The following is a 49,292-nucleotide window of genomic DNA, read 5'->3' as shown; positions in this document are numbered from 1 at the left end:
GACCCGTCAGGAACCGACCCGATCTGGTGATCCGTCAGCGAGCTCATCAGCGTCTCCCTTGATCAGGGTGTCCACCTGATTCATGACACTCCCGCGGGCAGGGGGGTGGGCGCCGGCGGAAGGCTGGGGCGCGCCGGGTTACTTCGTGCGCGGCTGGTTGAAGCGGAGCATGTTGCCCGAGGGGTCGCGGAAGGCGCAGTCGCGGACGCCGTAGGGCTGGTCCATGGGTTCCTGGAGGACTTCGGCGCCGGCGGCGCGGATGCGTTCGAAGGTGGCGTCGCAGTCGTCGGTGCGGAAGATGACGCCGCGCAGCAGGCCCTTGGCGAGGAGTTCGGCGGCGGCCTGGCGGTCGTCCTCGGAGGCGTGCGGGTCGGCCAGCGGGGGTTCCAGGACGATCTCGACGCCGGGCTGGTCGGGCGAGCCGACGGTGACCCAGCGCATGCCCTCGAAGCCGACGTCGTTGCGGACCTCGAAGCCGAGGACGTCGCGGTAGAAGGCGAGGGCCCGGTCGTGGTCGTCGACGGCGATGAAGCACTGGGCGAGTTCGATGCTCATGGCGTCACGCTACGGGAGAGGGCCCGTCCTTGGTCCCCGTACGCCGGACCGGTCGGGTGCGGATCTTGGCGACGCAGGCGGGGATCGCGGCGCCGTCGCCGTGGTCGCGGGCGCGGTAGGCGCTGGGGCTCTCGCCGACGAGTTCGGTGAAGCGGGTGCTGAAGGAGCCCAGCGAGGTACAGCCGACCGCCATGCACACCTCGGTGACGCTCAGGTCCCCGCGCCGCAGCAGTGCCTTGGCCCGTTCGATCCGGCGGGTCATGAGGTAGCTGTACGGGGTCTCGCCGTAGGCGGTGCGGAAGCTGCGCGAGAAGTGGCCGGAGGACATCAGCGCGGTGCGGGCGAGCGCGGGCACGTCGAGGGGCTGGTCGTAGTCGCGGTCCATCCGGTCGCGGGCCTGGCGCAGCCGGACGAGGTCGGCCAGGGGTACGCGGGTGGCGCGGCCGGCGGCGGGCGCGCGGCTCGTACCGGGCTCGCGGGGTTCGGGGGTGGACACACCAGCCACCGTACCCACCGCCGCCGACACTCCCCCGGCTTTCCCCGGCTTTCCCCCGGCTTTCCCCGGTCCGGCTGCGGGTTCCGCCGGCTTCCCCCGTCCGGCGCGGCCCGTTGGCGCCCGCGCCGCCGTGCCGCCCACCCTGGGGGGACGGCCGGGCGAGACGGACGACGGAGAGGGTGGCGGGGTGGAGAGCGACGGAACCGCCCCGCGCGCGCCCGGCAACCGGGCGGTGGTGCTGGGCGTGCTGGCCGCCACCGCCGTCGTGCTGCTCGGGCAGGCGGCCAGCGGCAGCAGCGCCCGGCTGGTGCTGCTGCTGGTGTTCCTGCCCGCGTTCCTGGCGGGCCGGGGCACGGTGGCGCAGACGGTGGCCGTCTCGGTGTGGGTGGCCGCGGTGGTGGGGGTGAGCACGGTGCTGTTCCCGCCGCCGGACCTGGAGGCGCGGGTGGGCACCCTGGTGGCGGTGGTCGGCGCGGAGGCCGCCGTGATCGGGCTGTGCGCGCGGCGGGTGCGGCGCGAGCGGGAGCTGTCGCGGATGCGCCAGAGCGCGGTGGCGCTGCAGCGCCAGTTGCTGCGTCCGCTGCCGGTGACCACGGCGGACGTGCGCCTGGACGGGCTGTACCGGCCGGTGGAGGAGGACGCCATGGTGGGCGGCGACCTGTACGACATCGCCGAGACCCCGCACGGCACCCGGGTGCTGGTGGGCGACGTGCAGGGCAAGGGCCTGCCCGCGATCGGTACGGGCTTCGCGGTGCTGAGCGCCTTCCGGGAGGCGGCCTTCCGCGAGACGGAGCTGACCGCGGTCGCCGACGCCCTGGAGGCGGCGGTGGAGCGGCACAACGCGTACGTGGTGCAGAGCGGGGAGCAGGAACGTTTCGTCACCGCGACCGTCCTGGGCACGGCCCCGGACGGCGGCACGGCCCCGGACGGCGGCGCGGGCCCGGACGGCGGCGCGGGCCCGGACGGCGCGGCGGACGGCGGCGGCATGGGTGCCAGCACGGGTGAGGAAGCCTGCACCGAGCTGCAGGCCGTCAACTGCGGCCACCTCGCCCCCTACCTGCTGCGTGCCGACGGCCGGGTGGAGCCCGTCGCGCTGCCGACCGGGATCCCGCTGGGCCTGGCCTCGCTCGCGGAGCTGACCGGCGGGGCGCAGCCGCGTACGGTCCGGCGGGTCGTGGTGCCCGCCGACGGGGTGCTGGTGCTGCTCACCGACGGCATCACCGAGGCGCAGGACGCCTCCGGCACGTTCTACCCGGTCGAGCAGGGCCTGGCCGATCTCGCCGCCACCCCGGCCGAGGCCCTGCCCGGGGCCCTCGACCTGCGGGCCCGGCGCTGGAGCGGCGGGCGCAGCCGTGACGACGTCACGGTCCTGGCCCTGCGCGGTGCGGCCACGGCGTAGCGGCGTGGCCTGCCGGTGGAGCAGCCCGGCGGCATAGCGGCTTGAATCTGACACCCGTGTCAGCTCCTACCGTCCCGGTGTGACGAACACACCGGCGACGGAGGAGGAGACCATGGGCGAGCTGACCGGCAAGGTGGCGCTGGTGACCGGCGGCAGCCGCGGATCGGCGCGGCGATCGCCAGGCGGCTGGCGGAGCGGGGCGCGGCGGTGGCGCTGACGTACGTGCGGGCGCAGCAGGAGGCCCGCACCGTCGCGGAGCGGAGCGGATCTGGGCGGATCGGGGCGGATCGGGGCGGACGGCGGGCGGGCCGTGGTCGTCCGGGCGGAGCTGACCCGGCCGGACGCGGCGGCGCGGGCGGTGGAGCAGACGGTGGCGCAGCTCGGCGGCCTGGACATCCTGGTGAACAACGCGGGCTTCCTCGCCTACGGGCCGCTGGAGGAGGTCACGGCCGAGGACCTGGACCGGGTGCCGGCGGTGGACGTCCGTTCGGTGTTCCTGGCCGCCCAGGCCGCCGCCCGGCACATGAGCGGGGGCGGGCGGATCATCAGCATCGGTTCGTGCTTCAACGGGCGGGTGCCGGGCGCGGACTTCGTCCTGCAGGCCACGGCCAAGACCGCCCTGACCGGGATGACCAGGGCCCTGGCGCGCGAGCTCGGCCCGCGCGGCATCACCGCGACCGTCGTGGACCGGGCCCGATCGACACCGGCATGAACCCGGCCGACGGCGACAGCGCCGACTTCCAGCGCTCCCTCACCGCCCTGGGCCACTACGGCCGGGCCGAGGACGTCGCCGCCGCCGTCGCCTTCCTGGCCGGCCCCGGCGGGCGCTACGTCACCGGCACCGCCCTCGCCGTCGACGGCGGCTACACCGCCTGAGCCCGCCCGGCCGACCGGACCCCACAGGGGAGGGCCCGGTCGGCCGGAGTCGGGCGGGCACCGCTTCCGGGGCCGCCGCGCGGCACGGCCGGGCAGCCGTCACCCCGTCCCCCGCATGCGGGCCGTCAGGGCGTCCGGGGGCACCAGGGGGTCGGGGTAGTCGAGCGGCCCGTCCCAGGTCCAGGGCTGGTGGACGGCCCGGCCGGGGAGGTGGGCGAGTTCGGGCAGCCAGCGGCGTACGTAGGTGCCGTCGGGGTCGTAGCGCTCGGCCTGGCGCAGGGGGTTGAGGACGCGGTTGGGGCGGGTGTCGTTGCCGGTGCCGGCGATCCACTGCCAGTTGAGCTGGTTGTTGGCGAGGTCGCCGTCGACGAGGAGGTGGAGGAAGTGGGCGGCGCCGGGGCGCCAGTCGTGGCGCAGGGTCTTGGTGAGGAAGGAGGCGGTGATCAGGCGGGCGCGGTTGTGCATCCAGCCTTCGTGGGCGAGTTGGCGCATGCCCGCGTCGACGATCGGGTAGCCGGTGCGGCCTTCGCGCCAGGCCTGCAGTTCCTGTTCGTCGTGGTGCCAGCGGGTGTCGCGGGGGCGGTAGTCGGTGTGGGCGGCGTCGGGGCGGGCGGCCAGGACCTGGTGGTGGAAGTCGCGCCAGGCGAGTTGGCGGACCAGGGCGTCGGCGCCGGGTCCGCCGTGTGCGGCGGCGTGCCGGGCGAGTTCGGTGGCGGACAGGCAGCCGAAGTGCAGGTAGGGCGAGAGGCGGGAGGTGGCGTCGGCGGCGAGGTCGTCGTGCAGGTGGTCGTAGTCGGCCGGGTTCCAGGCGCGCAGCCGGCGTCGGGCGGCGCGTTCGCCGCCGGGCGGCAGGCCCGGGGAGGTGGCGGCGGGGGCGGTGGGCAGCGGGTCGCCGTGCGGGTGGTCGGGGGTGGCGAGGGTGCGCGGGGCGGGCAGGACGGGGCGGTGCGGGGCCTGCTGCCAGGCGCGCAGGTAGGGGGTGAAGACAGCGTAGTGGTCGCGTCCGGCGGGGGTGAGGGTGCCGGCGGGGACGACGGTGAGGCCGTCGTGGAGGTGCAGCCGCTCTCCCAGGGCCCGGCGCAGGGCGGCTTCGCGGCGGGTGGCGAAGGCGGAGACGCCGGCGGCGGTGTGGACGGCGGTGGCGTCGCATTCGGCGGCGACGCGGGCGGTCTGTTCGGCGGGGTCGCCGTGGCGCAGGACCAGGCGGGAGCCGGCCGCGCGCAGGGCCCGGTCGAGGTCGGCGAGGCAGTCGGCGAGGAAGGTGCGCCGGTTGGGCGGGGCGAAGTCGGCCTTGTCGACGGCGGGGTCGAGGACGAACAGCGGCAGGACCCGGTCGGCGCCGGTGCGGGCGGCGTGCAGGGCGGGGTTGTCGTGCAGGCGCAGGTCCTGGGTGAACAGGACGACGGCGGTGCTCATCGGGGCCTCGTACGGTGCGTCTGGAAGGGCGGGCGGCGGGGCGGGCGGGCGCCGAGGCGGGCGGGCGGACGGTTCCCCGGTGGTTCGGAGCGGTTCAGGAAACGGATTGGGGGCCCTGGGGCCGGTAGACGGTGAGCGCGGCGTGGGCCTTGGACAGTCGCAGGGTTCCGCGGGCGGGGACGGATTCGCCGTCGACGGCGATGCGGTCGGCGTCGCCGAGGGAGTCCAGGTGCAGGGCGCGCAGGTGGGCGGTGCGGTAGACCCGGGAGCGGTGCAGGGTGCCGGTCAGGAGGGCGGCGACCAGGCGGGTGCGGGCGAGGGGCGCGGCGCCGTCGACGACCCGGACGTCGAGCCGGCCGTCGGCCAGGGCGGCGCGGCGGGTGGGGGCGACGCCGGCCGGTTCGTAGACGCCGTTGCCGGCGAACAGCAGCCACAGCCGGTGGGTGCGGCCGTCGGCGTGGACGGTGACGGGTTCGGCCGTGGGCAGGAGGGTGGCGAGGGCGACGGCGAGGGCCGGCCACTTGCCGAGGCGCTTCTCCAACTTCTCGCGCTGGTGGACGAGTTCGGGGTAGATGCCGAGGCTGAAGGTGTTGACGAAGACTCGCTGTCCGGTGCCGTCGGTGGCCAGGGCGAGGTCGACGCCGACGGCGTTGCCGGCCTCGACGGCCTCGGCGGTGTCCTGGTGGGTGGCGGTGCCGAGGTCGAGGGCGAAGTGGTTGAGGGTGCCGCCGGGGAAGACCGCCAGCGGCACGGCGCGTTCGACGGCGAGGGCGGCGGCCAGGTTGACGCTGCCGTCGCCGCCGCACACCCCGAGCGCGCCGCCGGCCCGGGCGGCACGGTCGGCGGCCCCGGTCAGCAGTTCGGTCAGGTCGTCCCCGGGCCCGCACACCCGCACGTCCGCCTCGGGCAGCAGGGTGCGCAGCGTCTCGGCCGTGTCCTCGGGCCCGGGGGCGATCGGGGAGCCGTTGCCGGAGCCCGCGTTGACCACGACCGACAGTCCCCGTCCCCGCGGCAGGGCGGGGGCCGGGCGTCGGGCGGGGGCGGCCGGCGCCGGCGCGGCGGAGGAGCGCGGCCACCAGTGCAGGGTGGCGGCGGCCGCCGCCGCACCCAGGGCCGTGCCCGCCAGCACGTCGCCGGGGTAGTGCACGCCGGTGTGGACGCGGGAGAACGCCACCGCGGCGGCGAGCGGCGCGACGGCTGCGCCCAGCAGCGGGGACTCGATCGCCACCCCGGCGGCGAAGGCGGCCGCGGAGGCGGAGTGACCGGACGGGAAGGAGGTGGTGACGGGCTGGCGCAGCAGCCGGCGCGCGTGCGGGACGGAGTCCAGCAGTGGGCGGGGGCGCCGGGTGGCGTGCTTGGCGACGGTGTTGGCGGTGGCGGAGGCGAGGGCGAGCGCGCCGAGGCCGCGCAGCGCGGCACGCCGCCCGGTGCGTCCGCCGACCGCGCCGAGGAGCGCGGCGGTGCCCGTCCACAGCAGGCCGTGGTCGGCGGCCCGGCTCAGGAGGCGCGGCCAGGAGCGGGTGCCGGGCAGCGGCGCGGCGGCGATCCGGTCGAACAGGGCGCGGTCGAGGGTGTCCAGCCGGGCCGCCACCGACCGTACGGCTCCGGTCCGTGACGCTCCGTTGCGCTTCGTCCACATGTGCCCCACCCCTGTCCGTTCCGGCCCGGGTCGCTTCGCCCCCGTTGCTCCGTCCGGCGAGCCTAGGACGGCACGGGCGCCGGCGCAGCAGGGCGGGTGACGGCGTGTCGCAGCACCGGGCGGCGGGCGCCGTGCCCCAGTGAGACCCGTCACCCCCGGCTGCACGGCCCACCTGCGGCGATCTAGGGTGCTGGCATGATCCCCACACCGATGTCCGACCCGATGTCCGACCCGATATCCGACCCCGGCGAGGCCCTGCGGGTGCTGCTGGAGGGCAATGCCCGGTTCGTCGCGGGCAGTCCCGAGCACCCCAACCAGGACGCCGGGCGCCGCGCCGCGCTCGCCCCGGCGCAGCGGCCCTTCGCGGTGCTGTTCGGCTGCTCGGACTCCCGCCTGGCCGCCGAGATCATCTTCGACCAGGGCCTGGGCGACCTGTTCGTGGTGCGCACCGCCGGGCACGTCACCGGCGCGGAGGCGCTGGGCAGCATCGAGTACGGCGTGAGCGTGCTGGAGTGCCCGCTGGTGGTCGTGCTGGGGCACGACTCCTGCGGTGCGGTGGCGGCGGCGCTGGACTCCCTGGAGCAGGGGCAGCTGCCGGGCGGCTTCGTGCGGGACGTGGTGGAGCGGGTGACCCCGAGCGTGCTGTCCGCCAAGGCTGCGGGCATCGAGGACCGGGACGCGATCGTGGACGAGCACATCCGCCAGACCGTGGACCTGCTGGTGGAGCGTTCCCAGCTGCTCGCCTCCAGGGTCGCCGAGGGCTCGGTGGCCGTGGTGGGCCTGTCCTACCGGCTGCACGACGGCCAGGCCCGTCAGGTGGCCGCCCGCGGGCCGGTCGCCTGACGCACCGCGGAGGGCCGTCCTCGGGACCCGTGTGACCGGCAGGGCCGGTGTGACCTGCGGGAACTGGATGTCCGATCACCGCCAGCGCCCCCGTGCGGGCGGGGGCAGAGTCGGTGATCGACAACGGTTCCCCATCCCGAGGACGGCAATCCCGTGCACAAGGTCATCGACCTCAAGGTTCTGTACTTCGGCACCCCCGTGGTGCTGATCGGCTCGCGCAACGAGGACGGCAGCGCCAACCTCGCGCCGATCTCCTCGGCGTGGTGGCTGGGGCAGTCCTGCATGCTGGGCCTGGGCAACGCCTCCCAGACCTCCGCCAACCTGCGGCGCGAGGGCGAGTGCGTGCTCAACCTGCCCTCCTCGGCGCAGGTCGACGCCGTGGACGCCCTCGCGCTGCTGACGGCCAACCCGCACATCTCCGAGATGCGGCGGGAGCAGGGCTACCGCCACGAGCGGCGCAAGTTCGAGGCGGCCGGGATGACGGAGCTGGCGGGCGAGCTGGTCCGGGCGCCGCGCGCCGCCGAGTGCCCGGTGCAGCTGGAGTGCCGGCTGGAGGCGGCGACGCCGCTGGCGGGCAACGAGCGGTGCACCGCCTTCGAGGTGAAGGTGGTGCGCGCCCACGTCGAGGAGCGGCTGATCGTGCCGGGCAGCGGCCACTACGTCGACCCGGTCGGCTGGGACCCGCTGATCATGAAGTTCTGCGAGTTCTTCGGCGACGGTCGGCGGCTGGCCCCCTCCCGCCTCGCCGAGGGCTGGCAGATGCCCGGCCGGCTGCCCGGTCGACTGCCCGGCCGGGCGCCGACCGCCGCCGCCGTGTGACGGCCGCTCGGGCCCGTGCTGCCGCGCCGGGCACCGGGACCGCGCCGACGTCCGGGGAGCTTCCAAGGGGAAACGGTTCGCCCGGCAGCCGTCCCAGCGGCTGGAGGCCGCCCTCCTCGGCAGGTCCGAGGCCGCTGCCGTTGCCTTGCCGGTACGGGAGCGTCACGCCGTTCTCGGCGTCCCCTGTCGCGACGCCCTCGGGCAGCGGAGCCGGCTCCCGACACCGGGGCCGGTCACGGGACGACGTCCGCCGAGGCAGCCGACACCCGATCACCCCGGCCCCGACTGCCGGGCGCACCGCTCACGCCGCTCCCGTCGCTCACGGCCTCACGGGGCGATGGTCTCCCCGCAGGAGTCGCACACCCGCGTCGCCGGCAGCTCCAGGAAGCAGGTCGGACAGATCGCCGGCGGGCGCGGCGCGGCCGCGGCGGCGGTGGTGGTGCTGGTCGCGGTGGCGGAGGACGAGGTGGCCTTGCGCTGCACCGAGGCGCGCAGGCGCGGGGCCAGGGCGGGGGTGCCGCCGTCGGCGGGCAGGTCCGCGCCGAAGTGCCGGTAGCAGGCCAGACGGGCGGCGGCCGCGTGCTGCTCGCGGTCCATCTCGTCGGCCAGCGGCGGCTGCCCGGCGACCGCCAGTACCTCCTGGTAGCCGGCGCCGACCTTGCCGTCCGCCGCATTCACCACCAGGGAGGTCAGCGGCGGGTCCCCGCGCCGGTGCGCCTCCAGGATCACCAGCGACAGCACCTTGCCGATCCAGTGCCGCTGGTTGACCCGGGTGCGCACGCCGGACGCCTCCTGGACCGCCTCGGCCAGCTCCGCGTAGGTGATCACCGCGTGGTAGCGGTGTGCCACCTCCACCAGGGCCGGGTAGGCGGCTCTGGTCCACACGATGTGCGCCTGGGTGGCGCCGACCACCACACCGTCCGACACCCGCCAGTAGCCGCGCTGCTGCTCCGCCATCCGACCGCCCCTGTCTGCCTCGTTCGTGCCCGCCTCGTCCGTGCCCGTCCGCAGGCCCACGCCGTGAGCGAGGCTACCCCGCGCCGGGGTGGCGCCGCCGCGCGGGGGCGGGCCGGGGGCGGCGGGGACGGGCGGCCGGAAGCGGGCTGCGCGAGGACCCCGCTTGACTTCAAGTCCTGTTGAAGTTGTCGAATGGCACCCGACCGCAGCCGTGCGGGCACCGCGGTCGATGCCCCGCCCGTACGGAACCGTACCCGGGGCCGGGGCCGCCTTCATCCGATCGTGCCGCTGGCGGTCCCGGCCCCGGGTCCACCCGCCGGCGCGGCGTCCGCGACCCCGCGGGGGGCGGCCGCGCGACACACGCGCCTTGGCCCGTACGGTACTTGGCGGCCCGGCCCGCCTCCGCGACGCGCCCCGGTGCGCTACCGTGAGAGCGAACGGCCCCCGACCACTGCGACTGGTCGGGGGCCTTCACCTCGGACGGGACTGGCCCGGGACCGGAAACCCGGCACCCCTTCGGGCCCCGCCCGGCGCCTCGGCAGGGCACCGGCCCTACTTCACCGCCGTGATCACCGTCCCGACCACCGCCGCCAGGGCCGCGATGACCCCGGCATTGCGCCGCAGCCACCGCCCGACCTTCTCCGACGTCCGCGTTCGGACCGGCTCGTCGCCTTCCATCCCGGTCTCCTCTCACCTCCGCACGACACCCGGGCCGGACGACCCGGGCCAGGATTGCGGGAGGGGAGGCGCACCGCCACGGGGGCGACCGACAGCAATCTACCCCGATTCCTTGATCATCTGATAGTTCGTCAGATACCGGCTCAAGCGAATCCGCCCGCTCCACAGCGGGAAGTCGACCTGGCCGGCTTCGGCAGCGTTCGGGTGGAGGCCGGGGTTTCGTCGGGGTGGTGTGTCAGACCACGGCGAGCCGGTCCACCAGCAGTTCCACTCTCCGGTCGGCTTCCGCCGCGGGCAGGCGGCCCGCCCGGGTCAGGGTGGCCAGCCCGTGCAGGGAGGCCCAGAACACCTCGGTGAACAAGGCCGGGTGGACGCCGTCCCCGGCGACCTCGCCGAGGCTTTCCAGCAGGGCGGCGAAGGCGTCCTTCAGCGGCTCCGGGGTGTCCTCGACCGCGAAGGCCAGGCCGCCGTCGAGCCGGAAGATGGCGTCGTAGACCGCCGGGTTGCGTTCGGCGAAGTCGAGGTAGGTGCGGGCGAGGGCGGTGACCCGGGAGCGGGGGCCGTCCGCGGCGGCGGTCGCGGCCCGCAGTGCCACGGCCATCTCGGCGGCACCCTCCAGGGCGACGGCGCCGATGATCTCGCGCTTGCCGCGGAAGTGGCTGTAGAGGACGGGCTGGCTGTATTCGATGCGCTCGGCGAGCCGGCGGGTGGTGACCGCGTCCCAGCCCTGGTTCTCGGCGAGTTCGCGGGCCGTCGCCACGATGAGGCGCTCGCGGGCCGCCCGTTCGCGTTCCTTGCGTTCCTGTACCGACATGCCCCGATCCTAGCACCGCTAGACAAGTGAGCGGCAGTAGGACTAGCGTTGACTCGTCACCTAGCAGCGCTAGATCCCGGAGGGGTCATCATGTTCGACGCACTCAAGGTCGTCACCACCGTGGTCGTCGGAGTGATGGTGGGGGTGGAGTTCTCCGTCGCCTTCGTCATCAACCGGATCCTCGACGCACTCCCCGACGACAGCGGCCAGCTCGGCCGCGCCCACGGGGGCCGGATGCTCGGCGCCGTGATGCCGTTCTGGTACATCGGCTCGCTCGCCCTCGCCGCGGTCTGGGCCGTCGCCGGATGGCACCAGCACGGCGCCGGCCTCGTCGTCATCGCCGCCGCACTGCTGATCCTCAGCGTGATCATGTCGATCCTGCTGCTCGTCCCGATCAACAACCGGGGCAAGACGTGGACCCCGGAGAACCGGCCCGAGGACTGGAAGGAGCAGATGAACCGCTGGGACCGCTACCACTACGTCCGCGTCGCCGTCATCATCGCCGCCTTCGCCCTGCTGGCCGCCGCCCTCGTCTGAACCCTCAGACCGCGGCCGCGCTGCCGGCACCCGGACGGTGCCGAGTCGGTTCCCGGCACGCATCGGGGCCCTCCGCCTGGAGGGCCCCGATGCGTGCCGTGCCGCCGTACGGGCGTCAGCCGGAGGCGGTGGCGCGGTAGGTGGTCACGGCGGCCGCGAAGACGTCCCTCGTGCCCGACGTCGGCGCGCTCTCGACGATCTCCTGAACCACCAGGATCACGTCGCCCGTCCGGATGAAAGCGGTTTCGTCGACCCACGGCGCCGCGTCGCCGGGGAAGGTCGAGGTGATGTGGAGCAGGAGGCTGTCGTCGGCCCGGGGGTCGGCCGGCGTGACGCTCGCGGTGACCTGGAGCTGCTCACCGCTCGGGAGCGTGTCGGTGTAGGAGGTGCAGCGCCCGGCGACGCCGCGGATGGCGGCCATGACCTCGGCCGCCTGCCCGGGGGCGTAGCGGTCGAGCACCTCCTGGCCGGACCAGCCGATGTCGTCGTCGCGCACCGGCGACCGGGTCACCCCCACGGCCACGTCCTCCACGGGCCGGGCGTGCTTGGTCATGAAGGATTCGACGCCGAGTTCGGAGCACGGCATCGAGGCGATGGGGGTCGGCGAGGGGGTGTGCGGGGGGTCGGTCGTCGTCGCGTTGACCTTCTCCGTGTCGAGCCGGAAGCCCGGGGGAAGCCGGTCCGCGGTCAGCAGGCCCGCGCGCAGCCCGCCGGAGGCTGCGGCAGCCGAGGCGGTCACGGTGCCCGGGGCGGCCGCCGGCCGGGCCTTCGGGTCTGCGGAGCAGGCCGAGACTGCGAGGACTGCCAGGACGAGCCCGGCCGCCATGGAATGACGCGTACGCAACTATCCACCCCCAGGATTCAAGATCGCCCCGCACTCTCCCACAGGGTTCCCGGCGGCCGGTCGGCGCGTCGGGGGAAGGGAGGGAGGGGAAGGCACGGCGGCTGGGCGGCTGGGCAGTGGCGCGCCAGACGGGCGGCCGGGCAGTGCGCCGGACGGTGGCGGGGCGATCGTGTCGGACGGCGACCGGCGACCGGCGACCGGCCGGGCGGCGGTCAGGCGGGGCGTTCGGCGAGGGTGTGGGCGACGAGGGCGTTGGCGTGGCCGTGGCCGAGGCCGTGGTCGGCCTTGAGCCAGGCGACGAGTTCCATGTGCTTGGTGAGGGGCGAGGTGCGGATGAGGTCCTTCCACTCCTCGATGGGGCGGCCGTGCTTCTTCTCGATCGACGGGAAGTAGGAGGCCGGGTTGCCCTTCGCAGCAGCGGGCTTCTTCACGGGGGTGGCGGTCATGAGCGTGGTTCCTCTGGGTCGGGCGGAGCCGGAGCGGGCAAAGCCGAAGCGGTGCGGTCACGAGGTAGGACCGTGACCGCACCGCCGACTCATCGCCCGCCCGGGGTGATCCGCGTCACACCGCCGCGTCACACCGCCGGGTCACGCCGCCGCGGGGGCCCGGCGGCGTCGGCGGCCGGCGGGCGGGGTGGGGTCGGCGTTCCACGCGGCGACGGGGTTGCCGAGCCAGCGGGTGGCGCCGGGGACGTTCTCGCCGCGCATGACGAGGGAGGCGGGCCCGACGGTGGTGTTCGCGCCGAGGGAGGAGTTGAGCAGGACGACGGAGTGCGGGCCGGTGGTGGAGCCGGCGCCGAGGTGGACGGGGCCCAGGCGCATGACGCGGTCGTGGAAGAGGTGGGTCTGCAGGACGGTGCCGCGGTTGACGCTGGCGCCGGCTTCGACGGTGACCAGGTCGCTCTCGGGCAGCCAGTGGGTCTCGCACCACACGCCGCGTCCGATGCGGGCGCCGAGGCTGCGCAGCCAGGCGTTGAGGTAGGGGGTGCCGGTGATGGTGGAGCCGCCGAAGGGCATGGCGAGTTCCTCGACGAAGGTGTCGTAGAGCTCGTTGCGCCATACGAAGGAGGACCACAGCGGGTGTTCGGCGACGCGGAAGCGTCCGACGAGCAGCCATTTGGCGGCGGTGGTGACGGCGCAGGCGACGGCGGCGGCGGCGACCAGGACGAGTCCGGCGCCGGCGAGGGCGGTGACCAGGCCGTAGTCGTCGCGCAGTTCCTGCAGGACGGCGAGGACGAGGTCGCCGAGCAGGGCGGCGAGGATGACGGGCAGCAGCCGGCAGACCTCGACGCCGGCGCGGGCCCACATGAGGCGCCGGGGCGGGTCGTAGGTGCGGGCCTCGCCGCCGGTGTCGGCGACGCGGGGCAGGGCGAAGGCGGGGCGGCCGAGCCAGGAGGTGCCTTCGGGGGCGTGGGCGGGGGTGTCGGACAGGACGCCGACGAGGGAGTTGTCGGGCAGGTGGCGGCCGGGGCCGACGATGCCGGAGTTGCCGACGAAGGAGCGGCGTCCGACCCGGGAGGGGCCGAGGTGGAGCCAGCCGCCGCGCAGTTCGTAGGGGGCGACGAGGGTGTCGTCGGCGAGGAAGGCGCCGTCCTCGACGCGCATCAGGCCGGGCAGGGCGAGCACGGTGGAGGCTTCGACGCGGCGCCCGACGCGGGCACCGAGCAGGCGCAGCCACACGGGGGTGAAGAGGCTGGCGTAGAGGGGGAAGAGGGTGTGCCGGGCGGTGTCGCTGAGGCGGCTGACGGCCCAGGCGCAGAAGGCGACGTGGCCGTCGGCGGGGTGGAAGCCGGGGCGCAGCGGCCGGGAGAGGAGGCGTACGAGCAGCGCTATGAGGGCGGCGTGGCACAGGAGGGTGAGGGCGGCGAGGGGGATGGTGGCGGGCAGGAGTTGGAGGAGGGCGGCGGCCAGGGTGCGGTCGGTGTCGATCATCGGGTAGACGACGAGCAGGGCGGGCAGCGCGGAGATGATCGGGACGAGGCCGAGGACGGCGGAGCCGATGCCGTAGGCGAGGTTCCAGGGGTTCCAGCCGCGGGGGGCGGGGGCGGGGGCGGCGGGCCAGTCGGCGAGGGGTTCGGTGGTGGGGCGGGCCGGGGAGCCGTGCCAGTGTTCGCCGGGCGGGACGGTGCCGGTGACGCAGGAGCCGGGGGCGATCTCGGCGCGGGCGCCGATGCGGGCGCCGGGCATGAGGGTGGCGCGGTGGCCGACGCGGGCGCCTTCGCCGATGTCGATGCGGCCGAGGTGGAGGGTGTCGCCGTCGAGCCACCAGCCGGCGAGGTCGGCTTCGGGTTCGAGGGAGCTGTGGGCGCCGAGGCGGGCGAGGCCGGTGACGGGGGGCAGGGTGTGCAGTCGTACGCCGGGGCCGACGCGGCAGCCGAGGGCGCGGGCGTAGCGGGTGGCCCAGGGGGTGCCGGCGAGGGCGGCGGTGCCGAGCATGGCGGTGTAGCGTTCGGCGGCCCAGAGCCGGAGGTGGACGTGGCCGCCGCGGGGGTGGCTGCCGGGGCGGATGCCGGTGGTGAGGAGGCGGGCGCCGGTGGCGGCGAGGAGGGTTCGGCCGGGGGCGCTGTAGAGGAGGGCGAGGCCGGCGGCGACGGGCCACCAGGGGCTGTGGGGGGCCCAGGTGAGGTGGTTGCCGGTGAGGTTGTCGAGGGCGATCAGGACGAGGATCCAGCGCAGTCCGGCGAGGCTGAACATGCCGAGGAGCAGGAGGGTCTGCCAGGCGGCGGCGCTGCGGGGGGTGCGGCGTACGGTGCGGCGGGGGTCCGCGGCGGGGGTGGGGGTGGCGGCGGGCCGGGCGGCGGGGGTGAGGGTGTCCAGGTAGGCGGCGAGGTCGCCGAGGACGGGGTGGGCGTAGAGGTCGGCGACGGAGACGCCGCTGTGGTGGGTGCGCAGGTCGGAGACGAGGCGGGCGGCGGTGAGGCTGGAGCCGCCGAGGGCGAAGAAGTCGTCGTCGGGGCCGGGGGCGGTGCCGAGCAGGCGTTCCCAGTGCGCGGCGAGGCGGCCGGCGGTGCCGTCGGGGGCGTGCCCGGCGTGCCCGGCCTGCCCCGCGGAAGCAGAGGCGGTGCCGGCCGCGGTGCCGGCGGTGGTGGCCAGGGGCCAGGGCAGGGCGCCTCGGTCGACCTTGCCGGAGGTGCGGGTGGGCAGGGAGTCGACGAGGGCGAGGACGGGCACGAGCGGGGCGGGCAGGTGGGCGAGGAGGTGGCGGCGGGCGGCGGCGAGGTCGGGGGTGGTGCCGGGGCGGGCGACGAGGTAGCCGACGAGGAGGTCGGCGCCGGCGGGGGTCTTGCGGACGGCGGCGGCCGCGGCCGCGATGTCGGGCAGGGCTTGCAGGGCGGCGTCGATCTCGCCGAGTTCGATGCGGCGGCCGCCGAGTTTGACCTGGTCGTCGGCGCGGCCGAGGAAGACGAGGCCTTCGGGGTCGTTGCGCACGAGGTCGCCGCTGCGGTAGACGCGCGGGGAGGCGAGGGCGGGGTGGGGGCTGAACTTCTCGGCGTCCTTGGCGGGGTCGAGGTAGCGGGCGGTGCCGACGCCGGTGATGAGCAGTTCGCCGCCGGCGTACCAGGGGACGGGGTGGCCGGCCTGGTCGACGACGGCGATCTCCCAGCCGTCGAGGGGGGCGCCGATGCGGACGGGCTCGCCGGGCAGCAGGCGGGCGGCGGTGGCGACGACGGTGGTCTCGGTGGGGCCGTAGGTGTTCCAGAACTCGCGGGTGCCGGTGGCGAGGCGGTCGACGAGTTCGGCGGGGCAGGCTTCGCCGCCGACGATGATCAGGCGGACGGCGTCCAGGCTGTCGTGGGGCCACAGGGCGAGCAGGGTGGGGACGGTGGAGACGGCGGTGATGCGGCGTTCCACGAGCCAGGGGCCGAGGTCGGTGCCGGCTTTGACGAGGGAGCGGGGGGCGGGGACGAGGCAGGCGCCGTGGCGCCAGGCCAGCCACATCTCCTCGCAGGAGGCGTCGAAGGCGACGGAGAGTCCGGCGAGGACGCGGTCGCCGGGGCCGAGGGGCTGGTGCTGCAGGAAGAGGCGGGCTTCGGCGTCGACGAAGGCGGCGGCGGAGCGGTGGGTGACGGCGACGCCCTTGGGGCGGCCGGTGGTGCCGGAGGTGAAGATGATCCAGGCGTCGTCGGCGGGGGCGGGCCAGGCGGGGTGGCCGCCGGGGTGGGCGGCGGGCCCGGCGTGGAGGTGGCGTCCGGCGCCGATGACGGCGCAGACGGCGGCGTCCTGCCAGATCATGTCGGCGCGTTCGTCGGGGTCGTCGGCGTCGACGGGGACGTAGGCGGCGCCGCAGCGCAGGACGGCGAGGACGGCGACGTAGAGGTCGGCGGTGCCGGAGGGGATGCGCACGCCGACCCGGTCGCCGCGGCCGATGCCGTGGGCGGCGAGCTGGCCGGCGAGGGTGTCGACCTCGTGGAGCAGGGCGCGGTAGTCCAGGACGGTGTCGCCGGTGTCGAGCGCGGGCGCCTGGGGGTGGGCGTCGGCGGTGGCGGCGATGACGTCGAGCAGGCTGCGGGGGTGCGCGGGCCGGCTCGCGGGCCAGCCGGCTGCGGGGCCCGGGTGGGGGCGGTGCAGCGTGCCTGGGCCGGCCGTGTCGTGGCGTGCGTCCATGGGGTTGTTCCTCGGCTCCGGGGTCGTGGGGGCGCGTACGGGTGGTGTCGTGGGGTGACGGGAGGGTGACACTGGGTCCACCGGCGGGCGCGCCCACACACCATGACTCCGCTGGGAGTCCGCTGGATGCAGCGGGGGTGCGGTCAAAGGAAATTCTCATCATCGATGCCGCGCGGGGCCGGCAGGGAATGAATCGAATGTCGTTTCGGGGTTTTCTGGGCGTTTTCGCTGGTGCAGGGTAGCCGCCGGAGGGTGCGGCGGCGGGACGGGAGAGGGCAGAGTGATGAACACCATGGCGCCCGGCACGGTACCGGTGATGAGAGGGTTACCACCGAATCGGGGGGTTTTGGTCGGATCGCCGCCCCGTTCACCCGGTTCGCACATCCGTGTGAACGACGCCCGCGGCCCTCACGGCGGGCCCTTCCTGTGAGGGAGCCGTGGAGCGGCGCCGCCTGGCGGGCCCCGGTCGGCCGGAACGGCGCGGTCCTCGTCTGGTACGTGGCGTACGGCTCGAACCTGCACGCCACGCGCCTCGCCTGCTACCTGCGCGGAGGCCGCCCGAACGGCGGAGCGCACACCTACCCCGGCTGCCGCGACCGCAGCCCCGCGCGCCGGGCGGTCGCGACCGCACTGCCGGGCACCCTGTACTTCGCCGGCCGGTCGCTGACCTGGGGCGGCGGCTCGGCCTTCTACGACCCGTCCGTGCGCGGCGAAGTGCCCTGCCGGGCCTATCTTCTGACGGTCGGACAGTTCAGCGACGTCGCCGCCCAGGAGATGCGCCGCTCCCCCGGCGCCGACCTCGACCTCACCCGGGTGCTCGCCGAGGGGCGCACCGCCCTGGGCCCCGGCCGCTACGAGACCCTGCTGCACGTCGGCGACCTGGACGGGCACCCGCTGCTCACCTTCACCGCCCCCTGGGGCGCGGCCGGCGCCGAGCTCAACGCCCCCGCCGCCGCGTACCTGCGGACCCTGGGCGCGGGGCTGGCCGAATCCCACGCCTGGGGGCCGTGGCGCACCGCGGGCTACCTCGCCACCCGCCCCGGCGCGGCCGGGCACTGGACACCGGGAGCGGTGGCGGCGCTGCTGGGCTGAACGGGGGAAAGCCGCCCGGAGAAGCCGCCGGTCAGTGCCTCCTCCCCAGGCGGCCCAGGACGCTCTGGCCGCGGGTGGTCTGCCAGCGCGAGCGGGCCTGCCGGAGCACCGTGTCCCACTGCTGGCGGACCTCGTTGTCCGGCGGGCGCTCGCCGCGGCCGATCCGGTCGAGTTCGTCCTGCACCTCCTTGCCGAGCGCTGCCGAGGCGACGGTCGCGAGCATGGCCCCGAACAGCGCGGAGAGCATGGCGAAGACCGCCCCGATCGCGCCGTAGCGGTTCGTGTAGGAGTTGAAGAGGTGGGGCAGGTAGACGCTCATGGCCACCGAGTAGCCGGTCAGCAGGAGGGCCCCGACGGCCCCGAACGGCACGAGGTCGCGCCAGGGGATCCGGGCGGCGGACAGGAGCCGGCCGCCCCAGACGAGGAAGGCCGCCGTCAGCGGCGCGTCCACGACCGCCGCCGCCAGCTCCAGCGGTCTGCGGCCCAGAGTGGCGTGGACCAGGCCGGTCAGGGCGGCGTAGGCGGCCAGCAGCGCGATCCACTTCAGGCCGTTCACCGTGTTGCGGACGCTCAACGGCGGCAGCTCCCAGCCCTGTTCGAAGAGCCGCTGGGCGGCGCGCGCGAAACTCAGCACCGACACGAGGAGGAAGGCGACCCCGAAGAGCCCCACGCTGGTCCAGTCGCCGGACGCGGTGAGCATGTCGCGTACGGCTTCGGCGCCGTCCCCGGTGAGGCCGTAGCGGTCGATGACGCGGTCGGCGATGTCCTTGCCGCCGCCCAGGCGGGACACGAGGGAGCTGAAGAGGAGGGCGAGCGGCACCAGGGCGGTCAGGGCGGCGGAGGACAGGGCCATCGAGCGGTCGAAGCCCACGAGCCGCTGGAACCGGCTGAACACGCGCAGGGCGAACGCCGGGCGCAGCCAGAAGGTCGCCGTCCTCAGGACGGTCTCGCGGCTGATGCGTGTCGTCTGGTCCTCCGGAGTCGTGGTGACGGTGTGGCGGCGGCCGGGTCACGGCGGGCGGCGCCGTGGCGGGCAGGCCGTGGCGGGCAGCGCTGCGGCCCGGGCGCTCAGGAGCGGGGCGTCCAGTAGGCGACCAGCCTCGCGACGCCGGGCTCGACGCTCTTCCAGTCGCCCTGGAACGTCAGCACCGCGGCTGCCGCCGTCGGGAAGCCGCTGCCGTCCATCCGTGCCGACAGGTCGCCCTCGGCCTCGCCCGCCAGGGCATCGGCCAGGGCGTGGACGGCGGGGTTGTGGCCGACCACGACCAGGTCCTGGACCGTGTCGGGCGTCTCGTTGAGGACGGCGACGATCTCCCCGGCGCCCGCCCCGTACAGGCGCTCCTCGAAGACGGTCCTGGGCCGGGCCGGCAGCTCGGCGGCCGCGAGCTGCCAGGTCTGGCGGGTCCGCAGGGCGGTGGAGACGAGCGCGAGGTCGGGGGTGAGGCCGGCACCGGCGATCCAGCGGCCGAGCGCCGGGGCGTCCCGGCGGCCCCGCTCGGCGAGGGGACGCTCGTGGTCCTCCACACCGTCGGGATGCTCGGCCTTGGCGTGGCGGACCACGACGATCCGCCGCGGCATTTCCTCGGACATGGGCTTCTCCCTCTCCCCCGCACGGGCCCTCGCCGTACGGACGCGACGCGAGGATCGTGGCAGGCCCGACCCCGCAACCGGCCCGCGCCGACCGCCCGTTGGCCGGTTCGGGCCGGTGAGGTTCACCCGTGCGGGTGAAAGGAGCCCCGCGCCCCGCCGGCGCCGGCGATGCGGGCGGCCTGCTGGGCCGGCTCCGGGGCGGCCCGCTCGGCGTCGGTGAACACCGTCGCCTCGACCTTGCCGATGACGGGGTTGGCGGGGGCGTCCGGTCGGGGTTCCACGGTGTACTCCTTGTCCGGTGTTCCGCTGTCCCCCTCAAGAGCGCGGCACCGGGCTCCCCGTGACAGCCCCGCGGGAGCCCGCGGCGTGACCCGCACCACACCACGGCTCAGAGGTGGTACTTGCCGACCTCGTAGCCGCCGCCGGGCTGACGGGTCATCACGTTGCCACGGTTGAAGGCGTTGATGATCGCGATCACGCACACCAGCGCCGCGAGCTGCTCCTCGTCGTAGTGCTTCGCGGCGTTCTCCCACACCTCGTCGCCGACCCCGCCGGCCGCGTCGGCGAGGCGGGTGCCCTGCTCGGCCAGCTCCAGGGCGGCCCGCTCGGCGTCCGTGAACACCGCCGCCTCCCGCCAGACGGCGACCAGGCTCAGGCGCGTCGGGTCCTCCCCGGCGTGGAGGGCCTCCTTGACGTGCATGTCGACGCAGGCGCCGCAGCCGTTGATCTGGCTGACCCGCAGCCGCACCAACTCCTGGGTGGCGTACGGCAGGACCTCGTCGGTGACGGCCTGGCTCGCGGCGATGAAGTGCTTGTAGACCTTGCCCATGATCGGGCTGGCGAAGGGGCTCAGACGGGCTTCCATGGTGTGCTCCTCGGTACGTTGTCCGTTGCTGCCCTCTGAGACAGGGCAGCCGTCCGGGCTGTGACAGGGCCCGGATGTGACGTGCGCCACCCGGGACGGGACGGGCGCCGGGGAGGGGGATCCATGGCGGGACCGGCAGGGACGACGGGCGCGGCACGTGCGGCGGAGGGCGTCGCGGGCGTCGCGGAGGCGGCGGGTGCGGGGGTCGCGGAGGCGGTCGGGTACCGTCCGCTGCTGTTCTCCATCGCCTACGGAATGACGGGCTCGGTCGGCGACGCCGAGGACCTCGTCCAGGACACCTTCCTGGGCCTGACCCGCGCCGACCGGGCCGGCACGGCCGTCACCGATCCGAAGGCGTACCTGACCACCACGGTCACCCGCCTGGGCATCAACCACCTGAAGTCGGCCCGGGTGCGGCGCGAGAGCTACGTCGGCGAGTGGCTGCCCGAGCCGGTGGTCGCCTTCGCCGACCGCCCGGGCGGCCCGGCCGAACACGCCGAGCTGGCCGACGCGCTGTCGATGGCCTTCCTGCTGATGCTGGAGTCCCTCTCTCCCGCCGAGCGGGCGGTGTTCCTGCTGCGCGAGGCCTTCGGGTACGGGTACCCGGAGGTGGCGGAGATGACCGGCAAGTCCGAGGCGAACTGCCGCCAGATCTTCGCCCGGGCCCGCCGGCACCTGGCCCCGGCCCCGGCCCCCGCCCCGGGTCCGGGTCCGGGTCCGGGCGCGGAGCCCACTGCGGCGCGGCGCGCGGAGGGCGACGAACTCGCCCGCCGCTTCTTCGCGGCCACCGAGGGCGGCGACCTGGAGGCGCTGCTCGACCTGCTCGCGCCCGACGTCGTCTTCCACGGCGACGGCGGCGGCAAGGCCCGGGCGGTCGGCAGGTCCGTCAGCGGCCTGCAGCGCGTCGCCCGACTGCTGCTGTTCGGCTTCGACCGCAACCGCACGCTCGGCATCTCCCGGCGGTACGCCCGGGTCAACGGCCGGCCCGGCGCCGTCCTGCTGGACGCCCGGGGGCGCGTCGCCGGTGTCATCGCGCTCGACATCGCGGACGGCGCCGTCCGGGCGTTCCACTCGGTGTCCAACCCCGACAAGCTCGCCCACCTCGGGGAGGTCTCCGACCTCGGCCTGCGGCCGCAGGAGCGACGGCGGTAGCGGTAGCGGGAGCGGGAGTTGTGGAGAGGCCGTGGAGCAGGAAGTCGGACCGGCCGACTTCCCGCTCTCCGCGGCCCGGTACGGCGCCGAGCGGCCTGCTAGCCCGGCCGAGCGCCGGTGTTCCTCCTCCCGAGTAGCCCGGCGTGCCCTCCCGCGGCCGACCGAGTCGTTCGGGTACGGATCGGGTGTGACGCGGGGAGCCGCCCCGCGTCGACCGGAACCGGAACCCGATCTCTCAGGAGTCCCGTATGAAGCCCCTCGCCCTGACCGCCCTCGCCGTCGTCGGCCTCCTGGCCGGCAGCGCCGCGAGCGCCGCCGCCGACGACAAGCCCGCCATGAAGCCGACCGTCACCGTCCCCGGCAACGCGGCCGCCTCCGACCCCTCGATGCTGGCCGCGCACGCGCAGCTCTTCGGCGACTGGGTCGTCGTGCACCCGGGCGCCAACGGGGTGGCCACGGTCACCTGTCCGTCCGGCCAGGTGCCCACCGGCGGCGGCGGCCAGACCAGCGCCTTCAAGATCTTCTTCACCGACTCCTACCCGAGCGGCAGCGCCTGGGTCGTGCGCGGCACCAACACCAACACGGTGGACGAGTCGATCCGCGCGACCGCCGTCTGCACCACCCCCTGACCCGCGGCCCCGAGCGCCCCGGCCCCGCCTCCCGGGCCCGGGGCGCCTTACGCCTCGCTCTTCAGCATGCCGAGGAAGCCTGCCCAGCTCTCACCCGGGAACGTGAGCACCGGCCCGTCGGGATCCTTCGAATCGCGCACGGTCACCGTTCCAGGCGCACGGCGGATCTCCACGCATGCGAACTCCTTGTCGTCGCAGTACGAGCTCGTGAACCACTGGGTCATCGGGAATCCCTTCGAGGGCGTGAGTGGGGACGTGCCCGCCGCCGCCACCCATGGAACTCGACCGTGGATCCGCAGAGTTGGCGGCGCGCCGCCGTCGGGCACGAGGTCCTGCCCATGCTCACCCGTGAAGGACCCCCATGTCCCCTACGGGACACGGAACGTGCGGCTTCGCCGCTGGGCCTTCCCCCCAATCCTCCCTGAGGTGAACCCGAGAACGCACCGGCGGCGGCCGGAGCTGGTTAGCGTCCGACCATGACTCCGCACAGGACATCGAATCTGCGAAAGCGCCTCGCCGTGGCGGCCGGTGCCGCCGTGCTGCTCGCCGCCGGCGCCGCGACCCCGGCCGTCGCCCGGCCCGAAAGTCCCTCCCCCGCACAGCAGTTGAGCCGGGACGCGGAGGCGATCCACGCGCTCGGCATCAGCGGCGTGCAGGCCCGCGCGGTCGGGCCGGACGGCCGGTCGTCGGTCGCCACCAGCGGCACCGCCGACCTGCACACCGGGCGCCCGGTCGACCCCGACGGCTGGTTCCGGATGGCCAGCACGTCCAAGACCCTGATCGCCACCGTGGTCCTGCAGTTGGAGGCCGAGGGCCGGCTGTCCCTGGACGACACGGTCGACCGGTGGCTGCCGGACGTGGCGTGGGGCAAGGACTACGACCCCCACCGGATCACCGTCCGCCAACTGCTGCGGCACACCGCCGGCATCTCCGACGCCGGCCTGCCCGGCTACAACACGGCGCAGGAGTACGACGAGCAGCGCTTCGACGTCCACAGCTCCGAGGAACTGGTCGAGCGCGCCATGGCCCAGGAGCCCACCCAGGGCTGGAGCTACTCCAACACCGGCTACGTCCTGCTCGGCATGATCATCCGGCAGGCCACCGGCCGCTCCTCCCACCAGGAGATCGAGGACCGCGTCCTGCGCCCGCTGGGCCTGGACCACACCCGGTGGACGGGCGCCACCCCCACCCTTCCCCGACCGCACGCGCAGGCCTACCAGTTCTACGGCCCCGGCGCCGAGAAGGACGTCACCGTGCAGGTGCCGGTGTCCACCGAGCTGTCGTGGGTCACCACCACGCGGGACGAGAACGCCTTCTTCCGTGCGCTGCTCTCGGGCCGGCTGCTGCCGGCCCGGCAGCTGGCCGAGATGAAGCAGCCGACCGAGGAGAGCCCGGAGGTCCAGGAGCGGCTGCTCGGCGGCCGGTACGGGCTCGGCCTGGTCTCACGCCCCCTCACCTGCGGGGGGACGTACTGGAGCCACGAGGGCGGGGACGGCGGCTACATCACCCTCAACGGCGTCACCGAGGACGGCCGGCGCAGCGTCGTGGTCTCCATGTCGGAGGCGCGCGGCGACACCGAGGCGCACAGCCGGGAGCAGGAGAAGGCGGCCGGGGACCTGGTCGACCACGCCCTGTGCGCCGGGGCCGCAGCGCACGGGTGAGCGACGGCCCTCGCGGGTGGGCGACGGCCCTCGCGGGTGAGCGACGGCCGTGGTGGGTACCCGCGTTCGGGCCGTACGAACCGGGTCCGGTCACGGGCTCACGGCCGGGCCGGGGCCAGGTGGGCGGCGACGTAGGGAACGGCGACGGTCTCCAGCCCGCGGTCCGTGCCGAACGCCGGGTGGACGTTGACCTCGAAGACGACGCCGCCGTTCTCCGCGGCGAGGTCCACTCCGGCGAACGGCAGGCCGAGCGACTTGGCCGCCGACACGGCCAGGTCGGCCAGGCCGGTGGGCAGGTCGCCGGGATCCATGCGGGTGGAGACGGCGCCGCGGCTCTCGTTGCACGGTTCGTCGGGGTCCGGCTGGACGTGCTCGACCGCACGCAGGACCTGCCCGCCGAGCACCACGACGCGGTACTGGTGGCGCTGCCCGTCCGGCCCGAAGTTCCCGGCGTCGCGGGCGATCAGCCAGCCGGTGCCCGCCCGGGCGTAGTGGTGTGCGGCGGCGGCGAGTTGGGCGTGGGTGGTGATGTGGAAGACGTCGGTGCCGCCCATGCCGACCGTCGGACGGGCCCAGACGTCGCGGCCCAGCCGCTCGAACGCCTCCGCTGCCTCCCGGGTGCCGGGCCGGGTGAGGGTGACGGTCGGCATGTGGGCGATGCCGTCGCGGGTGAAGCACTCGACGGTGCGGTCCTTCTCGGTCGCTGCCCGCCAGGCCGCGGCGTCCGTGCCCAGGGACCGGGCGCCGGCCTCGCGCAGCCGGTGCTGGGTGTGTTCGAAGTCCCGGCGCCGGTGCGGCGGGATCTCGTAGACCAGCACGCCGTCGGTGGTCACGCTCGCCCCGTCGGCCTCCAGCCGCAACTCCCCGCCGTCCGCGTGGATCCGGCCGCTGCCGCCCGGGGTGAAGTGCCGCGCGTCCAGCAGGACGGGATCGCGGCCGGTGAGCAGGCGGGTAGCGGCGACGAGCGTGTCGCGGCTTCCCTCGGTGGAGCTGTGATCGGTCATCAGGACGACTTCGCTCGCTTCCATACCGGTCATTGGACCCGCTGTCCCCGCCGCGGACAAGACCGCTTCACCCGGCCCGGCTTCTCGGGCCGGGGCCGAGGCGGCCCTGCCGAGGCCCCGGCGCCGGCGCGGTCCTGCCCGCTTCAGCGGTAGAGCGCCTCGCCGCGGCTCGTGCGGGCGTAGAGCACGACGCGTCCGGTGCGATGGGGTGCGACGAGGCCGGCGGCGGCGAGTCTGTGCAGCTGGGCGGAGACGCCGCCGGCGGCCAGGCCGGTGCGGTGGGCGAGTTCGAGGGTGCTCGCCGGGGTCTCCAGCAGGCCGAGGAGCAGGGCGCGGGTGGCGCCGAGGGCCGGGGCGAGGTCGGCGGTGTCGGGGCCCGGCTCCCACAGGGTGCCGATGCCCCGCACCGGGTAGCGGATGACGGGCACCCACGGCTCGGCGGTCTTCACGTACAGCCGGGGCCAGGCGAACGCCGACGGCACCAGGACCAGCCCGCGCCCGTCCAGCGAGCGCCGGGAGCCGGGCGGGCCGGAGGTCCGGTTGGCGATCCGCAGCGTGGCGCCGGCCTGGTCGTAGGAGAGATCGGGGTGGATGTCGGCGAACATCGCGGCGGGCCCGCGCTCGGTGAGGGTGCGCGCCCGGTAGTGGATGTCGGACTCCAGCAGGGCCCGGATCCGCGGCCAGGCCGGGGCGAGGGCCCGCTGCCAGTAGCCGTGCAGGCCGGCGACGACCGCCGCCGTCCCGCGCCGCGGCGCGCGCCGCAACGGCTGGAGGCTGTCCGGCAGTTCGGCGCCGAACACGGCCGCCAGGTCGCGGCGGACGACGGCGGCAGGGGTGCGGCGCACCTCGTCGAGTTCCTCGTCGAGGCCGGTCAGCGGGGAGAGCGGGGTGGGCGCCAGGAAGCCCGGCAGGTGGCGCTTCGGGCCGGCGGTGAGGTCGCGGGCGGCCGCCGATGCGGGGTCGGTGAGCAGCGTGTCGCGGCGGTGCTGCGACACCCACGGCAGGTGGATCGCGTGTCCGGCCGGCCGGGTCAACGTCCGTACGGAGGCGAGCAGTTCCCAGGACGGTGAGATGGCCCAGCGCAGTGCGCCCAGGTCGGCGGCGGCCAGGGCGAGGGTGAGGGCGGGCGCGTTGCGGGGCGGCACGAGGATTCACCCTAGCGTGAATCCGTTGAGCCGCCCGGTACGGCCGGCGCACGCTGCCCGCCATGACGACTGCCGCTGACACTGCCACTGCCACTGCCACTGCCACCCGGGCCATCGAACTGCCGCAGGACCGCCGGCGCTACCTCTCCGCGTCCGGGGTGGCGCTGTGGGGTGCCCAGCTCGGCCAGGTGGCCCTGCCGTTGACGGCGGTCACCGTGCTGCACACCGGTGCGGGCGGCACCTCGCTGGTGAAGACGGCGCTGACGCTGCCGTTCGTGGTCCTCGGGCTGCCCGTGGGGGCGTGGCTGGACCGGGTGCGGCGCCGGCCGGTGATGATCGGCGCGGACCTGGTACGGGCGGGCGCGCTGCTGACCGTCCCGGCGGCCGCGTGGGCCGGGCACCTGACGACGGTCCACCTGCTCGCCGTGGTGACGGTGCTGGGGGTGGCGACGGTCTTCTTCGACCTGGCCGCCCAGAGCCACGTGAAGGACCTGGCCCCCGGCGCCCTGCTCGCGGGCACCAACGCCCGGCTGGCGACGATCACCCAGACCGCGCTGATCGCCGGCCCGCCGCTGGCCGGGTGGGCCGCCGGACTACTGAGCGCGCCGACCGTGCTGCTGGTCACGGCCGGCGGCTACCTGTGGTCGGCGGGCCGGCTCGCCACCCTGGCGACGCCGGAGCACCCGGGCGGCGCCGGGCCCCGGCGGCGCCTGCTGCGCGAGATGGCCGAGGGCGTCGCGTTCGTGGCCCGCCAACCGGTGCTGCGCACGGTGGTGGCCGCCGGGTGCCTGGTGAACGTCGGAACGGCGGGGGTGACGACGCTGCTGCCGGTGCTGGCCCTGACCGAACTGGGGTGGAGCGGGGCGCAGCTCGGGGCGTTCCTCGGCGCCGGGGGGGTGGGCGGGCTGGTCGGCGCGGTGTCGGCGGTGCGGCTGGCCGGGCGGCTCGGGGCTGGGCGGGCGGCGCTGCTCGTCGGCGTCGCCGTCGCGCCGCTGGCCATCGGCCTGCCGCTGCTGGGTGCGCCGGTGCCGGCTCCGGTGGCGGCCGTGGGGTGGGCGCTGGTGATGCTGAAGGTCGGGTTCGACTCGGTGGTGATGATGACCTTCCGCCAGCAGGTGACGCCCGCCGGGCTGCTGGGCCGGGTCAACGGCACGATGCGGGTGCTGTTCACGGGGGCGGTGGCGCTCGGCGCGGCGTCGGCGGGGGTGCTGGCGCAGGCGGTCGGGCTGCGCTGGGCGCTGGCGGTGTCGGCCGGGTGCCTGGCGTGCGTGTGGATCCCGATCGCGCTGTCGCCGCTGCGGCGGATGACGGTGCTGGACGCGGGGCCGCAGGCGGGTCCGCGGTAGGGGGGTTGGGACGGCGCGTCACGCGGCGGGCCGGTCGTCCTCGGGGTCGTGCAGGGCGGGGGCGTACGAGATGCCGACGATCAGGCCGTCCGCGGTGAGGAGCCTGGCCACGGTCTGGCCCCACGGCTCGGTGCGGGCCTCGTGCACCAGCTCGAAGCCCGCGCGCCGGAGTTCGGCACCGGCGGCCGCGACGGCTTCCGGATTCGCCACCTCGAACTCGATCGACGCCTGCGGGACCACGCGGTCGGCGGGCCACCGGTCCGTGCCGAAGCACGCCCGGGCGGCCTGCGAGAGCGGCCACAGGCCGAAGTGCTTGCTGCCGGGGACGCTCCCGCTGGAGTAGTAGCCGTCGCCCTCGCCCTCCAGGGGCAGGCCGAGGGCGTCGATGAACAGCCGGCGGCTCAGCGGCGGGTCGGCGACGACCGCCGCCACGCTGGTGATGAAGAGGACGTCCATGCCGGGTGGCGCTCCCTGGTGCGGATGCGGCGGTCGGCGGAGGCCGGATCCCGCCGAACCTATCCGCCCGCTCTCCGGAGGCCCGGACACCCGGGCGGGCACCGGGCGCCGGGTCACCCGATCGGGCGGCTGTGGGTGCCGGTTGCGGGGGGCGCGCTTGTCAGGTGGCGCGCTGTCAGGTGGCGCGCTGGCCGTGGAGGAGGACGGGCAGGGAGCGGCCGGCCAGCGCCTCCAAGACGCGGGCGGCCTGAGCGGGAGCCATGTGGGCGGGGATGTCGTTGGCGGGGACGAAGCGCGCGCCGTGCAGGCCGCTCCACTTCTGCGGGGGGACGGTGAGGCGGACGTCGTCGGGCACGGTGCCGCCGTCGAAGACCAGGTTGAGGCGTTCCAGGTAACGGTCGGCGGGGGTGAAGTCGACCGTGGTCACGTCGGTGAGGCGGGCGACGATGCCGGTCTCGGCGTGCAGGTGCCGGGCGGCGGCCAGGTGCGGGGGCTCGTTGGGCTTGGCGGAGCCGCCGGGCAGGATCAAGCCGTCCATGTAGTCCGGGTCGACGAGCAGGACGTCGCCGCGCTGGTTGCGGAGCAGGACGTGGCAACCGAGCCGGCACACGGGCGGCTTGGCGAGCAGACGGGGATCACGCATCGAGGGGGTTCACTTCCTGAGGACGACGAGGAGGACGACGGCGAAGCAGGCCCACCACAGGGACCGGGCGAGGAGGTCAGTCGTCATGCGTGAGACGCTCGTAGCGCAGGCCCTTGCGGAGCAGGTCGACCACGCGCAGCAGGTCCGGCGGGCGGGCCGGGCCGAGGTCGATCAGGTAGTTGCCGGTGAGGCGGCCGTACTCCCAGTCCACCTCGACCGAGGGCAGCTTGACGCCGCCGAGGGCGAGGACGGTGGTCAGGTCGTCCAGGACGCCGGCGGCCTGCCGGCGCTGCTCGGCGGTCGCACGGGAGAGCACGGAGTCCGTCACCGCTCCCCCGGTCGCTTGTGGACCTCGAAGAGGCGCCAGGCGCTGTAGGCGTCGGAGAAGAAGGTGAACCCGGTGAGCTCACCGGTCGGTTGGCGCAGCCACTCGCCGCTGATCTCGTTGCGGACCCGGTAGCACTGGGCGTCGGGGTCGAAGCGGACGCCGTAGCCGTGGAGGCGGCGGGGCACCTTGTCGTCGGACATGGGATTGGAACCCTCTGCGATCGGAGTTTCACGTTCTGTGCACATGGTGGCCCGGCGGCACCTAGCATGGGAAGTGGCATGCGACTTGCCTACGGGGTCGCCGGAAGTTGAGGACTGCCATGAACAAGAAGAAGATTGACCCGGAGTCCAGCCCCTGGGCGCCCTTCGGAATCCAACTTCGCAACTTCCGAGAGGCAAGGGGCCTCAAGCTGGAGCAGCTGGCTCCGCTCCTGGAGTGCTCCCCGTCGCACCTCTCGTACATCGAACTTGCGCACCGGCCGCCAAGTCGCAAGCTCGCCGAACTGGCGGACGAAGCGCTCGGTACCGGCGGCACGCTGCTGCTGATGTGGTATCAGCTGAAGAACGCCGCGATCCTGGAGGGCTTCCCGGAGTTCTCCCGATACGAGGCCCTTGCCGAAACGATCAGGATCTTCGAGGTTGACGTCATCACGGGACTGCTGCAGACCCGGGCGTACGTGACGGCGCTCCAGATGGGTTCCGTCAGGCAAGGCGCTACACCCCAGGAGCTGGCCGAGGAGCGCATCGCCTTCAGGCTGGCCCGTCAACAGGTCCTGGAGCGGACCCCTCCTCCACTCGTCCACGTGGTGTTGGACGAGAGCTGCCTCAGGAGGTTCGTCGGCGGGCGCGATGTCATGGTCGGACAGCTGCTCCACCTTGAGCAGCTGTCCGCTCGACCCAACATCGTCATCCAGGTGGCGCCGTTCACCTTGGGCGAGCACCGGATGTTCTCGCACATGGCGACACTCCTTACCATGCCGAACCGCAAAATTCTCGCGTACGGCGAGATTGAACAGCGTGGCTACATCGACCGCGATTCCAAGTCGGTTGCCACGCTCATCGAAAGCTACGATCGGCTTGCGGTCGAAGCCCTCGGCCAAGCTGAATCGCTGGCTTTCATCCGTGCGGTAAGGAGGGACCTGGAGTGGATGTCGACCTGACCGCCGCTTCCTGGCGGAAGAGTTCGTACAGCGGCCCAAACGGCGGTCAGTGCATCGAGGTCGCCGACGGCATCTCCGGTGCCATGCCCGTGCGCGACTCCAAGGACCCCTCCGGCCCGGCCCTCGCTTTCTCCTCTGCCGCCTGGCGGTCCTTCGTCACCGCCGTGCGCAGCGGCGAGTTCGACGCCCGCTGACCACCCCGCACCGCACCGGAGTGGGAAGTCGGCCCCGCCGACTTCCCACTCACCCTCGTGCCGTTCGGATCAGGACGCTTCGGGCAGGAGTGCGGCGACGTCCGCCAGCGTCCGGGCTGCCGGTGCCGGGTCGACCAGCCACTTGAGGTGGCTGCCGGCGAGGGTGCGGACGTCGTAGGGGTTCTCCGGCGTCAGTGCGTCGCCCTCGCGGATCATCCGGTCCTGCATGGCGAGCGGGATGCTGGTGTCCTCGGTCAGCCGGACGTACGTCCTGGGGATCCGCCCCCAGCTGTCGGCCTGCGCCCGGTCGTCGGGCGTGCCGGCGTCGAGGTTCTCGTCGGGCTGGAAGGTGTTGAGGAAGACCATGAACTCCTCGTCCGTCCCGTCGGCGAGGAAGGCCGCCTTGAAGGCCGCCAGGACGCCGGGGTCGGCGGTGCGGAAGTTGCAGCGCAGCAGGCCGAGTTCGGCGGGGTTGGCGACCATCGCGGAGGCGAGGCCGGCGGCGTCGACCGTGGCCATCTCGGGTTCGGCGTAGTAGGCGCTGACGTCGAGGTCGACGGGGCACCAGGCGGAGACGTAGACGATGCGGTCGATCAGGTCGGGCCGCTGGTTGGCGGCGACCGTGGCCGTCATACCGCCGCGGCTGTGGGAGACGAGGACGACGGGCCCGTTGCGCTTGGCCCGTTCCAGTACCGCGATGAGGTGTGCGGCGTTGTCGGCGAGGGTGACGCCTTTGATGGCGCCGGGCGTGGTGGCGAGGGCGGCGAGGTCCTGCGGTGCCTGGTAGGCGTGCGGGTAGGTCGCGGCGAAGCCGTGTCCCGGGAGGTCGACGGCGACCGAGCGGTGTCCGAGGAGGCCGAGTTCGGCCTGGAGGGGTGCGAAGGAGAAGGAGTTCGCGAAGGCTCCGTGGACCAGTACGAACGTCGGTGGCATCTGTTTACGACTCACTTTCCGGTCCGCTGCGGCGCCGGCGGCACGCGTGGCCGCTCCTCCCGCCGCAGGGACCTCTGGCATGGCAGGCGTCGGCGGGTCAAGCGCGGAGTCACACGGGCAGCGTGCGAACGGCCCCCCGTCGTCCGTGCGTTCACCCTACCCCGTCGAAGATCATCCGCAGGGCCCGCGGGCGCCGGCTGTTCAGGCTTCGGCGCGCAGCCGGGTGCGGGTGCGCATGAGGATCCGGCCGAGCATGTTCTTGCCGGTGCCGGTCCGGCCGCGCCCCCAGTAGTGGTCGGTGGTGGTGTCCTCGACGATCTCCTCGTCGGCGGTGGCCAGCAGGATCGCGCGGATGTCCGCGTGGGTGCGGAACTTGGCGGTGACGGCCCGGCGCATCACGTCGTCCTTGACGCGCTCCCAGTCCCGGCGCAGCGGCTTTGCGGGGTCGCGGCCGAGCTCGGCGGCGCGCAGGGGTGTGCGGGCGCGGCGGATCACGTCGGCGTGGCGGGTGCCGGTGAACTTCTGAGCCTGGAAGTAGTGTTCGGAGGTCGGCCAGGTGTGGCCGTCGAGTTCGAAGCCGTGGGCGGAGAAGTTGGAGAAGCAGCCGTGGGGGGCTTCGTCGGCACCGTAGAAGTAGATGGTCATCCTGGCCTCGTGTGGGTCTCGGGAACGGGCACGGTGTCAGGCCGTGCGGCGGGTCCGCAAGCGGTTTCCGGTCGGTGGGGTGGCGGGTCGTGGCAGGTGGGGGGAAGCATGGGCGGGGATCCGGTCATCGAGGCCGTGCGCCGCGGGGACGACGATGCGGTCCGGGTGCTGCTGGCGGGCGGGGCCGATCCGGAGGCCGTCGACGGGCGGGGGGTGTCCGCGCTGTGCCTGGCGGTGGCGGCGTTCGACTCCTCGGCGGCCGGTCACCTGGTGGAGGCCGGTGCGGACGCGTTGCGCCGGCTGCCGGACTGGAGTACGCCGTTGCTGCGGGCGGTCGACAGCGGCTCGGTCGCTCTCGTGATCGAGGTGCTCGGTGGGGCGCCGCTGGACGGGGCCGCCGGTGCCGAACTGCTGGCGCGTGCCCGGCTGTGGCACGAGCGGGGGCCGGTCGCGGTGCTGCGGGAGCGGACGGGGGCCTCGGGCCCGGTGGAGTACGGCCGGGTGCGGGACCGGGACGGGGTGAGCTGGTGCCACGAGGTGCGGCTCGGCGGGTCGGCCGTCCACGACGGCCATGCCGGCGTGCTGACCCTCCTGGAGGAGCACCTCGGACTGCGCCCCGGTGTCGGGGAGCTGGCCGGCCGGGCGTGCGCACTGGAGCATCCGGACGGGGAGCACGCCTCCTGGCTGCAGATCGTCGGCACCCTCGCGGGCCGGCAGGACGACGCGACGTGGCTGGCCGCGGCGGCGCTGCGCGCCCACCCGGATCCGCTGCGCCGCCGCTTCGGTGCGCAGGTGCTGGCCTCGCTGCACCTCGGGGGCTACCGCCACGGCACGCGGAGCCCGTTCCTGGAGCGCGCGCGGGAGCTCTTCCTCGACTGGGGGGCCGCGGAGGAGCACCCGGACGTCCTGGCCGAGGTCCTGGGCGGCCTGGCCCCGTTCAGGGACCCCCGGATCCAGCCGCTCGGCCTCGCCCGTCTCGGGCACCCCGCCCCGCAGGTGCGGGCCCGGGTGGCGGCTCTGCTGGAGAGCACGCCCTCGCGCGGCCTGGAGCGGTGGACGTACACCCCCGAGGGGCTGGACGCGATGCTGCGCCTGGCCCGTGACCCCGACGCGGGTGTGCGTGAGGACGCCGTTTACCAGCTCGCCGACCGCAAGGATCCGTCGCCCGCGGTCGGGGACGCACTGGCCGCCGCGCTGGACGACGAGGAGCAGGACATCCGCATCTGGGCGGTGTTCGGGCTGGCCGAGCGTGACGATCCGCGCTGCGTGGAGGGCGCCGGGCGGGTGGGGGCGGTGGCCGACCGTGCCGCCCGGGCCTGGATCCTGGACGCGCCCGCCCGCTTCGAGCGGCGCCGCCGCGAGCGGGAGGCCGCGGCCGCGTCGGAGTGACGGGCGCTCAGGGCGCTCAGGGCGCTCTCACTCCCGGGCGGTCCCGGCGCCGGCGATCTCGGCCCGGGCGGTCTTGGCCTCGGCGCCGGCCCGGGGCGTCCCGTCGACCGCGACGCAGATGCCGAACACGCGGTCGTGGCTCGTCCAGCCGTTGACCCGGCCCCGGTTGTTGCTGATCTGCACCCGTTTGCGGGCCGGGTCGAGGGCCGACACCAGGTGCAGGTAGACCGTCCCGGCGACCCTGGCCAGGACGATGTCCCCGGTCTCCAGCTTCGCCGGGTCCACCGGGGCGACGCGCACCGGCTGCCGGCTGCGGATCAGGGGGACCATCGAGGAACCGCTCGGCCGGAACTCGACGGTCGCCCCGCCCGCGACCCTGGCCGCCACCGCATCCAACACACCCATCCGGCGATCGTGGCAGACCGCGCCCGGCCGGGCCCACCGGTTTTCCGGCGGCGAGCCGCTCACTGCGCGCCACCGCCGTTCGCCCCGGCGTCCGGGGCCTGCGCCGTCTGCGCCGTCCGCACTGTCTGCGCCTGGGCGCGGGCCAGTTCGGCGCGGGCGCGCAGCAGCAGGCACCGGGCGTAGGTGTCGGCGACCTTCAGCGCGGCGGGCGCGGTCCCGAGCAGCAGCAGGGTCACGGGGTCCATCACGGCGGCGTACCTCCCGGTGCGTCCCGCCCTCGGCGGACCCCGGTCGGGGTGCCTGAGGCGGCTGCCGGGAAGTGGCGTGCGCCGGCCGGGGCGTTTACCGCCCGGCCCGTGAATCCTTCCGGCGGCCCCTGCGGAGTGAACCCGATTGCCGGCCGGGGCCGTTGTCCCGGACCGGGGAGCCCGACGGGCACCTGCGCCGCTTCACTTGCCCGCGGGGGCTTCCGGCCTCCGCCCGACCGACGGGAACCACGAGTCCGTGCACGAAGTCTGGACCGGTGTGAACTCCGATACCCCGCAGAACGATCCGACACCGGCCGCGACTCCTCCCCCGATCAACCGCCGCCGGCTGCTGCTGAGCGCCGCCGGGGGCCTCGGCGCGCTCGCCGTGGCCGGCGGGACCGGCTGGTGGGCGAGCCGCGGCGAGGTGCGCGGCCCGCGGCTGTGGGCCTCGCCCGACCTGGGCGGGCGGGTCGTACTGGCCGCCGGGGCGCAGCACGGGCTGTTCGCGTCGGGGTACGACGGCAGGGTGCGGGCGCTGGATCCGGCGACCGGTGCGGTGCGCTGGAGCCGGGTGGTGGGGGCGGCGGCGCCCGCGGACGGCCCGGACGGGTGGCAGCTGGCGAGTTCGGGCGGGTGGCCGCTGGCGGCGGGGGACGGCGTGGTGTGCGTGGCCTCCACGGCGGGTGTGCAGGTCCTGGACGCGGCGTCGGGTGAGCCGCGGTGGGAGGCGGCGGCGCCGGACTGGGACGAGTTCCCGTGGCAGCAGGAGCCGGTGGTCGGCGGGGGCCGGGTGTTCGCGGCCCACGGGACGTCGCTGCGCTGCTACGACGCGGTGGGCGGGGGGTTGTGCTGGAGCAGCGATCCGGGTGCCTCGGGGGTGCCGGCGCTGGCCGGGGGGACGGTGTTCGCGGGCGGCCGGTACGGGGGGCTGCTCGCGTTCGACGCGCGCAGCGGGGAGCGGCGGTGGGTGCAGGAGGCGGTCGACGGCACCGGTACCCCGCCCGTCGTCGAGCGGGGTGTCGTCCACGTCCTGCAGAACGGTCCGACGGTGGATTCGGCGACCGTCTTCGCGCTCGACGCGGCCACCGGCCGGGTGCTGTGGCAGCGCGGGCGGCTGCCGGTGTCGGGGCCGTTGTCGGTCGCGGACGGGGCGGTGTGCCTGCTGAGCGGGGAACGGCTGGTGGCGTTGGACGCGGCCACGGGCGAGACGCGGTGGACGGCGCAGGTGCCCCGGGGTCTGGGGCGCGGGACGAGTTCGGCGGCCGCCGCGGACGGCACGGTGTACGTGGGGACGAACGACGACCGGCTGTTCGCGTTCGACCTGGTGACGGGCCGGGCGCGGTGGCGCGACGAGCCGCAGCGGCTGCGGGAGGACACGGAGTACACCCGGGTGTTCCTGGCGGCGGCCGGTTCGGCGGTCTTCCGGGGCAGCCGGACCGGTCTGCACGCGCTGGGGGCGCTGCCGTCGGCCTGATGTGACGGGGCGTGGCGTCCCGGCCCGGGAGGTCTCCGGCCGGGGTGTTCGGGAGTGGGACGTCGGACGGGCCGACTTCCCACTCCCGTTGCCTCTCCCGGTCTCGTGCCCGTGCGGTCGGCGGTCGGCGGTCGGCGGCCGGTGCCCGGGGGCCCGGCGTACGGGTGCGGGATCGTGGAGAGCCGCTGGTCACGGGGTCGGCCGGGGGCCGTGGCCGGGCCGCCGTTTGCCAGGCTCCGCCGCTCCGGGCAGTGGATCAAGGAGAGGCAGAGGCACGCGGTGGACCAGGAGCGCATGGAGCCGGCGTACGCGCCCACGGGTGAGGACTTCCGTGAGGCGATCGCCGCCCACGCCCGGCACACCACCGTCGGCCGGGTGGTGCGGGTGGCGGTGTGGGTGCCGGCCGCCGTCGCCGCGCTCGGCTGCGTGTTGGGGGCCGCGAGCGGCGCGACGCACCTGTCGGACGTGGGGCTGGTGGCCCTGCTGGCGGCCACGGCGCTGTTCGCGCCGCGCTCCCAGGTGCTCTCGGCGCACCGGCGGGCGCAGCGGCGCGGCGGCCGGTACCGCGCGGTGGTGGACGGCACCGGGGTGAGCGTCACGGACGCGCGCGGCACCCGCGTGATGCCCTGGGCGCGGGTGCCGCGCTCGCTGGAGACCGAGCACCTGTTCGTGGTGCTGAACCGCAGCGGCAACTGCCTCGTCGTGCTGCCCAAGCGCGCCACCTCCTCCCCCGACGCGCTGCGCGCCCTGCTCGCCCGGCACACCACGCCGGCGGGCGGCGCGGCGGTCAGCGGCGCGGCGGTCAGCGGCGCGGCGGTCAGCGGCGCGGCGGTCAGCGGCGCGGCGGTCAGCGGCGCGGGTTCGGCGGCGCGGGTTCGGCGGTGCGGGTTCGGCGGTGCGCTCGAAGTAACCCGCCAGGGCGGGGCCGGCGCTGACGGTGGTTCAGAAGCGGTCGGGCCCCGACCACTCGTACCAGTGGTCGCCGACCGGGGTGTACCCGTCGGGCGCGGGGGCGCCGGAGGGGAAGTAGGTGTAGCCGTGGCCGGCGAACACGCCGGTGCCGGAGACGGTGAACCTGACTCCGCCGCCGACGAGTTCGGCGTTGCCGATCGGCAGGCCGCCGATCCAGCCCGAGGCGCCGCGGGTCGTGCCGCCGTCGAGGGCCTGCCGGGCGGCGACGGTCAGGGCGGGGCGGGCGAGGGCGAACCGGGCCTCGCGGGGCACGTCGGAGCAGGCCAGCGGCACCGCGATGCCGGCCACCAGCGGCGCGGCCACCCAGCGCCACCGCCCGCCGCCCCCGACCCGGGCCGTGCGCCCGTCCGCGGTGCGCCCGCCCGAGGTGAGCACCAGCTGCCGGACGGTCCAGGCGAACGGCAGCACGGCGAGCGCCGCCAGGCCCGCCCCGCACAGGCCGTAGTCCAGGCCCGGCACGCTCGCCCCCGCGACGACCGCGCCCGAGGCGAGCAGGCAGCCCAGCAGGGCGCTGTTGCCGGGGCGGTGGAAGCGCCGCACCCGGCGCCGTACGGCCGGGAACGCGGCCGGCGCCGCCGCGGCCAGGGCGAGCAGGACCAGGACCGGCGCCGGGAGCAGGTGGACCACGGCGAGCGGGAGCATCGCGAGCATGCCGGCGCTCGCGGTCAGCAGCGTCGCGGCCAGGTGCGCGTAGCCGCCCGGCGCCGCGGCCACGGCGGCCAGCACGGCCGCCAGCAGCAGCGGCGCGCGGTAGCCGGGCTCGGTGAGGCGGCGGATCGCGGCGGCTCCGGCGGCGGGGGGAAGGAGGTGGTTCGTGTTCACGGCGATCCCCCGGGGCGAGGCGATCCTCGGCTCCTACGCCGCCGCCGGGCGCCACCCCGCCCGCCACGGTGACAGCGGCGCGGCCTTCGACGTCACCCGCCCGGCCAAGGACCACCTCGCCTTCGGCCACGGCCCGCACTTCTGCCTCGGCGCCCCGCTGGCCCGCCTGGAGGGGCGCACCGCGCTGCGCAGGCTCTTCGAGCGCTTCCCCGACCTCGCCCTCGCGCCGGGCACCGAGCTGCGGCCGGTCGAGTCGATGATCTCCAACGGGCACCACGCGCTGCCGGTGCTGCTCGGCGAGCAGGCGCCGGCGGCCCCCTGAGCAGCGCCTGCCCACCCACCCCCGGCTCCCCCGGCTCCCCCGGCTCCCCGCGGCGGGGCCTGACCCGCGCGGAGCAGCGGGCGGGCCCGGGCCGGGCGGTCGTGCTAGCAATGGCGGCAGGGGCGGGGCCATCCGTACGGAGCACCCGAGGCACGTACGCACGCACTCGAAGCCGGAGACCGTCTTGTCGCACCACCTCAGCGGACCGAACCTACGCTCGCCCGAGGGCGACGCGCGCCTGGACCTGACCGACCTGTTCGCCTTCGCCGCGCCGGAGCCGGGCCGCACCGTGCTGATCATGAACGTCAACCCGGTCGCGCCGACCGGCGGGCAGGCCTTCCACCCGGAGGCGGTGTACCGGATCAACGTCGACACCGACGGCGACAACCGGGCCGACCTCGCGTTCAGCTTCACGTTCTCCGAACCGGTGGACGGGGCGCAGACCATGACGGTGCGGCGGGCCACCGGTGAGGGGGCGCGCGGGCACGAGGCGACGGGCGAGCCGCTGGTGTCGGGGGCGCCGGTGAGCTTCACGGGCACCCCGGCCGTGGTGGAGGCGGGCCCGTACCGGGTGAGCGCGGGGCTGCGCAGCGACCCGTTCTTCGCGGACCTGGACGGGATCGTGCACGAGTTCCGGTGGACGGGGGTGGACTGGGGCGCGGACAAGAACGTGTTCGGGATCGTGCTGGAGGCGCCGGACGCCGAGTTCGGTGCGGCGCCGCAGATCGGGGTGTGGGCGCGGGTGAGCGTGCGCAGGGACGGGCGGCTGGTGTCGGTGGACCGGGGTGCGCACCCGTCGCTGACGGCGTACTTCAACGAGGAGGACGTCAAGGACGCGTACAACGCCGGTGAGCCCGCCGAGGACTGGCAGACCTATCGCGAGCCGTGGACGGCCAGGCTGCAGCACTTCGGCGGGTACACCACGGACGCGGCCGAGGCGCAGCTGCGGATCGTGCTGCCGGACGTCCTGCGCTACGACCGCGCCCGTCCGGCCGGGTACCCGAACGGGCGCACGCTGAGCGACGACGTCACGTCGGCGCGGCTGTCGATGCTCACCGACGGGACGGTGCCCACCGATCACATCGGCCCGCACACCGACCTGCTGCCCGCCTTCCCGTACCTGGGGCACCCGCACTGAGCCCGGTGCCCGCCACCCCGGGCCCGCCCGGCTCCCCCGCCGGCCCCTTCCTCCTCCGGCCTGCCCGGGGCCGCGGGCCCCGGCATTGAACGGGTTCGCCGCCCCGGGCCGTTGAGGAGGTTGGCGGGGGCCGGGCACACGTAGTGACAGGAGGCGATGGCGTGGCGGGCGACCACACGGTCATCGAGCGGGTACGGCGACTGGAGCAGGACGCGGACTGGGACCTCGCCCCCGCGTACGGGCCCGTGTCACCCCGGCCGGAGGCCGCGCCCCTGCCGGAGACCGGACCGCGGTGGCACCGGCCGCTGGACGCCATGGGCACGGTGCTGGTGCCCCCGGAGGCCCGGCCGCTGCCCGCCGCACTCCCCCCGCAGGCACCGCCCCCGCCGCCGCAGCCGCAGCACCTGCCGCCGCAACACCTGCCGCAGCCGCAGCCGGCCCTGCTCCTCGCCGTACCGCCCGCGCCGCCCGTCCACCCCGCTGCGCCGGCCCCGCCGACGCCGCCGATCCAGACGGCCCCGCCGATCCAGACGGCCCCGCGCGTGCCGCACGCGCAGGCGGTCAACGCCCCCGCCGCACCCGCCGCGCCCGCAGCGCGGCGGGGCCTGCGCGGGATCGGCCTCGGCGCCGCGCTCGGCCGGGGCGAGCGCGAACGGCTGGAGGCCGTCATCCGCACGCCGCTGCAGCGCTCCTACCGGATCGCCGTCGTCGGCCTCAAGGGCGGGGTGGGCAAGACCTCCGCGACGCTGGCCCTCGGCTCCGTCCTCGCCGAGACCCGGTCCGACAAGGTGATCGCCGTCGACGCCAACCCGGACACCGGCACCCTCAGCCGGCGGGTCCGCCGGGAGACCACGGCCACCGTCCAGGACCTGCTGGCCGCCGCGCCCTCGATCACCGGCTACATGGACATCCGCCGCTTCACCTCGCTGACCGCCAGCGGGCTGGAGGTCCTGGCCAACGACCCGGACCCGGCGGTCGCCACCGGCTTCGGCGGCGAGGACTACCGGCAGCTGGTCGACCTGCTCGCCCGCCAGTACCCGATCGTCCTCAGCGACTGCGGCACCAGCCTGCTGCACGGCTCCATGAGCGCCGTGCTCGACCTCGCCGACCAGCTGGTCATCGCCGCCACCACCAGCATCGACGGCGCGAGCGGCGCCGGCGCCACCCTGGAGTGGCTGCACGCGAACGGGTACGGCGCGCTGGCGCAGCGCAGCGTGACCCTGATCTCCGGCGTCCGCGGCACCGGCCGGGTGGTGAAGGCGGAGACGATGGTCGCGCACTTCGAGCGGCTGTGCCGGGCCGCGGTCGTCCTGCCGTTCGACGAACACCTGGCCCTCGGCGGGACGTTCGACCCCGCGAAGCTGCGTCACCGCACCCGCCGCGCCCACCTCGAACTCGCCGCCGCGGTCGCCGAGGGAATGAACCTCGGCGCCGCCCACCCCGCACACCCGGTGCAGTCCGTGCACCCCGCGGGCCTCGCGCAGCCCTCGGGCCTCGTGGGCGGGCCCGTTCCCGCCTGCTAGCAGCCGCGTTCGACGCCGGTCACGCGACGGGACGTCATGTCGGCCGGGGACGCGTCGTCATGGGCGTCCGGAGGCCGGGCGGAGCGTGCGCTCGCACGCCCGACCCGGCCCGACCCGGCCCGCCTCGGCCCGGGTCGGGCTCCCGGGTCCCCGGGGGTCAGGCCTGCCAGCGGCCGGGGCGCCAGGCGCGGCGGCGGCCGGCCGTGCAGACCAGCGCGGTGCCGGTGATCAGGGCCACGGCGGTGAGGACGGCGCCCGCCGTCATGATCGCCTCGCGGCCGGCCGGGTCGGGGGGCGGCGGTCGGAGTGCGGCCGTGGTCGGGGCCGGGCGGGCGGACGGCGCGGGGGCGGGTGCGGGGGCGCCGACGGCGGCTGCCGGGTCGACCGTGCCGTAGCCGAGGCGAGGGTCCGGCAGGGCGGTGCCGGGGTGGTAGGCGGTGGCGGTGAGGCGGTCCTTCAGCTGGGCCGGGCCGAGGTCGGGCCGGTAGCCGAGGACCAGGGCGGCGGTGCCGGCGACCACGGCGGCGGCGAAGCTGGGGCCCGAGCCGGTGAAGTAGCCCTTGCCGCCGGGTCCGACGCTCATCATGGCGTCCCCGGGGGCCACCAGGTCGATGCGTCCGGACCCGCCGGAGGCACCCCCTGAGCCGCCGGACCCGCCGGACCCGCCGGACCCGCCGGAGTCCGAACCGCCGCCGGGCGGGGCGCCGTTCGGGGCCAGGTCGGACACCGTGAGCACCTGCGCGGGGGCCTGGGCGGCGCCGGGGCCGCCGCCCTGGTCGGGTGCGGCCGGGGCGACCACCAGGGCGCCCTTGCCGTCGGCGTAGCGGACCGCGCCGGCCAGGTCCTCGTTGCCCGCCGCGACGGGCAGGGCGACCGCGATCACCCGGGCGCCGCCGTCGGCCGCGTCGCGGATGCCCTTGGCCAGCAGGGCGGCGGTGGTGTTCCCGGCGTCGTCGGTCACGGCGACGGCGAGGATCCGCGCCTCGGGGGCGATGCCCGTGAAGCCGACGCCGTCGCGGTGGCGGGCGGCGATCAGCCCGGCCAGGAAGGTGCCGTGGCCGACGCAGTCGCGGGTGGAGCCGCCGTCGCCGTACTCGCGCGGCCCCGGCACGAGGCGCTCGCCCAGGACGCCGGAGGCCGGGTCGACGCCGGAGCCGACGACGGCGACGGTCACGCCGGCGCCGCGGCCGAGCTGCCAGGCGGTCTCGGGGCGCAGGAAGGCCTGGGCCCAGGGCATCCGGTCGGTGTCCTTGTCGGAGGGTTTCACGCAGCCGTCCGTGCGGGCGGTGCCCCGGTTCTGCCCGATCACGGGCAGCGCGGCGTCGCCGCCGGAGGGGGCGGGGCCGGGGCGGGCGGTGCCCGGCGCGGCGGGTGTGCCGGCGACGGGGACGCCCGCGACCGGGGCGCCGGGCAGCGGGGCTCCGGGGGCCGGGGCTCCGGGGGCGGCGCCGGCCGGGGTGGCCGGCGCCAGCAGGACGGCGCAGCACAGCGCGGTGGCGGCCGTCGCCGGGACGGGCCCGGCGCGGCGCGGACGGGGGCGATCGCCCGTCACGCGCCGCTCCGCTGGAGCAGTGCGGGGATGTCCTGCGGGAGCAGCAGGCTCAGCTCCGACACGTCGCCGATGTCGAGCCGGGCGAGGCGGCCGGCCTGGCGGGTGATCATCGCTTCGAGGGTCTGGCGGGCGAAGCGGCCGTTGCCGAAGGTGCGGTCGCGCGGGACGGCTTCGCACAGCTGTGCCAGGGCGGTGAGGGTCTCGGGGGCGCAGACGTAGCCGGCCTGTTCGGCCTGCAGCCGCACGATGGTGACGAGTTCGTCGGCGCTGTAGTGGTCGAAGGCGATCTGCTGGGAGAAGCGGGAGGCGAGACCGGGGTTGGAGGCGAGGAAGCCCTGCATCTCCTCCTGGTAGCCGGCGACGATCACCACGACCTCGTCGCGGTGGTCCTCCATGAGTTTCATCAGGGTGTCGACGGCCTCCTGGCCGAAGTCGCCGCCGGAGCCGCCGCCGCGCGGGGTGAGGGTGTAGGCCTCGTCGATGAACAGGACGCCGCCGCGGGCGCGTTCGAAGGCGTCGCGGGTGAGCTGCGCGGTGTGGCCGATGTAGCGGCCGACCAGGTCGGCGCGGGCGGTCTCGACGAGGCGGCCGCCGGGCAGGACGCCGAGTTCGGCGAGGAGTTCGCCGTAGAGCCGGGCGACGGTGGTCTTGCCGGTGCCGGGCGGGCCGGCGAAGACCAGGTGGTGGCTGATCTTCGCGGTGGGCAGTCCGGCCTGTTCGCGGCGGCGGACCTGGGTGATCAGGTTGACCAGGTTCTCGACCTGTTCCTTGGCGGCGGTGAGGCCGACCATCGAGCGCAGCTGTTCCAGCAGTGCGGTGCTCCCGCCGCCGTCGGCGCCCGCTGCGCCGGTGTCGGCGCGGGCCGCGGCGGCGGCCTCGGCGCCGAGGTCCTCGGGCAGCAGCAGCGGCAGGTCGGCGTCGGTGACCTCGGCGAGTCCGGCGAGCCGGGAGGCCTGCCGGTCGACCATCTCCTCGAAGACCTTGCGGGCGGCGCGGCCGTTGCCGAAGTCGGCGCCCTTGGGCATGCGGGTGAAGTGCGTGCCGAGCGCGTCGACGGCGGCGGCGTCGAGTTCGTAGCCGTGGGCGGCGGCGGCCCGTTCGACGATGGTGACCAGTTCCTCGGGCGCGTAGTTGCGGAACTCGACGGTGCGGCTGAAGCGGGAGGCCAGGCCGGGGTTGGAGGCGAGGAAGTCGCGCATCTCGTCCGAGTACCCGGCGACGATCACCACCACGTCGTCGCGGTGGTCCTCCATCAGCTTGACCAGGGTGTCGATGGCCTCGCGGCCGAAGTCCGGTCCGGTGCCGCCGGATCCGGCGGACAGCGCGTACGCCTCGTCGACGAACAGGACGCCGCCGAGCGCGGACTGGAAGACCTCGGTGGTCTTGATCGCGGTGCCGCCGACGATCGAGGCGACCAGGTCGGCGCGGGCGACCTCGACGAGGTGGCCGTCGCGCAGCACACCGAGTTCGGCGAGGATGGCGCCGTAGAGGCGGGCGACGGTGGTCTTCCCGGTGCCGGGGGGCCCGGCGAAGATCAGGTGGCGGCCCATCGGCAGGGCGGGCATCCCGGCCTGTTCGCGGCGCCGGGCGAGCTTGTTGAGGTTGACCAGGGTGGCGACCTGTTCCTTGACGCCCTCCAGGCCGACCAGGGCCTGCAGGGCGGCCTGCGGTCCCTCCGGCTCGGGCGGCGGCGGGGCGGCGGCCGGGTCCGGTGCCGGGCCGGCGGTGTCGTCGTGGCCGGCGGGGCCGCGGCCGGTGTCACCGGTGTCGCCGGGGGCGCCGGCCGGGCGGGCGGCGGCGGGGCCGTCCTCGGCTCCGGCTCCGGCGGTGCCGTGGCTGTCGGCGCGGCCGTTGTCGCGGCTGGTGAGGTCCTGCACGGCGAGCCGGCCGCCGGCCCTGGTCTGGCGCAGCCCCGAGCCGCGGTTGCCGGCGACGGTGCAGCCGGTGATCCGCACGGGTTCCTCGGAGTCCACGCGCAGGCCGTCGCCGGCGTTGTCGGTGACTTCGCAGCCGGTCAGCGCGGCCCGGCTGCCCGGGCCCAGCAGCACGCCGTGGCGGCGGTTGCCGTGCACCCGGCCGCGGGCCATGGTGAGTTCGCCGCCGTCCTCGACCAGGACGCCCTCGCCGGTCCATTCGGCGATGTCGCAGTCGCGCAGGGAGGCGACGCCGCCGGGGCCGACCTCGACGCCGGTGACCGCGGTGGCCTTGCCGGGGCCGGCGGCGGGCGGGCCGCCGCGCAGGGTGGTGCCGCCGACCTGGGTGTTGCCGCCGTCGGCGACGTGCAGCGCGGCCTGTCCGGTGGCGGACAGCACGCAGGACTCCAGCCGTCCGCGGCCTTCCCGCAGGACCTCGACGCCGTGGCCGCGCACCTCGGCGACGTCCAGGCGGCGCAGCAGCGGGTTGGCGCCGTCGCGGACGCTGACGCCCGGTCCGGCGGCGCCGCGCACCTCCAGGCGGTCGAACTCGGCGGCGCTCTCGCCGGTGAGTTCGACGCCCGCGCCGGCGCTGTCGGCGACGGCGGTGCGGGTCAGGGCGGGGCTGGAGGATTCGTCGACCAGGATGCCGGTGGTCTCGGCGGCGGAGACCTCGCACTCCTCGAAGCGGCCGCGGGAGCGGCCGGTGACGTGGATGCCGTGGCCGCGGGTGCGCACGGTGCGGCAGCGGCGTACCAGCGGGTCGGTGCCGCCGGCCAGGACCAGGCCGTGGCCGCGGGTGGCGCTGACGGTGCAGTCCTCCAGGAGGACCTGGGCGGCGGAGGAGACGTAGATGCCGATGGAGGCGTCGCGGACGGTGGTGCGCAGGACGCGGGTGGTGCTGTTCTCCTCCAGGGCGATGCCGGGTTTGTCGGTGGCGGAGATCTCGCAGTCCTCGATGGAGCCGCGGCCCTCGCCGTTGGCGCAGACGCCGTTGCCGCGGGCGTCGCGCATGACGCAGCCGCGGACGACGGGGTTGGCGCGTTCGCCGATGACGACGGCGGAGCTGCCGAGGTGTTCGATGACGCAGTCCTCGATGACGCTGGTGCCGGTGGAGGTCTCGACGATGCCGGCGCCGGCGGGGTTGACGACGCGGCAGCCGCGCATGGCGAGCGAGCCCTGCTGGCGGGTGAGGACGGCGGTCCAGGAGTTGCCGGCGACCTCGCAGTCCTGGAGCGCGGCCTGGCCGCGGGGGACGTCGACGGTGGGCAGTTCCTCGTCCTGGCCCTGGAGGACGAGGCCGGTGAGCTGGACGGCCTCGGCGACGACCTGGACGACGGCGCCGCGCCGCGGGGAGACGCGGACGCTGCCGCGGGCCTCCTCGGCGGTGATGGTGACCATCTTGGTGATCACCAGGTTCTCCTCGTAGCGGCCGGGGCGGACGCTGATGACCGCTCCGCTGCGGGCCGCCTCCAGGGCGGCGCCGATCGTGCGGTAGCCGCCGTCGCTCGGCTCCGCACAGACCGTCAGCACGTGGCGGGTCATGGGGCGTTCTCCTCCGTCGTTCGTGGGGCTGTGGTGCTGTGGTGCTGTGGTGCGGGTCGCCGGGGCGGGCGGGCCGGGGCTCGCCGGGGTGTGGCGGGGCGGGCCGGGTCAGCCGGTGCAGTTGGCCCTGACGGCGGAGGCGGCGTGGTGGGCGTAGGTCACGGTGCCGCCCTTCCAGTCCTCGCCGCGGCTGTGCAGCACCACGGCGATCCTGCCGCCGCTGAGCGGGAAGGTGCCCGCGGAGACCCACTGGCCCCTGCTGGCGACCTGGTTCACCTGGAAGGTCCGGTTCTGCACGGTGTAGTAGGTCGGGGCGCCGCCGACCGCCTTGAGGTCGCCGTTGGGCACGTAGACCGACAGGTTGCAGGTGCCGGTGGTGAGCGAGCCGGTGTTGAAGGTCCACACCACCGTGTTGCTCTTGTCGTCGTTCGCGTCGCCGGACATCGGCACCGAGGTGAAGCCGCCGCCGCAGCCGTCGCCGGTGTAGCCGCCGGAGTTCTTCCGCCAGCCCTCCTGGCCCTTGTCGTACCAGCCGTTGAGCTGCATGGAGGTGGAGCCGCCGCAGCCGGGGCCCGCCACGGCGTTGTAGGTGGGCGGGGGCGGCGGGGCCGGCTGGGTGGTCTTGGCCGGGGGCTGGGCGGCCGGGGGCTGCTGGGCGGCGGGCGGCTGCTGGGGCTGGGGCTTCGGGGCGCCGGCGCCCTGGCCGGTGCCCGGCGCGGCGCCTTGGCCGCCGCCCTGGGCCGGTGCGGGCGCGCCCGCCTGGGCGGGGGCGCCGCCGGTGGCGGGGCGGCCGGCCGACGGTGCGCCCTGGCCCGGGTCGGGGGCCGGGGCGGCGAAGGGCAGGGCGGCCGCGGCGGCTCCGGCGGCGGCGGGCACGACGCCCTCCCCGGGCGGCGGTCCGCCGGCCGGCTGGGCGGGCTGCCCGTCCTGGCCCGGCTGCAGGGGCTGGTCGCCGGGCGGGTTGCCGGGCGTGTCGGCGCCCGGTACGTAGCCGTCGCCGCCGTCCGGCTGGGAGTACCCGCCGGGCGGCGGGCCGTCGGCGCCCGGCGTGCCGGGGCCGTTCCCGCCGAACCCGGAGACGCCCAGCGGCACACCGACCAGCACCAGGCCGGCGATCACCGCGGCGGCCACCATCGGCTTGGGGATGCGGCGCTGGCCGCCCTCCTCCTCGGCCGCCCCCGCCGGTGCGGGCGCGGCGCTCACCCCGGCGCGGGAGCGCCCCGCCGCCGCGGCCCGGGCGGCCGTGGTCCCGATCGCGGGCACCGGCCCGGCGGCGCCCACCGCCGCGGGCGCCTGCTCCTCGGCGCGGGGCGCGCCCTCCGCCGGCTTCCCGGACTCCTCGGCCGGCTCGGGCACGGCCCAGGCCACGGCGGGCAGTTGGATACCCCCGCCCGACGGCTGACTCTCCCGTCCGCTGCGCATCTTGCCCACCCAGGCCTCCTGGCCCTCGACGACGACACCCGGCAGGGGCGGCCCGCACCGACCTCACCGGTCGCGGCGCAGTGGCCCCTCTCCTGACCGACGGCCGGGGCGGCCCGGCGGGTTCAGCGGGTGGCGCGCGGCGGCTGCGGGGCGCGGCGGGGTGGAGTGGTCACCCGGGTGCGGTGGTCACCGGTCCGGTGGTCCGGCGGCGGTGGGGATGCCGAGGACGGAGGCGGCCGCGTGCTCGGCGTCGGGCCCCTGCGGGTCGGCCGGCGGGGTCTCCGTGGCGGGGGCTTCGGCGTCGCGAGCGGGCGCGTCCGGGGCGGGCGCGTCCGGGGCGGGCGCGGGGTCGGTGGCCGGGGTGAGCGCGCGCAGGGCGTCGGGGTCGACGGTCAGCATGGCGTCGGCGGTCGGGTTGAGCAGGATGCCGTGGCCCTCGGGGAGGCGGTCCAGCAGGGCGCGGGCGTCGAGGAGGAGGTGGCCCAGGCGGCCCGCCGCCGCCCAGTGGTCGCCCGCGGTGAAGGCCAGGACGACGGGCGCGCCGGCCGGGTCGACGGCGGTCAGCGGGTGTCCGCCGGGGGTGACGGGGACGGCGAGCCGGGCGGTGGCGAGGCGGGCGAGCACGTCCTCGCCGGGGCCGTAGCCGGTGGCGGCGAGCTGGACGGCGGCGTCGACGGCGTCGGTCGGCTCGGCCCAGCCGAGGGCCCGCGGGGAGGGCCGGTAGTCGGGGTTGGGGCGGAACTCCTCGGTGGCGCCGCTCCCGTCGGAGCGCCAGTGGCCGACCACCGCCCAGTCCGGCGGCGCCTGCCCGTCCGTCCAGACGGGGTCGACCACGCCGATCCAGTGGTCGGGCGCCAGCCGGGCCGTCTCGCGGACGTGCTCGGGCACGGGGACGTCCACCGCGGCGGCGGGCCCGGCGGTGTCCGCCGCGGCGGTGTCCGCCGCGGTGGTGTCCGCCGCGGCGGTGTCCACTGCGGCGGCGGGCCCGGCGGTGTCGGCTGTCATGGTCGTTTCCCCCACGGTGTGGTGCCGGTGCGATGCGGTGGTCGGTGGGCCGGGGTGCCCGTCTCCCCTTGGGTCCACGGCGGACCGCACCGGCGGCGTTCACTCACGGCTGGGTGACGGTCGGCGCGACGACCGTGGTGCCCGGTGCGGTGGTGCCGTCCGGCACCACCTCCTCCGCCACGACCGGTCGGCGGGTGCGGGCGGGGGTCAGGGCGGCCAGGACCTCGTCGGCGAGCGGTCGGGGGGTGGCGGTGTCGACGATGTCCGGGATGCCGTCCGCCGGGGTGATCTCGTCACCGCCGTGGGCGGGGACGTGGGCCGGGACCGGCGCGGGGTCCGGGACCGGCGCGGGGACCGGGACCGGCGCGGGGGCCGGGGCCTGGGCCGGGGCGGGGGCCGGGGCGGGGTCCAGGAGCGCGTTCAGGCGTTCGCGCTCCGCGGCGGGGTCGACCGGGCGCAGCTCCACCCGGAAGGTGTGGTCGTTGTCCCGGGCGAAGCCCTCCAGCCGCCGGCGGATCTCCTCGGCCCGTTCCAGCGTGGGCGGCCCGCCGACGGTGCCCTCCGTGCCCGCGGGCTCGTGGCTGATGACGACGCGCTCCAGGTCGGCCCAGCTCAGCGGGCCGTGGATCTGCGTCTCGAAGTAGCTGTTGGTGTGGACGGCCCGCTCCTGGATCTCCCGGCGCAGCGCCGGGTCGTGCGCGAAGGCGGTCGCCTCGCCGAAGACCCGTCGCACGTGCTGCGCGTCGCCCCACAGGAGCAGCGGCAGCGGGTGGGAGTCGGAGGTCACCGAGCGGGCTCCCATCGGGCCCAGGGTCCAGGAGTCGTTCGGGGTGTGGCTGACGCGGCCGCGGATGTCGTCGGACCAGTGCAGCGCGAACGCGCCGTAGCGCTGCGCCACGCCGAACTGCTGGAACTCGGAGACCAGGGCCCCGTACTTCGGCAGCAGGTCGACGTCCTGCGGCAGGGGCGCGAAGGTGCTCTCGTCGGTGCCGGTGTCCTGGAACAGCGCGCGGCTGTCGCGGGTGCGCCGCAGGACGGGCGCGTAGCCGAAGTGTTCCTCCACCCCGCCGCGGCGCGAGGGCTGGACGGCCGCCTGGGAGGCGTTGGTCTCCCAGACGTTGCGGAAGCGCCCGTCGCCGTCCGCCAGCAGCACCTCCAGGAGGGTGGTGGGCGGCGTCTGCGCGCCGGCGCCGTCGGGGGATTCTCCGGGGGTGCCGAAGCTGGTCTGGCGGTTGGCGTTGAGCGCCTGGTCGAGGTGGAAGTTGGTGGCGACCGTCATCGTCGTGCGCAGGTGGTTCTCGACGGCGGTGATCAGCCGGTCGATCGCCTCGGGGGTACGGGGGTAGTCCGCCGCCCAGGACCAGCCGCCGGTGGCGGTGGTGAGCTTGTCCGTGAGCAGGTCGCGGTGGCGCTGGGCGAAGAGTTCGGACTTGCGTTCGATCATGACCAGGGCGGCGGCCTGGACCGGGTGCAGGGCCGCCCAGTCCGTGCGGGCGGCGAGCCGCTCCAGGAACGCGTTCTCCTGGGCCGTCCACGGCTTGTGCCCGGGGGCGGTCGCCTGCGGGTCCTGTAGGCGGGCCACCATCTCCAGGTCCCGCTGGCCGGGGATCATCCGCTGCTTGAACGTGCCGTCCAGGGCGCGCAGGTCCATCTCGTGCTCCAGGTCCCGGACCTGGGAGCGCAGCATGTCCAGGCGCGCCCGGTAGTGGTCGGCCTGCCAGCGCTCGCCCGGCGCGCCGGAGAGCCGGTCCTGCTTCGCCAGGATCTGGGCGATCTTGGCGTTGCGGGCGTCGCGGGCCGCGGCGAGGTCACCGCCCTCGCTGCCGAGGTAGCGGGTGAAACCGGCCCGGAGGCCTTCCTGCCGGCCGCGGATCTGCCGCTCCAGGACGCGCCGCTGCGGGTCGTCCGCCGGCAGGGCGTCCGCCTCGCGCCGCAGCCGGGCCATCGCCTTCCACGTGCTCTTGGCCGGGAACGGGTCGTCGGCCTTGGTGTCGGGGATGCGCAGCGGGTCGTCCAGCGGGTGGCCGACGAGGCCGACGGGCTGCTCGCTGTCCGGCTGCAGGGTGATCCGCTTCGAGTGGTGGTTCCCGTCGAGCAGGGTGGGGGCGGTGCCCTCGTGGTCGGGTGTGTGGGGCGCGGCGGCCGTTGCGGCGGTGTCCTTGCCGGTGGGGTGGACGGTGACGAACTCGCCGCGGGGGCGGCCGGGTTCGTGGAGCAGGACGAGCCGGGTGCTGCCGTCGCCC

49 protein-coding genes and 1 pseudogene are annotated in these 49,292 nt (G+C 75.6%); 19 read left to right on the top strand and 31 right to left on the bottom strand.

The annotated features are described in order from the left end of the window. Nucleotides 1-138: 138 nt before the first annotated feature. Both ACIGG8_RS38095 and ACIGG8_RS38090 read right to left on the bottom strand, forming a co-directional pair. Nucleotides 139-555, bottom strand: a complete 417-nt coding sequence (locus tag ACIGG8_RS38095) for a VOC family protein (protein WP_350633829.1) — start codon at nt 553-555, stop codon at nt 139-141. 4 nt (nt 556-559) lie between these two features. Then, a complete protein-coding gene (locus ACIGG8_RS38090) occupies nt 560-940 on the bottom strand; it encodes a helix-turn-helix transcriptional regulator (RefSeq protein WP_350519604.1) in 381 nt (126 codons plus the stop codon). A 298-nt stretch (nt 941-1,238) separates the two neighbouring features. Between ACIGG8_RS38090 and ACIGG8_RS38085 the strand changes: the two genes are divergently transcribed. From ACIGG8_RS38085 to ACIGG8_RS38070, 4 genes are all read left to right on the top strand, one after another. Further along, the gene (locus ACIGG8_RS38085) at nt 1,239-2,450 is read left to right on the top strand and encodes a PP2C family protein-serine/threonine phosphatase (RefSeq protein WP_396553185.1); all 1,212 of its coding nucleotides are present in this window, start codon (nt 1,239-1,241) and stop codon (nt 2,448-2,450) included. A gap of 79 nt (nt 2,451-2,529) precedes the next feature. Continuing rightward, nucleotides 2,530-2,667 carry a hypothetical protein gene (locus tag ACIGG8_RS38080; RefSeq protein WP_396553184.1) on the top strand — a complete coding sequence of 46 codons (138 nt, stop codon included), beginning with the start codon at nt 2,530-2,532 and terminating at the stop codon, nt 2,665-2,667. Between the two features lie 93 nt (nt 2,668-2,760). Continuing rightward, nucleotides 2,761-3,162: an SDR family NAD(P)-dependent oxidoreductase gene (locus ACIGG8_RS38075; protein WP_396553183.1), complete on the top strand. Its 402-nt coding sequence runs from the start codon at nt 2,761-2,763 to the stop codon at nt 3,160-3,162. Next, entirely contained in the window at nt 3,159-3,326 is a 168-nt protein-coding gene (locus ACIGG8_RS38070) for an SDR family oxidoreductase (RefSeq protein ID WP_396553182.1), read from the top strand. Before ACIGG8_RS38075 ends, ACIGG8_RS38070 begins: the two co-directional genes overlap by 4 nt. A gap of 99 nt (nt 3,327-3,425) precedes the next feature. Here the strand turns inward: ACIGG8_RS38070 and ACIGG8_RS38065 are convergent, their stop codons facing one another. Then, nucleotides 3,426-4,742, bottom strand: a complete 1,317-nt coding sequence (locus tag ACIGG8_RS38065) for a cryptochrome/photolyase family protein (protein WP_396553181.1) — start codon at nt 4,740-4,742, stop codon at nt 3,426-3,428. 94 nt (nt 4,743-4,836) lie between these two features. Continuing rightward, nucleotides 4,837-6,381: a bifunctional phosphatase PAP2/diacylglycerol kinase family protein gene (locus tag ACIGG8_RS38060; RefSeq protein WP_396553180.1), complete on the bottom strand. Its 1,545-nt coding sequence runs from the start codon at nt 6,379-6,381 to the stop codon at nt 4,837-4,839. 222 nt (nt 6,382-6,603) lie between these two features. On the opposite strand from ACIGG8_RS38060, the gene ACIGG8_RS38055 reads away from it, so the two are divergent. After that, nucleotides 6,604-7,224: a carbonic anhydrase gene (locus ACIGG8_RS38055; RefSeq protein ID WP_396553187.1), complete on the top strand. Its 621-nt coding sequence runs from the start codon at nt 6,604-6,606 to the stop codon at nt 7,222-7,224. A 153-nt stretch (nt 7,225-7,377) separates the two neighbouring features. Then, nucleotides 7,378-8,043, top strand: a complete 666-nt coding sequence (locus ACIGG8_RS38050) for a flavin reductase family protein (protein ID WP_396553179.1) — start codon at nt 7,378-7,380, stop codon at nt 8,041-8,043. 327 nt (nt 8,044-8,370) lie between these two features. On the opposite strand, the gene ACIGG8_RS38045 is transcribed toward ACIGG8_RS38050, so the two are convergent. The 3 genes from ACIGG8_RS38045 to ACIGG8_RS38035 form a co-directional block, all read right to left on the bottom strand. Further along, entirely contained in the window at nt 8,371-9,000 is a 630-nt protein-coding gene (locus ACIGG8_RS38045; RefSeq protein ID WP_396553178.1) for a hypothetical protein, read from the bottom strand. A 552-nt stretch (nt 9,001-9,552) separates the two neighbouring features. Then, nucleotides 9,553-9,678, bottom strand: a complete 126-nt coding sequence (locus tag ACIGG8_RS38040; protein ID WP_350633840.1) for a hypothetical protein — start codon at nt 9,676-9,678, stop codon at nt 9,553-9,555. A 235-nt stretch (nt 9,679-9,913) separates the two neighbouring features. After that, on the bottom strand, nt 9,914-10,492 hold the full coding sequence (locus ACIGG8_RS38035; RefSeq protein ID WP_350519449.1) for a TetR/AcrR family transcriptional regulator: 579 nt from the start codon (nt 10,490-10,492) through the stop codon (nt 9,914-9,916). A 90-nt stretch (nt 10,493-10,582) separates the two neighbouring features. Between ACIGG8_RS38035 and ACIGG8_RS38030 the strand changes: the two genes are divergently transcribed. Continuing rightward, on the top strand, nt 10,583-11,029 hold the full coding sequence (locus tag ACIGG8_RS38030; protein ID WP_396553177.1) for an anthrone oxygenase family protein: 447 nt from the start codon (nt 10,583-10,585) through the stop codon (nt 11,027-11,029). 115 nt (nt 11,030-11,144) lie between these two features. Here the strand turns inward: ACIGG8_RS38030 and ACIGG8_RS38025 are convergent, their stop codons facing one another. The 3 genes from ACIGG8_RS38025 to ACIGG8_RS38015 all read right to left on the bottom strand — a co-directional run bounded on the left by ACIGG8_RS38025 (nt 11,145) and on the right by ACIGG8_RS38015 (nt 16,477). Further along, a complete protein-coding gene (locus tag ACIGG8_RS38025) occupies nt 11,145-11,855 on the bottom strand; it encodes a hypothetical protein (protein WP_396553176.1) in 711 nt (236 codons plus the stop codon). 230 nt (nt 11,856-12,085) lie between these two features. After that, nucleotides 12,086-12,319: a DUF4287 domain-containing protein gene (locus ACIGG8_RS38020; RefSeq protein WP_396553175.1), complete on the bottom strand. Its 234-nt coding sequence runs from the start codon at nt 12,317-12,319 to the stop codon at nt 12,086-12,088. A 141-nt stretch (nt 12,320-12,460) separates the two neighbouring features. After that, complete coding sequence (locus ACIGG8_RS38015) at nt 12,461-16,477, bottom strand: Pls/PosA family non-ribosomal peptide synthetase (RefSeq protein ID WP_396553174.1); 4,017 nt, start codon at nt 16,475-16,477, stop codon at nt 12,461-12,463. A 426-nt stretch (nt 16,478-16,903) separates the two neighbouring features. Here ACIGG8_RS38015 and ACIGG8_RS38010 point away from each other — a divergent pair, with 426 nt between their 5' ends. After that, nucleotides 16,904-17,569 carry a histone deacetylase gene (locus tag ACIGG8_RS38010; RefSeq protein WP_396553173.1) on the top strand — a complete coding sequence of 222 codons (666 nt, stop codon included), beginning with the start codon at nt 16,904-16,906 and terminating at the stop codon, nt 17,567-17,569. A 31-nt stretch (nt 17,570-17,600) separates the two neighbouring features. Here ACIGG8_RS38010 and ACIGG8_RS38005 read toward each other — a convergent pair whose 3' ends face one another. From ACIGG8_RS38005 to ACIGG8_RS37990, 4 genes are all read right to left on the bottom strand, one after another. Next, nucleotides 17,601-18,464 (bottom strand): YhjD/YihY/BrkB family envelope integrity protein, encoded by an 864-nt coding sequence (locus ACIGG8_RS38005; protein ID WP_396553172.1) that lies wholly within the window; start codon nt 18,462-18,464, stop codon nt 17,601-17,603. Nucleotides 18,465-18,637: 173 nt separating this feature from the next. Then, complete coding sequence (locus ACIGG8_RS38000) at nt 18,638-19,159, bottom strand: SixA phosphatase family protein (protein WP_396553171.1); 522 nt, start codon at nt 19,157-19,159, stop codon at nt 18,638-18,640. A 122-nt stretch (nt 19,160-19,281) separates the two neighbouring features. Next, a complete protein-coding gene (locus ACIGG8_RS37995; RefSeq protein WP_396553170.1) occupies nt 19,282-19,440 on the bottom strand; it encodes a hypothetical protein in 159 nt (52 codons plus the stop codon). A gap of 107 nt (nt 19,441-19,547) precedes the next feature. Beyond that, nucleotides 19,548-20,024: a carboxymuconolactone decarboxylase family protein gene (locus ACIGG8_RS37990; RefSeq protein ID WP_396553169.1), complete on the bottom strand. Its 477-nt coding sequence runs from the start codon at nt 20,022-20,024 to the stop codon at nt 19,548-19,550. 255 nt (nt 20,025-20,279) lie between these two features. On the opposite strand from ACIGG8_RS37990, the gene sigJ reads away from it, so the two are divergent. Continuing rightward, the gene (gene sigJ / locus ACIGG8_RS37985; protein WP_396553186.1) at nt 20,280-21,176 is read left to right on the top strand and encodes an RNA polymerase sigma factor SigJ; all 897 of its coding nucleotides are present in this window, start codon (nt 20,280-20,282) and stop codon (nt 21,174-21,176) included. A 248-nt stretch (nt 21,177-21,424) separates the two neighbouring features. Continuing rightward, complete coding sequence (locus ACIGG8_RS37980; protein WP_350519434.1) at nt 21,425-21,805, top strand: hypothetical protein; 381 nt, start codon at nt 21,425-21,427, stop codon at nt 21,803-21,805. Nucleotides 21,806-21,852: 47 nt separating this feature from the next. Here the strand turns inward: ACIGG8_RS37980 and ACIGG8_RS37975 are convergent, their stop codons facing one another. Next, on the bottom strand, nt 21,853-22,029 hold the full coding sequence (locus ACIGG8_RS37975; protein WP_396553168.1) for a DUF397 domain-containing protein: 177 nt from the start codon (nt 22,027-22,029) through the stop codon (nt 21,853-21,855). Nucleotides 22,030-22,281: 252 nt separating this feature from the next. Here ACIGG8_RS37975 and ACIGG8_RS37970 point away from each other — a divergent pair, with 252 nt between their 5' ends. Further along, nucleotides 22,282-23,466, top strand: coding sequence for a serine hydrolase domain-containing protein (locus tag ACIGG8_RS37970; protein WP_396553167.1), 1,185 nt, complete (start codon nt 22,282-22,284; stop codon nt 23,464-23,466). Between the two features lie 98 nt (nt 23,467-23,564). Here ACIGG8_RS37970 and ACIGG8_RS37965 read toward each other — a convergent pair whose 3' ends face one another. Both ACIGG8_RS37965 and ACIGG8_RS37960 read right to left on the bottom strand, forming a co-directional pair. Next, nucleotides 23,565-24,494: a RimK family alpha-L-glutamate ligase gene (locus tag ACIGG8_RS37965; protein WP_396553166.1), complete on the bottom strand. Its 930-nt coding sequence runs from the start codon at nt 24,492-24,494 to the stop codon at nt 23,565-23,567. A 119-nt stretch (nt 24,495-24,613) separates the two neighbouring features. After that, nucleotides 24,614-25,615 carry a DUF5937 family protein gene (locus tag ACIGG8_RS37960; RefSeq protein ID WP_396553165.1) on the bottom strand — a complete coding sequence of 334 codons (1,002 nt, stop codon included), beginning with the start codon at nt 25,613-25,615 and terminating at the stop codon, nt 24,614-24,616. 62 nt (nt 25,616-25,677) lie between these two features. On the opposite strand from ACIGG8_RS37960, the gene ACIGG8_RS37955 reads away from it, so the two are divergent. After that, nucleotides 25,678-26,961 (top strand): MFS transporter, encoded by a 1,284-nt coding sequence (locus tag ACIGG8_RS37955; protein WP_396553164.1) that lies wholly within the window; start codon nt 25,678-25,680, stop codon nt 26,959-26,961. An 18-nt stretch (nt 26,962-26,979) separates the two neighbouring features. Here ACIGG8_RS37955 and ACIGG8_RS37950 read toward each other — a convergent pair whose 3' ends face one another. The 4 genes from ACIGG8_RS37950 to ACIGG8_RS37935 all read right to left on the bottom strand — a co-directional run bounded on the left by ACIGG8_RS37950 (nt 26,980) and on the right by ACIGG8_RS37935 (nt 28,588). Further along, nucleotides 26,980-27,417, bottom strand: coding sequence for a VOC family protein (locus ACIGG8_RS37950; RefSeq protein WP_396553163.1), 438 nt, complete (start codon nt 27,415-27,417; stop codon nt 26,980-26,982). A 175-nt stretch (nt 27,418-27,592) separates the two neighbouring features. Beyond that, nucleotides 27,593-28,060 carry an NUDIX domain-containing protein gene (locus ACIGG8_RS37945; protein WP_396553162.1) on the bottom strand — a complete coding sequence of 156 codons (468 nt, stop codon included), beginning with the start codon at nt 28,058-28,060 and terminating at the stop codon, nt 27,593-27,595. Nucleotides 28,061-28,136: 76 nt separating this feature from the next. Next, on the bottom strand, nt 28,137-28,388 hold the full coding sequence (locus tag ACIGG8_RS37940; RefSeq protein WP_396553161.1) for a hypothetical protein: 252 nt from the start codon (nt 28,386-28,388) through the stop codon (nt 28,137-28,139). After that, nucleotides 28,385-28,588 (bottom strand): hypothetical protein, encoded by a 204-nt coding sequence (locus tag ACIGG8_RS37935; RefSeq protein WP_350519425.1) that lies wholly within the window; start codon nt 28,586-28,588, stop codon nt 28,385-28,387. The genes ACIGG8_RS37940 and ACIGG8_RS37935 overlap by 4 nt, the downstream gene beginning before the upstream one ends. A 119-nt stretch (nt 28,589-28,707) precedes the next feature. Between ACIGG8_RS37935 and ACIGG8_RS37930 the strand changes: the two genes are divergently transcribed. Both ACIGG8_RS37930 and ACIGG8_RS37925 read left to right on the top strand, forming a co-directional pair. Next, entirely contained in the window at nt 28,708-29,547 is an 840-nt protein-coding gene (locus ACIGG8_RS37930) for a helix-turn-helix domain-containing protein (RefSeq protein WP_396553160.1), read from the top strand. Next, a complete protein-coding gene (locus ACIGG8_RS37925) occupies nt 29,532-29,741 on the top strand; it encodes a DUF397 domain-containing protein (protein WP_396553159.1) in 210 nt (69 codons plus the stop codon). The genes ACIGG8_RS37930 and ACIGG8_RS37925 overlap by 16 nt, the downstream gene beginning before the upstream one ends. A gap of 69 nt (nt 29,742-29,810) precedes the next feature. Here ACIGG8_RS37925 and ACIGG8_RS37920 read toward each other — a convergent pair whose 3' ends face one another. Beyond that, nucleotides 29,811-30,674, bottom strand: coding sequence for an alpha/beta fold hydrolase (locus ACIGG8_RS37920; RefSeq protein WP_396553158.1), 864 nt, complete (start codon nt 30,672-30,674; stop codon nt 29,811-29,813). A gap of 201 nt (nt 30,675-30,875) precedes the next feature. After that, nucleotides 30,876-31,319, bottom strand: coding sequence for an NADAR family protein (locus tag ACIGG8_RS37915; protein WP_396553157.1), 444 nt, complete (start codon nt 31,317-31,319; stop codon nt 30,876-30,878). Between the two features lie 108 nt (nt 31,320-31,427). Here ACIGG8_RS37915 and ACIGG8_RS37910 point away from each other — a divergent pair, with 108 nt between their 5' ends. Continuing rightward, complete coding sequence (locus tag ACIGG8_RS37910; RefSeq protein ID WP_396553156.1) at nt 31,428-32,708, top strand: HEAT repeat domain-containing protein; 1,281 nt, start codon at nt 31,428-31,430, stop codon at nt 32,706-32,708. A gap of 27 nt (nt 32,709-32,735) precedes the next feature. On the opposite strand, the gene ACIGG8_RS37905 is transcribed toward ACIGG8_RS37910, so the two are convergent. Together ACIGG8_RS37905 and ACIGG8_RS37900 are read right to left on the bottom strand one after the other, a co-directional pair. After that, complete coding sequence (locus ACIGG8_RS37905) at nt 32,736-33,113, bottom strand: S26 family signal peptidase (RefSeq protein ID WP_396553155.1); 378 nt, start codon at nt 33,111-33,113, stop codon at nt 32,736-32,738. 59 nt (nt 33,114-33,172) lie between these two features. Continuing rightward, nucleotides 33,173-33,358: a hypothetical protein gene (locus ACIGG8_RS37900; RefSeq protein WP_396553154.1), complete on the bottom strand. Its 186-nt coding sequence runs from the start codon at nt 33,356-33,358 to the stop codon at nt 33,173-33,175. 280 nt (nt 33,359-33,638) lie between these two features. On the opposite strand from ACIGG8_RS37900, the gene ACIGG8_RS37895 reads away from it, so the two are divergent. Continuing rightward, the gene (locus ACIGG8_RS37895; RefSeq protein WP_396553153.1) at nt 33,639-34,835 is read left to right on the top strand and encodes a PQQ-binding-like beta-propeller repeat protein; all 1,197 of its coding nucleotides are present in this window, start codon (nt 33,639-33,641) and stop codon (nt 34,833-34,835) included. A gap of 942 nt (nt 34,836-35,777) precedes the next feature. Here ACIGG8_RS37895 and ACIGG8_RS37890 read toward each other — a convergent pair. Next, nucleotides 35,778-36,629 carry a hypothetical protein gene (locus ACIGG8_RS37890; RefSeq protein ID WP_396553152.1) on the bottom strand — a complete coding sequence of 284 codons (852 nt, stop codon included), beginning with the start codon at nt 36,627-36,629 and terminating at the stop codon, nt 35,778-35,780. A gap of 4 nt (nt 36,630-36,633) precedes the next feature. Between ACIGG8_RS37890 and ACIGG8_RS37885 the strand changes: the two are divergent. The 3 genes and pseudogenes from ACIGG8_RS37885 to ACIGG8_RS37875 all read left to right on the top strand — a co-directional run. After that, nucleotides 36,634-36,951 (top strand): annotated as a pseudogene (locus ACIGG8_RS37885) (cytochrome P450); the annotation flags it as partial. 184 nt (nt 36,952-37,135) lie between these two features. Next, nucleotides 37,136-38,089, top strand: a complete 954-nt coding sequence (locus ACIGG8_RS37880; protein ID WP_396553151.1) for a DUF4331 family protein — start codon at nt 37,136-37,138, stop codon at nt 38,087-38,089. A 161-nt stretch (nt 38,090-38,250) separates the two neighbouring features. Then, a complete protein-coding gene (locus tag ACIGG8_RS37875) occupies nt 38,251-39,612 on the top strand; it encodes a MinD/ParA family protein (RefSeq protein ID WP_396553150.1) in 1,362 nt (453 codons plus the stop codon). 157 nt (nt 39,613-39,769) lie between these two features. Here ACIGG8_RS37875 and ACIGG8_RS37870 read toward each other — a convergent pair whose 3' ends face one another. From ACIGG8_RS37870 to ACIGG8_RS37850, 5 genes are all read right to left on the bottom strand, one after another. Beyond that, nucleotides 39,770-41,164 carry a S8 family serine peptidase gene (locus ACIGG8_RS37870; protein ID WP_396553149.1) on the bottom strand — a complete coding sequence of 465 codons (1,395 nt, stop codon included), beginning with the start codon at nt 41,162-41,164 and terminating at the stop codon, nt 39,770-39,772. Next, nucleotides 41,161-44,622: a right-handed parallel beta-helix repeat-containing protein gene (locus ACIGG8_RS37865; RefSeq protein ID WP_396553148.1), complete on the bottom strand. Its 3,462-nt coding sequence runs from the start codon at nt 44,620-44,622 to the stop codon at nt 41,161-41,163. The genes ACIGG8_RS37870 and ACIGG8_RS37865 overlap by 4 nt, the downstream gene beginning before the upstream one ends. Nucleotides 44,623-44,730: 108 nt before the next feature. Continuing rightward, nucleotides 44,731-46,053, bottom strand: coding sequence for a hypothetical protein (locus ACIGG8_RS37860; protein WP_396553147.1), 1,323 nt, complete (start codon nt 46,051-46,053; stop codon nt 44,731-44,733). Between the two features lie 177 nt (nt 46,054-46,230). Beyond that, complete coding sequence (locus ACIGG8_RS37855) at nt 46,231-47,049, bottom strand: type VII secretion system-associated protein (protein ID WP_396553146.1); 819 nt, start codon at nt 47,047-47,049, stop codon at nt 46,231-46,233. A gap of 103 nt (nt 47,050-47,152) precedes the next feature. Continuing rightward, on the bottom strand, nt 47,153-49,292 hold a 2,140-nt coding region (locus ACIGG8_RS37850; protein ID WP_396553145.1), incomplete at its 5' end, for a hypothetical protein.

It is taken from the genome of Kitasatospora sp. NPDC085464, assembly GCF_044541955.1.
Taxonomy (GTDB): Bacteria; Actinomycetota; Actinomycetes; order Streptomycetales; family Streptomycetaceae; genus Kitasatospora.
Note: the sequence above shows the minus strand (reverse complement) of the source record. Positions and strands in the feature narration are given on the sequence as shown.

Coding starts and splice junctions, on each gene's coding strand:
- ACIGG8_RS38095 (WP_350633829.1), bottom strand. CDS start 555: ATGAGCATCGAACTCGCCCAGTGCTTCATCGCCGTCGACGACCACGAC.
- ACIGG8_RS38090 (WP_350519604.1), bottom strand. CDS start 940: ATGGACCGCGACTACGACCAGCCCCTCGACGTGCCCGCGCTCGCCCGC.
- ACIGG8_RS38070 (WP_396553182.1), top strand. CDS start 3,159: ATGAACCCGGCCGACGGCGACAGCGCCGACTTCCAGCGCTCCCTCACC.
- ACIGG8_RS38065 (WP_396553181.1), bottom strand. CDS start 4,742: ATGAGCACCGCCGTCGTCCTGTTCACCCAGGACCTGCGCCTGCACGAC.
- ACIGG8_RS38060 (WP_396553180.1), bottom strand. CDS start 6,381: ATGTGGACGAAGCGCAACGGAGCGTCACGGACCGGAGCCGTACGGTCG.
- ACIGG8_RS38055 (WP_396553187.1), top strand. CDS start 6,604: ATGTCCGACCCGATATCCGACCCCGGCGAGGCCCTGCGGGTGCTGCTG.
- ACIGG8_RS38045 (WP_396553178.1), bottom strand. CDS start 9,000: ATGGCGGAGCAGCAGCGCGGCTACTGGCGGGTGTCGGACGGTGTGGTG.
- ACIGG8_RS38040 (WP_350633840.1), bottom strand. CDS start 9,678: ATGGAAGGCGACGAGCCGGTCCGAACGCGGACGTCGGAGAAGGTCGGG.
- ACIGG8_RS38035 (WP_350519449.1), bottom strand. CDS start 10,492: ATGTCGGTACAGGAACGCAAGGAACGCGAACGGGCGGCCCGCGAGCGC.
- ACIGG8_RS38030 (WP_396553177.1), top strand. CDS start 10,583: ATGTTCGACGCACTCAAGGTCGTCACCACCGTGGTCGTCGGAGTGATG.
- ACIGG8_RS38025 (WP_396553176.1), bottom strand. CDS start 11,855: ATGGCGGCCGGGCTCGTCCTGGCAGTCCTCGCAGTCTCGGCCTGCTCC.
- ACIGG8_RS38020 (WP_396553175.1), bottom strand. CDS start 12,319: ATGACCGCCACCCCCGTGAAGAAGCCCGCTGCTGCGAAGGGCAACCCG.
- ACIGG8_RS38015 (WP_396553174.1), bottom strand. CDS start 16,477: ATGGACGCACGCCACGACACGGCCGGCCCAGGCACGCTGCACCGCCCC.
- ACIGG8_RS38000 (WP_396553171.1), bottom strand. CDS start 19,159: ATGTCCGAGGAAATGCCGCGGCGGATCGTCGTGGTCCGCCACGCCAAG.
- ACIGG8_RS37990 (WP_396553169.1), bottom strand. CDS start 20,024: ATGGAAGCCCGTCTGAGCCCCTTCGCCAGCCCGATCATGGGCAAGGTC.
- sigJ (WP_396553186.1), top strand. CDS start 20,280: ATGACGGGCTCGGTCGGCGACGCCGAGGACCTCGTCCAGGACACCTTC.
- ACIGG8_RS37980 (WP_350519434.1), top strand. CDS start 21,425: ATGAAGCCCCTCGCCCTGACCGCCCTCGCCGTCGTCGGCCTCCTGGCC.
- ACIGG8_RS37975 (WP_396553168.1), bottom strand. CDS start 22,029: ATGACCCAGTGGTTCACGAGCTCGTACTGCGACGACAAGGAGTTCGCA.
- ACIGG8_RS37970 (WP_396553167.1), top strand. CDS start 22,282: ATGACTCCGCACAGGACATCGAATCTGCGAAAGCGCCTCGCCGTGGCG.
- ACIGG8_RS37965 (WP_396553166.1), bottom strand. CDS start 24,494: ATGGAAGCGAGCGAAGTCGTCCTGATGACCGATCACAGCTCCACCGAG.
- ACIGG8_RS37955 (WP_396553164.1), top strand. CDS start 25,678: ATGACGACTGCCGCTGACACTGCCACTGCCACTGCCACTGCCACCCGG.
- ACIGG8_RS37950 (WP_396553163.1), bottom strand. CDS start 27,417: ATGGACGTCCTCTTCATCACCAGCGTGGCGGCGGTCGTCGCCGACCCG.
- ACIGG8_RS37945 (WP_396553162.1), bottom strand. CDS start 28,060: ATGCGTGATCCCCGTCTGCTCGCCAAGCCGCCCGTGTGCCGGCTCGGT.
- ACIGG8_RS37935 (WP_350519425.1), bottom strand. CDS start 28,588: ATGTCCGACGACAAGGTGCCCCGCCGCCTCCACGGCTACGGCGTCCGC.
- ACIGG8_RS37930 (WP_396553160.1), top strand. CDS start 28,708: ATGAACAAGAAGAAGATTGACCCGGAGTCCAGCCCCTGGGCGCCCTTC.
- ACIGG8_RS37920 (WP_396553158.1), bottom strand. CDS start 30,674: ATGCCACCGACGTTCGTACTGGTCCACGGAGCCTTCGCGAACTCCTTC.
- ACIGG8_RS37915 (WP_396553157.1), bottom strand. CDS start 31,319: ATGACCATCTACTTCTACGGTGCCGACGAAGCCCCCCACGGCTGCTTC.
- ACIGG8_RS37910 (WP_396553156.1), top strand. CDS start 31,428: ATGGGCGGGGATCCGGTCATCGAGGCCGTGCGCCGCGGGGACGACGAT.
- ACIGG8_RS37905 (WP_396553155.1), bottom strand. CDS start 33,113: ATGGGTGTGTTGGATGCGGTGGCGGCCAGGGTCGCGGGCGGGGCGACC.
- ACIGG8_RS37900 (WP_396553154.1), bottom strand. CDS start 33,358: ATGGACCCCGTGACCCTGCTGCTGCTCGGGACCGCGCCCGCCGCGCTG.
- ACIGG8_RS37865 (WP_396553148.1), bottom strand. CDS start 44,622: ATGACCCGCCACGTGCTGACGGTCTGTGCGGAGCCGAGCGACGGCGGC.
- ACIGG8_RS37855 (WP_396553146.1), bottom strand. CDS start 47,049: ATGACAGCCGACACCGCCGGGCCCGCCGCCGCAGTGGACACCGCCGCG.